This is a genomic window from Pseudoalteromonas sp. MMG007 (assembly GCF_018100985.1).
Taxonomy (GTDB): domain Bacteria; phylum Pseudomonadota; class Gammaproteobacteria; order Enterobacterales; family Alteromonadaceae; genus Pseudoalteromonas.
Map to the genome: position 1 here is coordinate 57,672 of NZ_JAGJEI010000009.1, position 57,671 is coordinate 115,342.

At 39.5% G+C, this 57,671-nt stretch carries 54 protein-coding genes and 2 tRNA genes (2 of these 56 cut by a window edge); 34 read left to right on the plus strand and 22 right to left on the minus strand.

The annotated features are described in order from the left end of the window. The 5 genes from J8L71_RS11905 to alr form a co-directional block, all read left to right on the plus strand. Positions 1-509: the 3' portion of an RNA polymerase sigma factor gene (locus J8L71_RS11905; protein WP_211000716.1), read on the plus strand. It extends 40 nt beyond the left edge of the window; 509 of the gene's 549 nt are visible here — the last part of the coding sequence; its start codon lies beyond the left edge, outside the window; the stop codon is at positions 507-509. Continuing rightward, positions 502-978: a hypothetical protein gene (locus tag J8L71_RS11910; RefSeq protein ID WP_211000717.1), complete on the plus strand. Its 477-nt coding sequence runs from the start codon at positions 502-504 to the stop codon at positions 976-978. The genes J8L71_RS11905 and J8L71_RS11910 overlap by 8 nt, the downstream gene beginning before the upstream one ends. Before the next feature lie 9 nt (positions 979-987). Then, on the plus strand, positions 988-1,926 hold the full coding sequence (locus J8L71_RS11915; RefSeq protein WP_211000718.1) for a DUF4097 family beta strand repeat-containing protein: 939 nt from the start codon (positions 988-990) through the stop codon (positions 1,924-1,926). 112 nt (positions 1,927-2,038) lie between these two features. Then, positions 2,039-3,418, plus strand: coding sequence for a replicative DNA helicase (gene dnaB / locus J8L71_RS11920; protein ID WP_058548071.1), 1,380 nt, complete (start codon positions 2,039-2,041; stop codon positions 3,416-3,418). Then, on the plus strand, positions 3,418-4,497 hold the full coding sequence (gene alr / locus J8L71_RS11925; protein WP_211000719.1) for an alanine racemase: 1,080 nt from the start codon (positions 3,418-3,420) through the stop codon (positions 4,495-4,497). Before dnaB ends, alr begins: the two co-directional genes overlap by 1 nt. A 31-nt stretch (positions 4,498-4,528) precedes the next feature. Here the strand turns inward: alr and J8L71_RS11930 are convergent, their stop codons facing one another. After that, positions 4,529-4,768 (minus strand): DUF2960 domain-containing protein, encoded by a 240-nt coding sequence (locus J8L71_RS11930; protein WP_004588463.1) that lies wholly within the window; start codon positions 4,766-4,768, stop codon positions 4,529-4,531. 99 nt (positions 4,769-4,867) lie between these two features. On the opposite strand from J8L71_RS11930, the gene J8L71_RS11935 reads away from it, so the two are divergent. The 3 genes from J8L71_RS11935 to J8L71_RS11945 are packed head-to-tail and all read left to right on the plus strand — an operon-like array spanning position 4,868 to position 6,591. After that, positions 4,868-5,119, plus strand: coding sequence for a hypothetical protein (locus tag J8L71_RS11935; protein ID WP_004588464.1), 252 nt, complete (start codon positions 4,868-4,870; stop codon positions 5,117-5,119). A 41-nt stretch (positions 5,120-5,160) separates the two neighbouring features. Further along, positions 5,161-5,778: a nicotinamide riboside transporter PnuC gene (gene pnuC, locus J8L71_RS11940; RefSeq protein WP_211000720.1), complete on the plus strand. Its 618-nt coding sequence runs from the start codon at positions 5,161-5,163 to the stop codon at positions 5,776-5,778. Between the two features lie 3 nt (positions 5,779-5,781). Continuing rightward, on the plus strand, positions 5,782-6,591 hold the full coding sequence (locus tag J8L71_RS11945; RefSeq protein ID WP_211000721.1) for a phosphotransferase: 810 nt from the start codon (positions 5,782-5,784) through the stop codon (positions 6,589-6,591). Here J8L71_RS11945 and J8L71_RS11950 read toward each other — a convergent pair. Continuing rightward, positions 6,588-6,770 (minus strand): helix-turn-helix domain-containing protein, encoded by a 183-nt coding sequence (locus tag J8L71_RS11950; RefSeq protein ID WP_211000722.1) that lies wholly within the window; start codon positions 6,768-6,770, stop codon positions 6,588-6,590. The two genes, J8L71_RS11945 and J8L71_RS11950, sit on opposite strands and share 4 nt — an antisense overlap. Before the next feature lie 244 nt (positions 6,771-7,014). Between J8L71_RS11950 and J8L71_RS11955 the strand changes: the two genes are divergently transcribed. Both J8L71_RS11955 and J8L71_RS11960 read left to right on the plus strand, forming a co-directional pair. Then, positions 7,015-7,089 (plus strand) — tRNA-Arg (locus J8L71_RS11955). A 164-nt stretch (positions 7,090-7,253) separates the two neighbouring features. After that, positions 7,254-8,468: an HD-GYP domain-containing protein gene (locus tag J8L71_RS11960; protein WP_211000723.1), complete on the plus strand. Its 1,215-nt coding sequence runs from the start codon at positions 7,254-7,256 to the stop codon at positions 8,466-8,468. On the opposite strand, the gene J8L71_RS18545 is transcribed toward J8L71_RS11960, so the two are convergent. Next, the gene (locus tag J8L71_RS18545) at positions 8,428-8,751 is read right to left on the minus strand and encodes a hypothetical protein (protein ID WP_348771797.1); all 324 of its coding nucleotides are present in this window, start codon (positions 8,749-8,751) and stop codon (positions 8,428-8,430) included. The two genes, J8L71_RS11960 and J8L71_RS18545, sit on opposite strands and share 41 nt — an antisense overlap. Positions 8,752-9,035: 284 nt before the next feature. Here J8L71_RS18545 and J8L71_RS11965 point away from each other — a divergent pair, with 284 nt between their 5' ends. Continuing rightward, entirely contained in the window at positions 9,036-10,274 is a 1,239-nt protein-coding gene (locus J8L71_RS11965; protein WP_211000724.1) for an outer membrane protein transport protein, read from the plus strand. 113 nt (positions 10,275-10,387) lie between these two features. Here the strand turns inward: J8L71_RS11965 and J8L71_RS11970 are convergent, their stop codons facing one another. The 3 genes from J8L71_RS11970 to pepA form a co-directional block, all read right to left on the minus strand. Further along, a complete protein-coding gene (locus J8L71_RS11970) occupies positions 10,388-13,243 on the minus strand; it encodes a valine--tRNA ligase (RefSeq protein ID WP_211000725.1) in 2,856 nt (951 codons plus the stop codon). Positions 13,244-13,296: 53 nt separating this feature from the next. Beyond that, entirely contained in the window at positions 13,297-13,743 is a 447-nt protein-coding gene (locus J8L71_RS11975) for a DNA polymerase III subunit chi (RefSeq protein ID WP_104643670.1), read from the minus strand. A gap of 154 nt (positions 13,744-13,897) precedes the next feature. Continuing rightward, positions 13,898-15,409: a leucyl aminopeptidase gene (gene pepA, locus J8L71_RS11980; RefSeq protein ID WP_211000726.1), complete on the minus strand. Its 1,512-nt coding sequence runs from the start codon at positions 15,407-15,409 to the stop codon at positions 13,898-13,900. Between the two features lie 308 nt (positions 15,410-15,717). Between pepA and lptF the strand changes: the two genes are divergently transcribed. Together lptF and lptG are read left to right on the plus strand one after the other, a co-directional pair. Next, complete coding sequence (gene lptF / locus J8L71_RS11985; protein WP_211000727.1) at positions 15,718-16,830, plus strand: LPS export ABC transporter permease LptF; 1,113 nt, start codon at positions 15,718-15,720, stop codon at positions 16,828-16,830. After that, the gene (gene lptG, locus J8L71_RS11990; RefSeq protein WP_211000728.1) at positions 16,827-17,894 is read left to right on the plus strand and encodes an LPS export ABC transporter permease LptG; all 1,068 of its coding nucleotides are present in this window, start codon (positions 16,827-16,829) and stop codon (positions 17,892-17,894) included. The genes lptF and lptG overlap by 4 nt, the downstream gene beginning before the upstream one ends. Positions 17,895-17,982: 88 nt before the next feature. Here the strand turns inward: lptG and J8L71_RS11995 are convergent, their stop codons facing one another. Next, positions 17,983-18,483 (minus strand): RDD family protein, encoded by a 501-nt coding sequence (locus J8L71_RS11995; RefSeq protein WP_211000729.1) that lies wholly within the window; start codon positions 18,481-18,483, stop codon positions 17,983-17,985. Positions 18,484-18,765: 282 nt separating this feature from the next. On the opposite strand from J8L71_RS11995, the gene J8L71_RS12000 reads away from it, so the two are divergent. Beyond that, positions 18,766-18,850 (plus strand) — tRNA-Leu (locus J8L71_RS12000). 482 nt (positions 18,851-19,332) lie between these two features. On the opposite strand, the gene J8L71_RS12005 is transcribed toward J8L71_RS12000, so the two are convergent. Beyond that, a complete protein-coding gene (locus J8L71_RS12005; protein ID WP_211000730.1) occupies positions 19,333-20,616 on the minus strand; it encodes an ATP-binding protein in 1,284 nt (427 codons plus the stop codon). Continuing rightward, positions 20,613-21,962, minus strand: a complete 1,350-nt coding sequence (locus J8L71_RS12010; protein WP_211000731.1) for a sigma-54 dependent transcriptional regulator — start codon at positions 21,960-21,962, stop codon at positions 20,613-20,615. The genes J8L71_RS12005 and J8L71_RS12010 overlap by 4 nt, the downstream gene beginning before the upstream one ends. Before the next feature lie 355 nt (positions 21,963-22,317). On the opposite strand from J8L71_RS12010, the gene J8L71_RS12015 reads away from it, so the two are divergent. The 7 genes from J8L71_RS12015 (at position 22,318) to J8L71_RS12045 (ending at position 30,730) form a co-directional block, all read left to right on the plus strand. Continuing rightward, complete coding sequence (locus J8L71_RS12015) at positions 22,318-23,568, plus strand: HlyD family efflux transporter periplasmic adaptor subunit (RefSeq protein WP_211000732.1); 1,251 nt, start codon at positions 22,318-22,320, stop codon at positions 23,566-23,568. An 11-nt stretch (positions 23,569-23,579) separates the two neighbouring features. Continuing rightward, the gene (locus J8L71_RS12020; RefSeq protein WP_282098398.1) at positions 23,580-24,314 is read left to right on the plus strand and encodes an ABC transporter ATP-binding protein; all 735 of its coding nucleotides are present in this window, start codon (positions 23,580-23,582) and stop codon (positions 24,312-24,314) included. Positions 24,315-24,395: 81 nt separating this feature from the next. Continuing rightward, positions 24,396-26,828 carry an ABC transporter permease gene (locus tag J8L71_RS12025; RefSeq protein WP_211000733.1) on the plus strand — a complete coding sequence of 811 codons (2,433 nt, stop codon included), beginning with the start codon at positions 24,396-24,398 and terminating at the stop codon, positions 26,826-26,828. A 237-nt stretch (positions 26,829-27,065) separates the two neighbouring features. Then, positions 27,066-28,055 carry a fatty acid desaturase gene (locus tag J8L71_RS12030; protein ID WP_211000734.1) on the plus strand — a complete coding sequence of 330 codons (990 nt, stop codon included), beginning with the start codon at positions 27,066-27,068 and terminating at the stop codon, positions 28,053-28,055. Positions 28,056-28,455: 400 nt separating this feature from the next. After that, complete coding sequence (locus tag J8L71_RS12035) at positions 28,456-29,748, plus strand: M20 family metallopeptidase (RefSeq protein ID WP_211000735.1); 1,293 nt, start codon at positions 28,456-28,458, stop codon at positions 29,746-29,748. A 234-nt stretch (positions 29,749-29,982) separates the two neighbouring features. Further along, positions 29,983-30,396 carry a GFA family protein gene (locus J8L71_RS12040; RefSeq protein WP_211000736.1) on the plus strand — a complete coding sequence of 138 codons (414 nt, stop codon included), beginning with the start codon at positions 29,983-29,985 and terminating at the stop codon, positions 30,394-30,396. 109 nt (positions 30,397-30,505) lie between these two features. Then, a complete protein-coding gene (locus tag J8L71_RS12045; protein ID WP_211000737.1) occupies positions 30,506-30,730 on the plus strand; it encodes a hypothetical protein in 225 nt (74 codons plus the stop codon). A 17-nt stretch (positions 30,731-30,747) separates the two neighbouring features. Here the strand turns inward: J8L71_RS12045 and J8L71_RS12050 are convergent, their stop codons facing one another. Continuing rightward, a complete protein-coding gene (locus tag J8L71_RS12050) occupies positions 30,748-31,950 on the minus strand; it encodes an MFS transporter (RefSeq protein ID WP_211000738.1) in 1,203 nt (400 codons plus the stop codon). 99 nt (positions 31,951-32,049) lie between these two features. Here J8L71_RS12050 and J8L71_RS12055 point away from each other — a divergent pair, with 99 nt between their 5' ends. Beyond that, on the plus strand, positions 32,050-32,832 hold the full coding sequence (locus tag J8L71_RS12055) for a helix-turn-helix transcriptional regulator (RefSeq protein WP_211000739.1): 783 nt from the start codon (positions 32,050-32,052) through the stop codon (positions 32,830-32,832). Between the two features lie 12 nt (positions 32,833-32,844). Here J8L71_RS12055 and J8L71_RS12060 read toward each other — a convergent pair whose 3' ends face one another. The 3 genes from J8L71_RS12060 to J8L71_RS12070 all read right to left on the minus strand — a co-directional run bounded on the left by J8L71_RS12060 (position 32,845) and on the right by J8L71_RS12070 (position 36,352). After that, positions 32,845-34,905 carry a TonB-dependent receptor gene (locus J8L71_RS12060; protein WP_211000740.1) on the minus strand — a complete coding sequence of 687 codons (2,061 nt, stop codon included), beginning with the start codon at positions 34,903-34,905 and terminating at the stop codon, positions 32,845-32,847. A 74-nt stretch (positions 34,906-34,979) separates the two neighbouring features. After that, a complete protein-coding gene (locus tag J8L71_RS12065; RefSeq protein ID WP_211000741.1) occupies positions 34,980-35,636 on the minus strand; it encodes a YoaK family protein in 657 nt (218 codons plus the stop codon). A gap of 29 nt (positions 35,637-35,665) precedes the next feature. Next, a complete protein-coding gene (locus tag J8L71_RS12070) occupies positions 35,666-36,352 on the minus strand; it encodes a transporter substrate-binding domain-containing protein (RefSeq protein WP_211000742.1) in 687 nt (228 codons plus the stop codon). A gap of 124 nt (positions 36,353-36,476) precedes the next feature. On the opposite strand from J8L71_RS12070, the gene J8L71_RS12075 reads away from it, so the two are divergent. From J8L71_RS12075 to J8L71_RS12085, 3 genes are all read left to right on the plus strand, one after another. Further along, on the plus strand, positions 36,477-36,725 hold the full coding sequence (locus tag J8L71_RS12075) for a TIGR03643 family protein (RefSeq protein ID WP_211000743.1): 249 nt from the start codon (positions 36,477-36,479) through the stop codon (positions 36,723-36,725). A gap of 76 nt (positions 36,726-36,801) precedes the next feature. Further along, positions 36,802-37,164, plus strand: a complete 363-nt coding sequence (locus J8L71_RS12080; protein WP_211000744.1) for a hypothetical protein — start codon at positions 36,802-36,804, stop codon at positions 37,162-37,164. Positions 37,165-37,187: 23 nt separating this feature from the next. Continuing rightward, positions 37,188-38,267, plus strand: a complete 1,080-nt coding sequence (locus J8L71_RS12085; RefSeq protein ID WP_211000745.1) for an endonuclease/exonuclease/phosphatase family protein — start codon at positions 37,188-37,190, stop codon at positions 38,265-38,267. Positions 38,268-38,417: 150 nt separating this feature from the next. Here J8L71_RS12085 and J8L71_RS12090 read toward each other — a convergent pair whose 3' ends face one another. After that, positions 38,418-39,500, minus strand: a complete 1,083-nt coding sequence (locus tag J8L71_RS12090) for a protein kinase (protein WP_211000746.1) — start codon at positions 39,498-39,500, stop codon at positions 38,418-38,420. A 155-nt stretch (positions 39,501-39,655) separates the two neighbouring features. Then, positions 39,656-40,069 (minus strand): helix-turn-helix transcriptional regulator, encoded by a 414-nt coding sequence (locus J8L71_RS12095; RefSeq protein WP_211000747.1) that lies wholly within the window; start codon positions 40,067-40,069, stop codon positions 39,656-39,658. A gap of 464 nt (positions 40,070-40,533) precedes the next feature. On the opposite strand from J8L71_RS12095, the gene J8L71_RS12100 reads away from it, so the two are divergent. Then, positions 40,534-40,881, plus strand: a complete 348-nt coding sequence (locus J8L71_RS12100; RefSeq protein ID WP_211000748.1) for a hypothetical protein — start codon at positions 40,534-40,536, stop codon at positions 40,879-40,881. 152 nt (positions 40,882-41,033) lie between these two features. Here J8L71_RS12100 and J8L71_RS12105 read toward each other — a convergent pair whose 3' ends face one another. Together J8L71_RS12105 and J8L71_RS12110 are read right to left on the minus strand one after the other, a co-directional pair. Next, a complete protein-coding gene (locus J8L71_RS12105) occupies positions 41,034-42,410 on the minus strand; it encodes an NAD-dependent succinate-semialdehyde dehydrogenase (protein ID WP_211000749.1) in 1,377 nt (458 codons plus the stop codon). Between the two features lie 218 nt (positions 42,411-42,628). Next, positions 42,629-43,144 carry an NUDIX hydrolase gene (locus tag J8L71_RS12110; protein WP_211000750.1) on the minus strand — a complete coding sequence of 172 codons (516 nt, stop codon included), beginning with the start codon at positions 43,142-43,144 and terminating at the stop codon, positions 42,629-42,631. A gap of 431 nt (positions 43,145-43,575) precedes the next feature. Between J8L71_RS12110 and J8L71_RS12115 the strand changes: the two genes are divergently transcribed. The 6 genes from J8L71_RS12115 to J8L71_RS12140 are packed head-to-tail and all read left to right on the plus strand — an operon-like array spanning position 43,576 to position 49,762. Beyond that, entirely contained in the window at positions 43,576-44,916 is a 1,341-nt protein-coding gene (locus J8L71_RS12115) for a sigma-54 dependent transcriptional regulator (protein WP_211000751.1), read from the plus strand. A gap of 34 nt (positions 44,917-44,950) precedes the next feature. Next, the gene (locus tag J8L71_RS12120) at positions 44,951-45,160 is read left to right on the plus strand and encodes a histidine kinase (protein ID WP_058548035.1); all 210 of its coding nucleotides are present in this window, start codon (positions 44,951-44,953) and stop codon (positions 45,158-45,160) included. A gap of 43 nt (positions 45,161-45,203) precedes the next feature. Further along, on the plus strand, positions 45,204-46,688 hold the full coding sequence (locus tag J8L71_RS12125; RefSeq protein ID WP_211000752.1) for a sensor histidine kinase: 1,485 nt from the start codon (positions 45,204-45,206) through the stop codon (positions 46,686-46,688). After that, positions 46,689-47,150 (plus strand): response regulator, encoded by a 462-nt coding sequence (locus J8L71_RS12130; RefSeq protein ID WP_211000753.1) that lies wholly within the window; start codon positions 46,689-46,691, stop codon positions 47,148-47,150. Between the two features lie 11 nt (positions 47,151-47,161). After that, on the plus strand, positions 47,162-49,132 hold the full coding sequence (locus J8L71_RS12135; protein ID WP_211000754.1) for a response regulator: 1,971 nt from the start codon (positions 47,162-47,164) through the stop codon (positions 49,130-49,132). Positions 49,133-49,147: 15 nt separating this feature from the next. Beyond that, positions 49,148-49,762 carry a fumarylacetoacetate hydrolase family protein gene (locus tag J8L71_RS12140; protein ID WP_211000755.1) on the plus strand — a complete coding sequence of 205 codons (615 nt, stop codon included), beginning with the start codon at positions 49,148-49,150 and terminating at the stop codon, positions 49,760-49,762. Here J8L71_RS12140 and J8L71_RS12145 read toward each other — a convergent pair. From J8L71_RS12145 to J8L71_RS12155, 3 genes are all read right to left on the minus strand, one after another. Continuing rightward, complete coding sequence (locus tag J8L71_RS12145; RefSeq protein ID WP_247655289.1) at positions 49,707-50,612, minus strand: ABC transporter substrate-binding protein; 906 nt, start codon at positions 50,610-50,612, stop codon at positions 49,707-49,709. The two genes, J8L71_RS12140 and J8L71_RS12145, sit on opposite strands and share 56 nt — an antisense overlap. Before the next feature lie 160 nt (positions 50,613-50,772). After that, positions 50,773-51,825 (minus strand): aldo/keto reductase, encoded by a 1,053-nt coding sequence (locus tag J8L71_RS12150; RefSeq protein ID WP_211000756.1) that lies wholly within the window; start codon positions 51,823-51,825, stop codon positions 50,773-50,775. A 211-nt stretch (positions 51,826-52,036) separates the two neighbouring features. Beyond that, positions 52,037-52,471: a thioesterase family protein gene (locus J8L71_RS12155; protein ID WP_211000757.1), complete on the minus strand. Its 435-nt coding sequence runs from the start codon at positions 52,469-52,471 to the stop codon at positions 52,037-52,039. Between the two features lie 396 nt (positions 52,472-52,867). Between J8L71_RS12155 and dinB the strand changes: the two genes are divergently transcribed. Next, positions 52,868-53,920, plus strand: a complete 1,053-nt coding sequence (dinB, locus tag J8L71_RS12160; protein ID WP_211000758.1) for a DNA polymerase IV — start codon at positions 52,868-52,870, stop codon at positions 53,918-53,920. A gap of 122 nt (positions 53,921-54,042) precedes the next feature. Continuing rightward, entirely contained in the window at positions 54,043-55,578 is a 1,536-nt protein-coding gene (locus J8L71_RS12165) for a leucyl aminopeptidase family protein (protein WP_211000759.1), read from the plus strand. A 60-nt stretch (positions 55,579-55,638) separates the two neighbouring features. Here J8L71_RS12165 and J8L71_RS12170 read toward each other — a convergent pair whose 3' ends face one another. Beyond that, on the minus strand, positions 55,639-57,276 hold the full coding sequence (locus J8L71_RS12170; RefSeq protein WP_211000760.1) for a methyl-accepting chemotaxis protein: 1,638 nt from the start codon (positions 57,274-57,276) through the stop codon (positions 55,639-55,641). A gap of 232 nt (positions 57,277-57,508) precedes the next feature. Then, on the minus strand, positions 57,509-57,671 hold the 3' end of the coding sequence (locus tag J8L71_RS12175; RefSeq protein ID WP_211000761.1) for a S9 family peptidase. The gene runs 2,063 nt beyond the window's last position; 163 of the gene's 2,226 nt are visible here — the last part of the coding sequence; its start codon lies beyond the right edge, outside the window — the gene reads right to left on this strand; the stop codon is at positions 57,509-57,511.

Here is a 57,671-nt window from a genome sequence, read left to right on the forward strand (position 1 = left end):
CTGCATTAATTGAGCGAGTTAAATCGGGTGATCAAAGCGCATACAAAGCGTTATATGAGCTGCACATAAAACGTGTTTACGGTTTATGTTTGCGCTTATTGGCCGATGAAGCGCACGCTGAAGATGCTGCCCAAGAGGTGTTTGTGCTGGTGTGGCACAAAATAGCGCAGTTTGACGGGCGTTCTCAGTTTTCTACTTGGTTATACAGTGTGGCAAGTAACGTGGCGATTAGTTATGTACGCAAGCACAAAAGCTGGTTAAACAAAGTAGTAAGTATTGAACAAAGCGGCATGGATGAGCAAAACGCAAAAAGTTGTAAAGGTTTAAACGGGTTAGATAAATTAATTGTTCGCTTACCAGAGCGTGCCCGCATGGTGTTTGTTTTATATGCTATTGAAGGCTACCGCCACGAAGAAATAGCTAAGCAATTAGGCATGGCTGTAGGGTCTAGTAAATCGCAATATCATCGCGCAAGGCAGTTATTACAAGAGTGGTACGAGTATGAGTAAACAAAATTTTGATGACTACTTAAACGAGTCTTTAAATAACTTAAATAAAGACATAGCACCTAATAAACCGCTTTGGGCGGGAGTCGAGCACGCCATAGTGACGGCAAAGCCAAGTGCAAATAATAAATCATTGTGGCCAAAATTAACGGCTATTGCTGCTTGTAGTGTGGCCGCATTGCTTGCTGTAAATATGCTTATAAACAATAACGAGCCTAGCCAAGTAATGGTTATGAGCGATTATTTTAAAGCGCAAAAGCAAAGTTTATTAGTGCAGTATAAAAACCAAGATGCACTTACCAATAACTGGCAGGCACAACTACAAGAACTGGAAGAAGCGGAGCAAGCAATTAAACAAGCGCTTGAAAACGAGCCTCAAAACCAAGCGTTACTGACTATGCTGGCGCAAGTTTATCAGCAGCAACTCGATTTAATAAACAAGGTGCATGCACCGCGTTGGCAGCAAATATAGGGGAATAACATGAAAGCAATTTTACTCGGATTAAGCCTATTACCACTAAGTGTATTAGCGGGTGATAAAATAGATAAGCAAATAGACGTACCAAGCGGTGGCACTATTTTTATTGAAAACCAGCGTGGCGATGTACAGATAACTGGTTGGGATAAAAATGAGTTTAAAGTATCTGGTGAGCTTGATGATAAAGCACAAGGCTTTGAGCTAAAAACAACAGGCGATAAAACCGAGTTTATAGTAAAAATGCCAAGCAATTTGGGCTGGGGAAACAATGGTGGTGGCTCTAACTTAACTGTATTTATGCCAAAAAGCAGTCGTTTAGAATTTGCGGGTGTTAATGTGTCGGTGGTAGCTAAAGCTCTTAAAAATGGTGCTGAAGTCGATGTAGTTAACGGTGAAATTACCGTCGATGATATTACTGGAAATATTAAGCTCTCCACGGTAAATGGTGATGTAAACGCAGAGGATTTAAACGGTAATATTCAATTTGAAACCGTAAACGGTGAAATTAACGATAGTCAATCAAGTGGCGAGCTGCGTTTTAGTGCCGTAAATGGTGATATCAAATCAAGCTCAACAGCAAGTGATATACGATTAGAAAACGTCAACGGCGATATTGATTTTACATTATCGAGCATTAAAAATTTACGTATCAATACCGTAAATGGTGAAGCCGAAGTACACATTAAAGAGCTGCTAAAAGGTGGTGATGTGCGTTTCGAGTCGGTTAGTGGCGATGGTGAGTTTTATTTCCCGCAAAGTGTATCAGCTAAATTTGAAATTAAAGCCCATGCTAATGGTAAAATTATTAATAAAGTAACCCGCGATAAAGTAAGCAAAGCTAAATACGGCCCTTCAAGCGATTTAGAGTTTAGTGCAAATGGTGGCAATGCAAACGTTGAAATGGATACGATAAGCGGGCGTATAGCGCTTCGCACTAAATAGCCTATTTAGCGTGTATGATTACAAAAAGCAGGAAAAGATTTCCTGCTTTGCTATTTGCACAGCCCCGCCAAGTCGATAGAATAGAGCCATTCAATTTTAGTACTGTGAAGTTATGGCCAAACCAGATAAGCAAGTCGATACCCTTAAAGTTCCTCCCCATTCAATAGAAGCTGAACAATCTGTTTTAGGTGGCTTAATGCTTGATAATCAAGCTTTTGACCGCGTAGCAGAGCTTGTTGTATCGCAGGACTTTTATACCCGCACGCACAAGTTAATTTTTGAGGCGATGACGGCGCTTGCTGAAATTGGCGATCCGATAGATTTAATTACAATTTCTGAAAGCCTAGAAAAAAATAATCAACTTGCTGGTATTGGTGGTTTTGCTTACTTAGCTGAAATAGCTAAAAACACCCCAAGTGCTGCCAATATCGATGCTTACGCAAACATAGTACGCGAACGTGCTGTTGTCCGTGAAATGATAGGTGTTGCAAACGAGATAGCCGAAGCAGGCTTTAATACCGAAGGGCGCACCAGCCACGACTTATTAGATTTTGCCGAGAGTAAAGTATTTAAAATTGCCGAGCAGCGCTCAAAAAGCACTGAAGGTCCGCAAAGCATACATAACATACTCGAAAAAACCGTTGATAAAATAGAAGAGCTTTATCAGTCACCACAAGATGGTGTTACCGGTGTGAGTACAGGTTATGCTGACCTTGATAAAATGACCACAGGCTTACAACCTTCAGATTTAATAATTGTTGCGGCACGTCCGTCGATGGGTAAAACCACATTTGCGATGAACCTTGCAGAGCACGCAGCTATGACTCAAGACAAGCCAGTGCTTATTTACTCATTAGAGATGCCCTCAGAGCAAATTATGATGAGGATGCTCGCATCACTTGGTCGTATTAACCAAACTAAAGTACGTACCGGCCAGCTAGATGATGACGACTGGGCACGACTTTCATCAACTATGGGCTTGTTGATGGAAAAAGGCAAAATGTATGTTGATGATGCATCAGGGTTAACACCTACCGATGTACGCTCACGTGCAAGGCGTATAGCGCGAGATCATGGTGGTATTAGTATGATCATGGTCGATTACTTACAATTAATGCGTGTACCTAGCTTATCGGATAACCGAACACTTGAAATTGCAGAAATCTCGCGCTCTCTTAAGTCACTTGCAAAAGAGCTTAAATGTCCGGTTGTTGCGCTTTCGCAGCTAAACCGTACGCTTGAGCAACGTGCTGATAAACGCCCAATTAACTCAGATTTACGTGAATCAGGTTCAATAGAGCAAGATGCCGATTTAATCATGTTTATATACCGTGATGAGGTGTACAACGAAGACAGCACTGAAAAAGGCATCGCCGAAATCATCATAGGTAAACAGCGTAACGGTCCAATTGGTAAAGTACGCTTAACATTCCAAGGTCAATTTTCTCGCTTTGATAATTACGCGGGGCCAGCAGTAGATGACGAATATTAATGCGACTAGCCACAGCTGAAATAAATTTAGCGGCACTTGCGCATAACTTAGCGCAAGTGAAGCGTTTTGCACCTAATAGTAAAATTATGGCGGTATTAAAAGCTAATGCATATGGGCATGGTTTAGTAACTATTGCCCAGCACTTAAATGGCGCTGATGCATTTGCTGTAGCCCGCATTGATGAAGCCTTAGCGCTTCGTGCAGGCGGGTTAACCAAGCCAATAGTGCTGCTGGAGGGCTTTTTTAATAAAGCCGATTTGCCTATTTTGCTCGCGAATAATTTTCAAACCATTATTCATGATGAAAACCAATTGGCGGCACTTGAAAATGCTAAGCTTGATGCACCAATAACATGCTGGCTAAAAGTAAATACCGGTATGCATCGTTTAGGAATAGCGCCTGAGCAGTTTGAAGAATTTTATAGTCGCCTGCAAAAAACAGCGAATGCAAAAAATACGATTAATTTAATGACTCATTTTTCGTGTGCTGATGATGTTGATAATACAAAAACGGTTCAACAAATTACGTTATTTGATAATTTAGTAAATGGTATTAACCAAGCGCATTGCTTATCAAATTCGGCGGGAATTATTGCTTGGCCTAAAGGGCATGGTGATTGGGTGCGCCCTGGACTTATGCTTTATGGTGTATCGCCAATGGCTAATAAAGTTGGGCAGCAGCATCAGCTTAAACCCGTTATGCATTTAACAACTAAAGTCATTGCAGTACGTAATATAGCTGCGCACGAGGCTGTTGGGTATGGTGGTCGCTGGCAAAGTGACAAGCCAACCAAACTTGCTGTTGTAGCAATGGGGTATGGCGATGGTTATCCGCGCCACGCCAAAGAAGGCACGCCAGTAATGATTGCAGGGCAGCGCTACGGTATAGTGGGTAGTGTGTCTATGGATATGATCAGTATCGATATTGGCTTAAATGAGCACAATGTAAAAGTAGGCGATAGCGTTACAATGTGGGGGCCAGAGCTTCCTGTTGAAGAAATAGCACAATGCGCCGATACTATCCCTTACGAGTTATTGTGTAATATCACACCGCGCGTAAGTTATGAGTATCAGCCATAGTTAGTTTTTTAGCGCATACCAGTTAGTATAATTACTCTTTAATAAAGTAAATATCGCTAAAGCCCATACGGGCAAATTCTTGGTCGCGAAAATTACGTACTGCTGATGACCCTTTAGAGGTCATTTCTATTTGGCGCACCATATTTAAGTAGTTTGTTAAATCGATACCTTCGGCAGCCGCAATAGCTTGATACATATCGTGATATTTGTCTTTTGCGAAGTTAATTTCGCGCGGTTGGTTTTTAAATGTATAGGTTATTCTGCGTGCCATAATAAGCTCAGCTAAATTGAGTGTTAGTGTAATTTTACACTGATTTGAACTGGCATTGAACGATTTGTTGAAATCAAATAATTAAAAGTAGAGTTTAAAATGAAATTATCAGTAGAGATCAGTAAATACCCGCTTCATCAAGATTACATCCCGTTTATTAAAGGCTTTATTGATCGCTTAAACGAATACGACAATTTAAAAGTAATCACTAATACGCTGTCTACACAAATTTTTGGCGATTACGATTTAGTTATGCAAGTGCTCAATACCGAAATTAAACGCTCGTACGAAGAGTTTGGTAAGGCTATTTTTGTTTGTAAGTTTTTATCTGGCGATTTATCGCCAGAGTAATTGCTCCTTTTAATTTGTATTAAAAACGGTAACCGCATCATATGGACTTTTTAACACAAACCTTAAGTGGTTTTACTGCAATGTCGCACTGGGAATATATTGCGGTAGTGTTGTCTATTGCTTATTTATTACTAGCAATAAAAGAAAGCTTATGGTGCTGGCCTGCCGCATTTTTAAGTACGCTTATTTACACCATAATGTATTGGAACGGCGCACTACTTATGGAATCCTTGCTTAATTTTTATTACATGTATATGGCTGTATTTGGCTGGACTGTATGGCGTAAAGGCAAAAAAAATAGTTTAAGTATTGCATCGTGGTCGATGGAGCGTCACGCTGTAATTATAGCTGCTACAAGTGCTTCAGCCATTATTATTGGTTACGTAATGCAAAATTATACCCACGCTGATTTTGCCTATTTAGACAGTTTCACAACGTGTTTTGCTGTAGTGACCACTTACTTAGTTGCTAAAAAGGTACTCGAAAACTGGTTGTATTGGATAGTCATAGATGCTGCGTCTATGTATTTATATTACGAAAAAGGTTATTACCCCACGCTAGCGCTCTTTATTTTTTATACCATTATGGCTGCGTGGGGTTTTAAAACCTGGTACGAAGAATACGAGCAGAGCCAAGCTAAGCCATTAGCACAGCTTTAATTAATGATTGAGCATACTAAGTTAGTAAAAGTTTGTAGTGCGTTTATAGAGCCTTTAAGCATTGTTTCAACCGAGCAACTACTTAATGGCTTTAGTAACGATAATTTTTTAATTCGCACTCAGCAAAGTGCCTATTTATTAAAATGTTATAAAACGCAGTGGCCAACAATTGGCTTACAAGCGCAGCAAGCACTCAGTAAGCAATTTATTTGTCCAAAACCAATATGGACAGATAAAAAAAATAACTACGCGGCTTTTAATTATATAGAAGGCGATATTGCTCAAAATAATACCCAGCAAAACCTCATTAGCAAGCTTGCTAAAGTGCATGCTTATCCTGTAAAAACGCCCGCTATGAATATCGCGCAAGAGCTGCTTTACTATCAGCAAAGCGATATATATAAACATCACCTATTACAAATAGAGCAGGCCTTAAAAAGCATTGCTCATATGCCTTACAGTGAAGGCTTTTGTCACAATGATTTAGTAAAAGACAATATTATTGTGAATGCATCGGGTATGTATTTAATTGATTTTGAATACGCTCAAACCAACGATGTTTATTTTGATTTAGCGGCACTGGCAGTAAGTTTTAACTTAAACGCGCAAAGTAGGGAGGTATTATTAAACAGTTATAAAGCCTGCTTAGAAAAAAGAAATGGGTTTTACTTTTCAACCAAAAAGCTAGATTACTACATTTTACTTTTTTTAGTGCTATGCATTGGTTGGTATGAGCAGCGCGACATAAATACAAAATCTGCAGGGTTACGCGCGCAACTAATTAAACTTTTAGAGCGTTTAAGGTGTCATTAAAGACCACCAAAGCGTGCAGCTAGCTCTTTATATTTTGCAACTTCTGCAGAATCAAATTGTGGCTCACCATCTTCATCTTCTGATTTAGCAATTAATAAACTTTCTCGAGCAAGGCGTTTTACACGCTCAACTTTTACACCTAAAAACTCGGCTGTTTGCTCTGTAGACATTAGACTCATAATTATTTCCTTCGTATATATCAATTCGTATCACTACAACCATAGTATAATGTTGCTAAAGCGTTACTTATTTTTATCTAATATGAATAAATAGCGTGTTTTTAGGGAATTGTGAAGTGTTTTATTTAAAACAGCATAATTAATAAGCATATAAGCTGATGTTACTGGTATTTATTTGAAGATCTCTTTATCATTGCGAATGCTAAAGCACTGATATCGCGAGTTGGTGTGGCGGCACAAATGTGCTCTCGTGGTGAAATGGATATCACGTGGCCCTCCGGAGGCTGAGTTGTAGGTTCGATCCCTACCGAGAGCGCCATTTGATCTTTCTTCTCTGTGATATTTTCGTTACTTGCCGATAGCGTTTTGATAAGTAATCCTTTGTAGTTATTTATTACTACATGCGACTAAAAGACTAGACTTTTAAGCTTAATTAATGCTATTTAAGGTGCATATTCTCTAATTGTAAAAAATCCTGCCTTTATGCTAATTACTTTGCCAATAACTGAACTTACCCCTGGTATGTACGTTGATAGCGTAACTAAACAGCACGAAGGTATTAATAGCATTAAAATTAAGACCAGTGGTTTGGTGCGAAACAAATCAATTATTCAGCGCTTAGTCTCTGAAGGTGTACTAGAGCTGCTTATTGATTTTACTAAAGGCGATGCGGCTATTCCTGCCAAATATAAGCCGCAAAACAAACCTAAAACGTTTAATAGTCAACAAAAAGCCGATAAAACACCTACAGCAATAACACTTGAACAAGAATTTGCCAAAGCGAGTGTTAATTACGATCAACAAGGGCGCAAGCTACAATCGCTCTATGGAGATTTAACCTCTGGGCTTAGCTTGAATGTTAAGGTGCTTGATGAGATAGCTAGTGAGATAGTGAGCTCTGTATTTCGTAATGCAAACGCAATGTCTATCCTGACTCGCATCAAAGATAAACACAGTTATAACTGGCGACACATGATCAATTGCGCCATTTTTACCGCCGTTTTTGCTAAGTATCTTGGTTATGAAGAGCCTTTAGTGCAAGAGTTGGCTATGGGCGCGTTACTTCACGATTTAGGCCAAGCTAAGCTTCCTCAAGGTATTTTTTCAAAACCAAGTAAAGTGACTAATAATGAGCTTATTGCTATTAAAAAACATGTAGCACAGGGCCTTGGCTTAGTTAAAGGTGAAAAGGGCATAACGCCGCTTATGCTAGATATGATAGTAAATCACCATGAGCGTTTAGATGGCTCAGGTTACCCACGGGCTATACAAGGTGATAAAATAAGCCGTCCAGCGCGTATTATGGCTATTGTAGATGTATATGATGCAATGACCGCTGATAGGCCGCATCAAGATGGTGATGAGCCAATTAATGCGCTACGTTACTTGTTAGCTAATAAACATATGTTTGATGCAGAGCTGGTGCAGCACTTTATTAAGTGCTTAGGAGTGCACCCCGTAGGGACGATAGTAAAGTTAACTAACGATCGTTTAGCGCTAGTACTTGAAGGTAATAAGCTTAATCCTATAAAGCCTAAAGTTAAGCTATTTTATAATGCTAAGCATAGTCATCATATAACGCCCAAAAACATTGATTTAAGTGATCACACTCATGACATAAAAATACTGGCGAGTGTAAAACCACTCGACTACCAGATTAATTTGTCTCGCTTGTTAAAAGAGCATTTGATAACTTAGCTTTACTGCATTGCCTTTTTTTACTTTGCTTAGCCGAAATAAATGCTCCTAAGAAGCAACTCCCCATTAAAGTTAGCCATATTAAAGTACCTAGCTCTACATGAAGCGCAATGCAACACAGAGCCAAAGAAACCAATGCATTTAACATCGCTCCTAACCAATAATGATTTACTGGGTTATCACATTGTCCGGCTTGTGTGCATGCGCAATAGTTTGCTTTATAGAAACAAAATACACTTGCCCCACAAAATATTAGTCCTGCAATAATAAATGAAATGATCACAGCGTTACTTCCTTAGTGATTTTATAAAGAGTGTAATTTGCTCTATATTCCAAGTCAATCTAAATGATAATTAATTACAATTAGAGCTTTAGCTCTAATAGCACATTTCTCGTCCGATGAGTTTTAAATAGTTGTTAAAATGTCGTTAAAAAACGTGTTTTTTGCTATTTTTTGATGCATTCATAGAGTTTTTTACAAAAAATTAAGGTAGTGTAGCCAAGTTTAAAATCCTAATAACAACACACATAGCTACCCAAACAGTAAGTTTGGTTAAGGACTCAACAATGAAATTTACTAAAACGCTTATCGCAGCCTCGCTTGCATTTGTATCGGCTGACACTTTTGCAGCCGCGTTTCAATTAGCAGAGCAAAATGCATCGGGTTTAGGCCGTGCATATGCTGGTGAAGCATCTATCGCAGACGACGCGTCTGTAGTTTCACGTAACCCAGCATTAATGACTTTATTTAAAGACAAGCAGCTAAGTGTTGCTGCTATTGGCGTAATTCCAGATGTAAGCCTAGAAGGTGAAAGTGCGCCAACAGGTATTGATGAGTCATCATTAGATGACGACAGCATTGCACCAAGTGCAGTGGTACCAGCTGCTTACTTTACTATGCCTTACAACGATAAAGTATCACTTGGTTTTGGTGCGTTTTCTAACTTTGGTTTATCTACAGAGTTCGACGATGATTACGCGGCAGGTCAAATTGCTGGTGAGACAGAAATTTTTACCGTTAACCTAAATGCAAGCGTTGCATACAAAGTATCAGAGCAATTTAGCTTTGGTATTGGTTTAAACTACATTTACGCGGATGCAACGATAATACGAAATGTAGGTGCTAATCCTGGGATCCCATTCTCAACAAATGTGGTTGACTTAGAAGGTGATGATACTGGCTACGGCTTAAACGTTGGCTTGATGTATCAATTAGATGAAAATAGTCGCTTTGGTTTTAATTACCGTACAGAAACTGATATTACATTCGAGGGAACTTATTCAAGTACTGCCCGCGGTATTGCTGAGCGTTCTGGGTCTGTTGATGTTACATTACCAGCTATTGCCGAGTTTTCTGGTTCACACCAGTTAGATGAAAAATTAGGTTTACACTACAGCGTATTGTGGACAGGCTGGAGTAGTTTTGACAAATTAGAAGCAGAAGTAGGTTTGCCGCCAGAGCAAAGTTTTGAAAAAACAGAAGATTTTTCTGACTCTTTTCGTTATTCAATCGGAACAGACTACCAGCTAAATGAAAGTTTACTGCTTCGTGCTGGTGTTGCATTTGATGAATCGCCAGTTTCAAAAAACCATTTATCAATCTCTATTCCAGATACTGACCGTTTTTGGTTCTCTTTTGGTGGTAACTACACAATAGATAAAAATTCTAACGTTGATCTTGGTGTTAGTATTATCCGTGGTAAAACACAAAACTTTAAAGAAACTGATGACTCAGGTAGCGAATGGGGCTTCGAGTCTAAAGGCCACGCAGTATTACTTGGCGCTCAGTACAACTACAAGTTTTAATGTAGACATGCCTTGTGGTTAATCACAGGGCACAAAAAAGCCGCTCACTTTAATTAAAGTGAGCGGCTTTTTTAATGCCTATTAAATAGTGTTAATAGGCATTTTATGAAAGCTTATAAACTTTCTATTTTAGTTTTTTGCTCAAGCAGTTTAGTTTTAGCGTCAGTAAACTCAGCTAATTTAGCGTTTTCTTTAGCAAGTACAGCCTCTGGTGCGTTGTTAACAAACTTTTCATTAGCGAGTTTGTTTTGTACTTGTGCTAAGCCTTTTTCTGCTTTTTCTAGTTGCTTGTTAATACGTGCAAGCTCGGCTTCTACATCAATTAAGCCCGCCATTGGGATCATAATTTCCAGGTTGCCAACATAAGAGGTTGCACACGCAGGTGCTTCGTCTTTGTTTTCAAGCATGGTAAACTCTTCAATTTTTGCAAGTGATGCTAAAAATGATTTGTTTTCTTCAATGCGGCGTACATCGTCGCTTGATGCGTTAGCAAGTAGCACGCTAAGCGGCTTGCTTGGGCTAATGTCCATTTCACCACGGATAACACGAATTGCTAAAATGAATTGCTTAACCCACTCTAAGTCGTCCATCGCTTTAGCATCAACGCTTGCTTCATTATAAACAGGGAAGCCTTGGACCATAATGCTAGTACCTGCTGTTTCAAGGCCTGCAAGTGGTGCAACACGTTGCCAAATAGTTTCGGTGATATATGGCATCATCGGGTGCATTAAACGCAGTAAGCTTTCAAGCACGGTAATAAGTGTATTACGTGTACCGCGCTGTTGTGCTTCACTGCCTTTGAATAATACGGGCTTAGTTAGCTCTAAGTACCAATCACAGAACTGGTTCCATGTGAATTCGTAAAGTGTATTAGCGGCTAAATCAAAGCGGTAGTTATCAAGGTGCTCAGTGTAGGTTTTAACAGTTGATTCAAATTGGCCTAAGATCCAACGATCAGCAAGTGAGTACTCTTTTTCAGCGTCGCTTGCAAAACCACAGTCTTGCTCTTCTGTGTTCATTAATACGTAACGGCTCGCGTTCCATAGTTTATTACAGAAGTTACGGTAACCTTCAAGGCGGTTCATGTCCCAGTTAATATCACGGCCGGTAGAGGCCATTGCTGCAAGGGTAAAGCGAAGCGCATCGGTACCGTGAGCTTCAATACCATTTGCAAATACTTTACGGGTATCTTTTTCTATTTTTGCAGCAAGTTTTGGCTGCATCATGTTACCAGTACGCTTTTGTACTAAGTCTTCAAGCTCGATGCCGTCAATCATGTCTAGTGGGTCAAGTACGTTACCTTTAGATTTCGACATTTTATCGCCGTTGTCGTCACGTATTAAGCCCGTTACATACACGGTTTTAAATGGCACTTGTGGTTTGCCATTTTCATCTTTTATAAAGTGCAGCGTCATCATGATCATGCGTGCAACCCAGAAAAAGATAATATCAAAACCTGTTACCAATACGTCAGACGGGTGGAAGGTTTTTAAATCATTGGTGTTTTCTGGCCAGCCTTGCGTTGAGAACGTCCAAAGTGCAGATGAGAACCAGGTATCAAGTACGTCTTCGTCTTGGCTAAGTGTTACGCTATCTGCAATGTTGTTTTCACGGCGAACTTCTGCTTCGTCGCGGCCAACAAATACGTTGCCTTCGCTGTCGTACCAAGCAGGAATACGGTGACCCCACCAAAGCTGGCGTGAAATACACCAATCTTGTACATCGTTCATCCACGAGAAGTACATGTTTTCGTATTGCTTAGGTACAAATTGAATGTCGCCGTTTTTAACTGCATCTTTTGCAGGTTCAGCAAGTGGTGCAACACGTACATACCATTGGTCGGTAAGTAGTGGCTCAATGACCACACCAGAACGGTCGCCGTAAGGAACAGTTAGGTCGTGATCTTCAATTTTTTCAAGTAGGCCAAGTTCTTCAAATTCAGCCACAATCGCTTTACGGGCTGCAAAACGGTCAAGGCCGTGTAAGCGCTCAGGAATTGGCGCATCAAACTCAAGTTCTTTACCGTCAAAGGTGTATGTTTCACCTTGCGTTAAAATAGCAGCGTCTTTGTCGAAAATATTAATCATTGGCATCTTGTGACGTTTGCCAACTTCGTTATCGTTAAAGTCGTGTGCAGGGGTGATTTTTACGCAACCTGTGCCTTTATCTTTATCGGCATGCTCATCTGCAACAATAGTAATACGACGATTAACGATAGGTAGTAAAATGTCTTTACCGATTAAGTCAGTGTAGCGCTCATCATCAGGGTTTACAGCAACACCAGAGTCACCCAACATGGTTTCTGGGCGAGTTGTAGCAACAATAATATAGTCTTTACCGTCTTGTGTTTTAACGCCATCGGCTAATGGGTAACGTAAGTTCCACATGTGACCTTGTTTGTCTTTGTTTTCAACTTCAAGGTCTGAAATAGCGGTGTGTAATTTTGGATCCCAGTTTACTAGGCGTTTACCACGGTAAATTAAGTTTTCTTTGTGAAGGCGTACGAATACTTCTTTAACCGCTTCAGATAGGCCATCGTCCATAGTAAAACGTTCACGGTCCCAATCAACCGATGCGCCAAGACGGCGTAATTGCTTAGTAATTGTGCCGCCTGATTCGTTTTTCCATTCCCAAATTTTATTAATAAAATCTTCACGGCCTAAATCGTGGCGAGTTTTACCTTCTTCTGCGTGTAGTTTACGCTCAACCAACATTTGCGTTGCAATACCTGCATGGTCAGTACCTACTTGCCATAATGTGTTGTTACCTTGCATACGTTTAAAACGCGTTAGGGTATCCATTATTGTATCTTGGAAGGCGTGGCCCATGTGCAAGCTACCAGTCACATTTGGCGGCGGGATCATAATTGAATACGGTACACCTTGGCCAGATGGCTTAAAGTAGCCTTTTTGTTCCCAGTCTTGATATAACGACTGTTCGATATCTTGCGGATTGTAGGTTTTATCCATTACACAGAACCTTAAATAAGTACTTAAATTAGTTGGTTAGTTTGCCTGAGTGGCTAACTATTTATATCTTGCGTGGTGAGATTGGCACCGAGTTGGCGTAGCTTTTTAAAACGCTCACGGGCTGCTTGTTTAGCAGCGGGCTCTACGGGGACAAAATCAAAAACTTGGTTAAATCGACGAATATAATCCGGTAACTGGGTAGCCAAGTTAATTAAAACTTTACGGTTGCCAACAGGTGGCGTAATGCCAATTTCTACAGGTGCGCCGCCTTTTGGGCCTTCACCTTGTAGGTTATGTGGCACAAAACTATCTGGGTCGAATGCCCAAATTATTTCATCAATGGCACAGGCAGTTTCGTTATCGTTTACACAAATAAATACACGCTGCCCATTTCGATACTGATCGGCCGCAACTTGTGCAGCCAAAGCAAAATGATCATCAGCCTTCGCTTTAGACTCATCTTGTTGCTTTAGAACGAAAAATTTAGCGTTCATGTTCATTGTATCGGGGTTTCCCATGACATTGAATGCATACCAATTTGATACACATAAATTAAGAGGCAGATTTTGCCATATAACCGGGTTTGCTTCAATTAATACACAAATAAATAAGGCGCCAAATGGCGCCTTATAAGTAGCTTTTTAATGAGTATGTTTAATCTTGAGCGGCTTCACTTATACCGGCTCTATTTAATAAATATTGAGTAAGCATAGGAACAGGGCGGCCAGTTGCGCCTTTTTTAGCGCCACTGCGCCACGCAGTACCGGCTACATCTAAATGCGCCCAGTTATACTTTTTAGTAAACTTAGATAAGAAACACGCTGCGGTAATTGTTCCTGCAGAGCGCCCACCTAAGTTTGTAAAATCGGCAAATGGGCTATCTAGTTGATCTTGATAGTCATCCCACAGTGGTAACTGCCATGCACGGTCGCCACTTTGCTCAGACGCTTTTAATAAGTCATGCGCCAGCGGGTTATGATTTGATAGTAACCCTGTAGCATGTGCGCCAAGGGCTACGATACACGCACCTGTTAGCGTAGCTACGTCAATTACTGTATCAGGGTCAAAGCGCTCAACGTATGTAAGTGCATCACATAATACTAAGCGGCCTTCAGCATCGGTATTAAGTACTTCAACAGTTTGCCCCGACATCGTTGTTAATATATCACCCGGGCGATATGCATTAGAGCTAGGCATGTTTTCACAGCCTGCTAAAACCCCAATTACGTTAATCGGTAATTGCATTTGTGCTAATGCGCGCATTGCGCCAATAACACCTGCAGCACCGCCCATGTCGTATTTCATTTCATCCATGGCTTCGCCAGGTTTAATTGAAATACCGCCTGAGTCAAACGTTAAACCTTTACCTACTAACACAATTGGCGCTTGGTCATCGCTTGCGCCTTTGTAGTTAATAATAGACATAACAGATTCGTTATCACTACCACGGCCAACTGCTAAGTATGAGTTCATACCAAGCTCTGCCATTTTTTCTTCACCAACAATATCAACAGTAATATTATCAAAGTTGGTTGCCAGCTCTTGGGCCTGTTCGCCTAAATACGCAGGGTTACAAATATTAGGTGGCATGTTTGCTACGTCTTTACATAGCTTACTGCCTGCTGCAATAGCTAAACCGTGCTCAATAGCGCTTTCGCCAATAGTAAGTTCGCGACGAGTAGGCACATTAAATACCATTTTACGAAGTGGGCGACGCGGGTCTACTTTTTTACTTTTTAGTTGGTTAAACGTATATAAACAATCTTGTGTTGTTTCTACTGCTTGACGTACTTTCCAGTAGGTATCGCGACCTTTAACGTGTTGCTCTGTTAAAAAGCAAACCGCTTCCATCGAGCCTGTTTCGTTTAAGGTGTTAATTGTTTTAGAAATAATTTGCTTATATTGCTTATCGTCAAGCTCACGCTCTTTGCCACAACCAACAAGCAGTACGCGCTCGCTTAATACATTAGGTACATGATGTAATAATAAAACTTGCCCTGGTTTGCCTTCTAGGTCACCACGGCGAAGTAAATTTGAGATGTAACCATCACTGATTTTATCGAGTTGTTCACCAATGGGGGATAACCTACGTGGCTCGTAAACGCCAACTACAATACATGCACTGCGTTGTTTTTCTGGGCTACCACTTTTTACGTTAAATTCCATTGTTACTCCTGATTTTGAGTCATTTAAGTTATAAATTGGGGCTAAAAAATTATTTTCTAGTCTTAATTACGTAACTTGTGTAGAGATAGTTTTAATTTTAACTGACTTTACTAGACTCTTACTGTGTAATTGAACTTTATATGCTTAAGGGCCACTAATGCAACATTATATCCTGCACTTAGGTAGGATAATTAATTTTGATGGCTTATAATAATAGCCTATTTGCCAGTTTTAACTGGGTAAAATAGCTATTTAACTATTCAACACTCACTTTTGTAGTGAAATTCCATGTTTAACAGGGGCGAGCATTGCTTATTTTCCGTTATTTGACCGCTGAGGTTTTAAAATCGCAGGTCGCCGTATTCTTAACTTTGATGACCATTTTTGTGTCGCAAAAGTTTGTTGGCATTTTAGGTGACGCATCTGAGGGAAGCATTCCGGCTAAGCTAGTGCTCTCTATGATTGCACTCAAACTTCCACAATTAGCTTCGCTTATTTTACCGCTAAGTATATTTTTGGGCATTATTTTAGCCTACAGCCGAATTTACGCCGATAGCGAAATGACCGTTCTTAAAGCGTGTGGTGTGAGTGAATGGTACGTTGTACGAGTAACCCTAATTTCAAGTGTTGGTTTAGCCTTACTTGCCGCGGCATTAACAATGTATGTTGCACCGTGGGCGAGCGAGCAAGAGTACCAATTAAAAGAACAAGCTAAAGCCGACGCCGGGTTATCGGCGCTTAGAGCTGGGCGTTTTCAAGAAACCGGTAACGAAAAAGCCGTTGTGTTTATTCATAATATTGAAAAGGGCGGCAAAGAGTTAAATAAAGTATTTGTAGCACAACTGCCTGACAGCGAAAAAGACAACCTAGCGCGCTTAGTATACGCCGAGCAAGGTGTCGTTATAGAGTCAATTAGTGGCGAGCAACAACTTGTGCTTACAGATGGTAAACGCTACGAAACCGATGGTAAAACACCTGCACTTAATTTAACCGAATTTGACGGCTACAGTGTGCAAATTCGTGAACAAGAAATAGAGCACCAACGCCGTAAATTAGAAGCCGTACCCACTAATCAATTACTGGCTTTAAACACCTCTGAGTCTATTGCTCAGTGGCAATGGCGTATTGCTATACCGCTTTCTATTCCATTACTTACTTTACTGGCTGTGCCATTGAGTGTGGTTAATCCTCGCCAAGGTAAATTTGCAAAATTAGTACCTGCAATTAGCTTATATTTAGGGTATTTCATTTTACTTAATGCTGCTAAATTTGCCGTAGAAGATGGTAAAATCCCACCTTCTATAGGTCTTTGGTGGATACATTTAAGTGCACTCTTTATTGGTAGTTTACTAATTATTAAAGGACGCCCGTTAGGTGTTTGGCTTAAAGCTGTTATTACTAAAAGGGAGTTAAGCGCATGATGAAAACTCTTGATTGGTATTTAGGGCGAAGCATATTACAAACTACAGGTTTTGCATTGCTCGTGCTGGTAGGTATTAGTACGTTAATTAAGTTTATCGATCAGCTAAAATCGGTAGGACGCGGTAGTTACGACTTGATGACTGCACTGCTTTACACGTTGTACACTATCCCCGGTGATTTGGTTATATTTTTCCCTATGGCTGCGCTGATAGGCGGCTTGACTGGGTTAGGCGCACTAGCCTCAAATAGTGAGCTGGTAGTTATGCAAGCAGCGGGTATGTCGCGCTTACAAATTATTGGCTCAGTAATGAAAACTGCAGTATTTATGGCTGTATGCATGATGGCTTTAGGCGAGTGGGGCGCGCCAGAGGCGCAGTTGCATGCCAAAGAAATGCGTAACCAGGCAATACACGGGGGCGATGTATTTAATGCTCAAAAAGGTGTATGGGCAAAAGATGGTAACAACTTTATTAATATTGAAGATGTAGACCAAAACGGAAAGTTAAACGGTTTGCATATGTACCACTTTGATAAATCATTAGATTTAACGCAAATAACAAAAGCTCGAGAGGCCGTAAGCCGTAATGAGGGTTGGCTTTTACGTGATGTAAATAAAGTACATATTACGGATGAGAAAATCAGCAGTGAACAAATAGAAGAAGAGTTTTATCCGTCGCAATTAACTGCTGAAAAGTTAGGCGTGGTTTCGGTAAAACCTGAGTCGCTTTCGTTCACAGGCCTCTGGTCATATCTTGGCTACTTAAAGCAGAACGAGCAAGACACAAGTACTTACGAGTTAGCGTTATGGCGAAAAATAATGCAGCCAGTATCTGTGGCAGTTATGCTGCTGGTGGCGCTGTCGTTTATATTTGGCCCGCTGCGCACGGTAACAATGGGCGCACGTATTATTATGGGTGTGGTGACAGGTATTGTATTTCATCTAACGAATGAAATATTTGGCCCTGTGGTTATGGTTTACCAAATACCAGCAATTATTGGCGCAGTGCTACCGAGTGTTATATTTATAAGTTTTGCTACATATCTTATGAATAAGCGGGTGTAGTATTATTGCTAGGCATTAAAAAAGGGTGACCAATTGAAATGGTCACCCTTTTTGTTTTTAAGCCTTTACTACATTGACTAAGTTAGTATTAATCAAGCTCGCGATAAATGCGTTTATTTTCTTCTTTTGTAAGTGCAATCACTTCAGTTTTAGATACATAATCTTGCAGTGCTTTTTTGTTTTTAAAATCAACTAATACCAGAAAATTGCCTAAACCAAGCAATGCACTAACGCTGCGAATAAAAGATTGCGGCCAACTAATTAAATTGCCCTCTAAGGTTTGCACCTTCAAGCGCCATGCGCGCATACCAATGGTTTGACCGCTTTTAGTCCAAAAGTAGCCAAAAAATACTAATGCAACAATAACCAAAAGGGCGCTTCGTATACTTGATAGCAACAGCGAGTCCTGAATAAGTGCCGATACATCCTCAGCGCCATTTAAACTAATAACATCAAGGCTAATAAGCCCTTGTACAGCAAATAAATAAAGTACAACGGTTAACATGGCAAACGCAATTATGGCTAACGTATCATAAACTAAAGACGCAAAACGGCGCCAAAAACCAGCGCGTGGAAACTCACCAGACATAAATATACTCTCACTGTTAATGTGCGCGCTAGTTTAGCAAAAAAGCTTACAAATACTAAGCGCTATAGTTTAGCGATACTATTTAACCTAACAATCACTTTTGAAAATGTTAATAGGTGGCTAAATGTTAAGCGGTTGATCATGCTAATGTCATAAAGTGCTTGCTGCTACCCCTATTGTTTGTATAATGCTTTGCATAGAGACGAAGGCACATAAATAATCCTTAGCTCTAAAGTGGTTTTTCTTTATCTTCTCTTGTTTAGAAGGTTAAAGAAAAATGATGCCAGCGTGATGAAATTGGTAGACATGGGGGATTCAAAATCCCCTTCCGAAAGGAGTGGCGGTTCGAGTCCGCCCGCTGGTACCACTTTTTATAACCCTAACCAGATTGGTTGGGGTTTTTTTATGCCTAAAATTTGAGTGGGGTGGACTCGAGCGCCACTCAAGTGGCGCTAATATCAGTTATAGTCCGCCTGCTGGGTGAGAGTGAACCGAAACGAAGTTTCGCAGTTACTCGAAGTGAGTTCATGGATGAACGATGGATACTGCTTCAGGGATGAATTAAGTATTCGTAATAAAATTTATGAAGGCTTACTCGAGCCCACTGAAGTGGCGCTAATATCAGTTACAGCCCACCTGCTGGGTGAGAGTGAACCGAAACGAAGTTTCGCAGTTACTCGAAGTGAGTTCATGGATGAACGATGGATACTGCTTCAGGGATGAATTAAGTATTCGTAATAAAATTTGTGGGGCGGACTCGAGCACCACTGAAGTGGCGCTAATATTAGCTATAGTTTACCTGCTGGGTGAGAGTGAACCGAAACGAAATATCATAGTTGCTTAAACCTACTATATTGGCAGTAAAATTGTAGCTACAGCGCCTTTGATGTCACCTCTATTTACTAAACTCAAACTGCCATTGTGTTGCTCAATTACGTTACGACAAAAGCTGAGACCAATGCCCTGGCCTTGTTGTTTAGTGGTGTAAAACGGCACAAATATATTATCCGGGTTTGCAAGGCCATGTCCGTTGTCAGAAATAGTAATGCAGTTCACCGTGTTTTGAGTGTCAATTTTCAATGCTATTTTAACTGGGCAGGAACTGGCTTCTATGGCATTTTTTATCAGGTTAATAATTACTTGATGTAAAAATGTACGATCGGCATTAAAAGTTGGGCAGTTAATGCTACGAGTAAACTCAACATCAGGGTAAATAGCGCATACTTGATTAAAAAAAGCCTGACTGTCTATCGTAACAATGTTGAGTGAAAGGGCTTTATTTATATCACCGTAGCGGGTTACAAACTCATTTAGGTGATTACAACGCTCACTTATTACGTTTAACGCTTGTGCCTGACGTGGCTCGGTAAGTTTTACCGCGAGGTTTTCGGCCATACCAATTACCGGAGTAAGCGAATTACGAATTTCGTGGCCGAGTACGCGAATTATTTGCTGCCATGCTTGTAGTTGGTTTTCGCGAAGAGCAGAGGTGATATTAATCATTACAATAAGTTGATGGCAACTGCCTTGCTCTATAAATTCACTGTGGCGTATCTGCCATTGCTGCGCAGTAATCGCATCGCTGAGTTGCCAATGAGCATCATGCTTTATAAGCCCTAATGCCTCTGCGCTTGAGTAGCGCAGAGTTTGCCATGGTGTATTTTTAAATTCGCTATATGCGTTGTTGGCATAGCTCAGCTTATTGCTTTGATCGAGCACCATTATTGGTACATTAAAGTGCTCAATTAGCTGATATACCAAAAATACATGCTGATCATAACGTGATTTCTTTTTAAATAATTCTTCACTTAAAGTAATTAAGCTTTGCTGCAATCGGTTGATGCTTCCGCCTTGGTAGCTCGGTTTAACGAGTTGGCTGTAGTCCTCATTCAAAATAGCATCTAGGTGGGCATGGTTACGATTAAAGCTACTTATAACTTTGTTATAAGTACTCATAAACAACTTAAAATAAATAACTAAAAATAGCACTGCAATTGTGACTGAACTTGCTGTCGACAAGGTAAAGTATTGGCTAATAAAATAGCAACCAATTGCAGATAAACAACCGCTTAGTGCAGCAAAGCTTATTAAACTACGCTCTAATGAAGAGCTAAAAAGCCAGCGTGCTTTCATACCGTAATGCCGTACTTTTCAAGACGACGGTACATAGATGATTTACCCAGACCTAATAACTTCGCAGCGTTAGGAATGTGGCCTTGAGTTTGTTTTAGTGCTAAATCAATGAGCTGTCGTTCAGCACTTTCTAGGGTCATTAATGGTAGCGTATTATTAGCTTGGTTATTATTTAGGTTAAGGTGACTTGCACTTAAGGTATCTGTTGTTGCTAATAAAACTGCGCGTTCAATAACGTGGCTTAACTCGCGTACGTTGCCTGGCCAAGAGTAGTGTAATAATGCAAGTTTGGCACAATCAGTAAGCTTTATTAAATTATGGTTATACTTTTTGGCGTGATGACTTATAAAGTGCTCACATAGCGGGATTATATCCTCTACACGTTCTCGCAATGGCGGAATAACAAATTCAAGCGTATTTAATCGATAATATAAATCTTCTCTAAATGCGCTACTAGCGATGAGTTTACTAAAATCCCCATTGGTAGCACTTATCAGCCTAACATTAGCTTTTTTAGTGTAACTTGCACCCACCATTTCATATTCTTGATTTTCAAGCACTCGCAGTAATTTAGCTTGTTGAGGGAGCGGAATATTTGCAATTTCATCTAGAAATAAACTACCATTCTCAGCTAGTTCAAAGCGACCAATACGTTCACTTTTAGCATCTGTAAACGCCCCTTTTTTATGCCCAAACATTTCACTTTCAAATAACGACTCTACAATTGCGCCCATATTTACTGCAATAAAAGGCTGAGTTTTACGAGCTGATTGTTGATGTATCCATTGGGCTAACTGACTTTTACCTGTGCCATTTTCTCCGGTTAGTAATATATTAGCATCAGTTTTGGCTACTTTTTCTAGTTGCTCAATCAGTTGTTGCATTGTTGTTGAGTTATAAATAAAAGGCTGCGAGGGATGATCGTTTAATTGCTGCTGTAACTTTTTATTTTTCTTAGTGAGATCATTAAGTGTTAGCTGTTGCTGAAGTAACTTTAATAGCCGCTGATTTTGCCAAGGTTTTTCAATAAAGTCGCATGCCCCTTGTTGCATTGCACGTACAGCTAAGTCAACGCTTGACCAGGCAGTCATTGCTATAACAGGAATCGCTAATTGTTTTTTTTGTACATACTGCAAAAAAGCCATTCCTTCATTACCAGACGTTGTATCGCGCGAGAAATTCATATCGAGCAAAATTAGATTCACAGCCTGGTCTGTTTCAAGCAATGCTTGTGCCTCAAAAGGATCGCTGCATTCAAGCACCAGATAACCACTATCTTCTAAAATAAATCGCGCGCTTAGACGAATTTCGGGGCTATCTTCGATGATCAAAATAGTGGCAGGCATAAACTTCCAAGTAAAAGGGATAAGCTAAATTATTGTAGCGTAAAGCGATTTCTATGCCAGTGATTTTATCTGTTGAATTTCAAGATGTTAATAACTAAATAGGGCTAAATACTCATGCATTAGTCCGAAATCGGACTGTGTTGGTTCGATTTCGGCACTGCCAAAGAGGTTAATAAAAGTATAACTTTGAAAATTAGGGCTATGAGTTTCAAATTGGTACTGAGGAGTCCGTTATTGCTGCTATTTGCTAAGTAAAGTAAGTAATATTGTCGTTAATCTCATGTATTTATTTAGTTTTTAATGTTGGCACGTGTTTCGCTATACCTTACATATACAAAGCATTAAGCAGTGAAATATGGATATAGCAAAAACAACAAATACAAAAGCTTTAGCTGTTTGGCAAAAATTAATTTTAGCCGCAGCTGTTATTGTAATAATTGGGGTTATTTATCAACAAAGTAACCAAGCTGGAGTATCCGTTTCGCGTAGTAATATTATTGTTGCAACGCTAAAGCAAGGCGCGCTAGACATTACAGTGACGGGTTATGGAGAATTAAAATCGGCACAGCAGCAGTTACTTACCGCTAAAACAGCAGCGACAGTTAAAGCTATTTTATTAAAGCCTGGCGCTATTGTCAGTAGCGACTCTGTAATTGTGCAACTTGCAAACCCTGAACTCGATCAACAGTTACAAAGTGCTGAGCAAGAGCTTAATAAATTGAATGCGAACTTGCGCCAAACAAAGCTTAATAATACGCGAGAGCTGTTAAATGAGCGCTCCCATGTGGCACAAAGTTATGCTGCGTATGAAAATGCCAAACTAAAATTAAAAGCAGAAGAAGCCCTTGTTAAGCAAGGGATTGTATCAACCTTAAATTACCAGCGTAGTGTGCTTGATGAGCAACAACTTAGCCAGCAATTAGCTATTGCAAAGCAGCGTGCAGAGCAATTAAAAGAAGTGCATAAAGAGGCGCAAAGTATTCAGTTGGAGCAAATAAAACAGCAGCAAGGGATTGTTGTTATGTCACAAACAAAGCTTACTAATTTGTCGATAAAAGCGGGGATAAATGGTGTGTTACAGCGCTTACCTGTGGAGCTTGGGCAAAGTGTGAACGCAGGGCAAGAAATTGCATTAATAGGCTCGGTTGATAACTTAATTGCTTTGATCCAAGTTCCACAAAATCAGGTTGATGATATTCGTTTAGGCCAAGTTGCACGAGTAGATACACGCCGAGGTATAGTTGATGCGCGTGTTACGCGTATAAGCCCTGTAATAGTTAATAATACGGTAGAAGTAGAGCTTGCTTTGCCTAAAATATTACCCGAAAACGTGAGGCCGCAACTAAGTGTTGATGCAAATATTATTGTTGCAAAGCTCACTAATGTTACCTTCATAGAGCGCCCGGCAAACGTTAAACCCTATACCGAAGTTGCGCTATATCAGCTTAACCCAATATCAGGTGATGCTAGTTTAGTTAAAGTGAAATTTGGTCGTTTAGCTGGACGTTATATTGAAGTGTTAGGTGGTGTAGCTGCTGATCAGCAGTTAATAATTTCAGATTTAGCCAACCTTACTCAAACCAACCAAACAATTCACATAAATTAAGGATGAATGCAATGGCAGAGCAAATAAATAAAGCTCTTAAAAGTGTCGTGCTAGAAATGAAAGCACTTAGTAAAGTTTTTGAAACTGATGAGCTGCAAACTTATGCGCTTCGCAGTATTGAATTAAAAGTTTACAGTGGTGAATATTTGTCTATATCTGGGCCATCAGGGTGCGGTAAATCAACATTATTATCAATCCTAGGTTTACTTGATATGCCAACGAGTGGTGAATATTTTATTGATGGTGTGAATGTTTCTAAGCTTAAACTAAATCAAGCTGCTGACATTAGAAACGCTAAAATAGGTTTTATTTTTCAGTCATTTAACCTAATTGATGAACTAAGTGTATTTGATAATGTGGCATTGCCACTTCGCTATCATCACTCTAAACCAAACAAGCATGAGATTGCTGAAAAAGTAAAAGCGTGTCTTGAAAAGGTAGGGCTTGGACATCGAATGAGCCATAAACCAAGCCAACTTTCAGGTGGTCAGCAACAACGTGTTGCCATAGCACGTGCTTTGGTAGCAGAGCCTACAATTTTGCTGGTGGATGAGCCAACAGGTAATCTTGACTCAAAATCGGGTGACCAAGTAATGCAAATATTGACTGATTTAAATAATGCGGGAACAACTATTTGCATGGTAACTCATGATCCTCGCTATGCCGATATGGCAAGTCGTCAGCTAAAACTCCTTGATGGTGAATTACTTGGTGAAATAGCGGTAAAAGAGCCATTAAATGCTTAAGTAGCTCTTTATCAGCGAGAATAAGATGAAAATATTTAAAACAAAAACCGTGATTAATCAGTTACTCAAAGGAGTGAAGTAATGACTTACAATTTTAAAAATGCATTACTCAATATTAAACAACATAAAATTTATAGTGTAAGTGTTGTCGCAACCTTGAGCATTGTTTTGGCTGCGTTAATTACTGTACTTACGCTTGCGTATATTATGCTGATAAAGCCACTGCCTTATCCTGAACAAGCACGGTTAGTTAAAGCTGAGTATGCGCAAATAGACTCAACAGGGTCGCTTAATACACGTGCATTTAATTACCCTGCGCTAATTGATTTGTATAAAAACCATAACGTATTTGAACAAGTCGCTTTGGTGTATTACGCACAACAACGCCTCGATGATGTGGCTGGCTTGCCCATCGTAAATACATCATTTGTAACACCGCAGTGGTTTGATTTATTTGCTATTAAGTTACATTTAGGGCGTGGTTTTAGCCAAACAGAGAAGCTAGATAGTTTTAATCCTGTGGCAGTGATCAGCTATCAAACATGGATAAATGATTTTGCTGCTAAAGAAGATATTATTGGCCAAAAGCTGGGTGTAGGGGGGAAACAATTTAAAATTATTGGTGTAGCTGCTGCCAATTTTAAAGCTCCAGCCCTTATCAAAACAGGCCAAGAAACGGCTATATGGCTGCCTTGGGATTACAATCTAACATCTGAAGAAGCCAAACCTTTTTGGTGGAACCGTTATTCAAACAGCCATTTTGTTGCTAAATTACCAAGTAATATAAATCGAGTTCAAGCAAGTAAAAAGCTATCTCAGTATGTTGATAACGTGTGGCAGCAACATATTATAACAGAGGCATTTTTTGCCGGTTGGCATATTCAGCTTGAGCTTAATCCACTGCAAAATGTAATATTAAAAGAAACGCCGAAAAATATTTATTGGCTTATTTTAGCTGTGCTAGGTTTGGTTATTATTGCGTGTGTAAACATTAGCAATGTATTTATAGTTCGTACAGCTGCGCGTAAGCATACCTTAGCACTAAGTGCTGCCGTAGGCGCAACACGGTTTATTTTGTTTAAACAATTTTGGCTTGAAATTGTATTATTAATAGGAAGTGCAAGCTTTATAGGTCTTACTCTATCAGCTGTTATTTTGGCTGAGTTGAGTCATTTAGCGCAGGCCATATTACCTCGAGCAAGCGAGTTGTCGGTTAATATGGCCTCAGTACTTATTGCGGTATTGAGCTGTTTAATACTGAGCACTCTATTTGCCTATTTGTGTACGCGTATTATTAATTATCGTGAACTAATCGGTGGCTTAAAGTCAGCAGGAAAAGGCAAAACTGTACAGGTAAGTAAGCGTGTTTGGCAAAGTTTGGTGGCATTTCAGGTTGCAATTACATGTACTTTATTATTTATTAACCTTTTAATCTTTAACGTTAATAATGCCAATATAAAAGAAGCTTTCACACTGCCTATTAAGCAACTAACCAGTGTTGAAATTAACTTAGCTAATTATTTATCAGCAAACAGAGAAAAAGCAAACCAAGTACTAAATCAAGCAGCTAATGAAATAGCTTTATTGCCAGAAGTCGCTCAGATTAGCCGCTCATCCTCACCGATCAATGATAATTTAATTACTTGGTCACTCATTGAAGTTACGCACAATAAACAAGTGCTACCGTTTGGTAAAGCCGTTGATGAGCATTATTTTTCAGTACTTAAACAACCTATTCTGCAAGGGCGTAGTTTTACAGCTGAAGATGTTAAAAGTGACGCTAATGTAATAGTTATCAATGATGTACTTGCCAAGCAGTTATCAAGTAATGGTAATGCGTTAGGAATGCGCTTAAGTTTCGATATTACATCTGGTCGTGAAAACGATTTAACAATTATAGGTATTGTTAAGGCGATGCCAATTCCTGGTAAAGCACTAAAAGAGCCTAAAGCCTTTTTGACACGTGAAGGGTATCGCTCATTTATTATAGAGCTTAAAAATAATCAACAATTAAAAAAACAAACGCTTAATACGTTATTGCAAAAAATAGATGCGGGCATTTCGGTGCATAAACTTGAGTCGCTAAATTCTCAGCGTGATACCGCATTATTTCGACAATACGTTGTATCAGCTACGACTATAGCGTTAATTGTTGCGACAATAGTATTAACTAGCATTGGCTTGGTGAGTATTATGCGTTACTCAGTGCAGTTACGACGTGCAGAAATTGGCATTCGTTTGTGTATAGGCGCTAAACCGTTAGATTTATTTTTGTTAGTATTTAAGCAAAGTGGCGCTGGTATTTTAATAGGGGTTTTATTAAGTGTTGGTATTTTATTTTTACTGCAACAGCAATTACAAAATATAGCTAATACAGTTCCTACGTTAACTCAGTTAGTATTATTCCTTACTACCTTAATATTTGTAGTAACTCTTGGGGCAATAGCATGTTACTTACCTCTAAATACACAATTAAAGCGCCCAGCAATTTCAGGCATACAAAGCGAAAGCTAAAACTTTTGTACAGCATGGCTTTTAAATTGGTAGCAAGCCCTAATATTTAGTTTCTAGGTGTGGTTGCTGCTGCAATATAGCTGCACTTAAAAACTAAAACCCAAAGAACTGGGATGCTAATAAATAATTGAGCTATTGGTAATAGATCAATACATCATAGTTTTATTCCCACTTTATTCCGATGTTGCGCTTAATTCAGGTATTATTTGCGCAACTAGGTTTTTTAAGACATTATATATGACCCAATTAACTGCCAAGCAAAATATTCAAGCGATTGTAAAAGCTATCAAGGCAGAGGAAGCATCACTTCGTCAAAAGTATCCATTACTTGCCCATCAAAATACCTTAGGGTTGATCATTTTATTGCTGTCGCTTAGTGCATTAATTGGCGTTGGGGTTTTATATTATTTGGCTATAATACCTGCTTGGGTGTGTATAGTGCTTGCGGCTATAGCTGCGTCTATTTCCCATGAGTTAGAACACGACCTTATACATAAACAATACTTTAGTAACCAGCCGTTTATGCATAATATTATGATGCTAACAGTATGGTTAATGCGGCCAAATACTATTAGCCCATGGTACCGACGTAAAATGCATTTACACCATCACAAAACCTCAGGCACACAACAAGACCTAGAAGAACGCTTGGTGGGGAACGGTATTAAAAATCCATTTTTACGTGCGCTAGTTATTGTAGATGGGTTATTAGGGTTAGTTATTTCTACTAAACGTTTTAGAAAAGAAATTAATGGCTTTAGTTTTTTGCGTGTTTTTAATGCGGGGTTTCCGATAGCGACTGCGTATTTTGCTATTTTATACAGCGTTATTGTGTTTCATATTGTTGATTTATTTATACCTCTTTCGCTAAATTCACCTTCCTGGTTATTAAGTGTAATGAATGTGTTTGAATTTTTAATGGTCGTACTTATTGCGCCTAATATTATTCGCTCAAGCTCGCTTAATTTTGTTACCTCAAGCATGCATTACTATGGCGGCGTTAATAATATGCTAGAGCAAACACATGTACTAACGAGTCGTTTATTTATGCCGTTTCACTTGTTTTGTTTTAATTTTGGTAAAACGCATACCATTCATCACTTTGTGCCAAATCAGCCGTTTTATTTACGTCAAATGTTAAGTGAGAAAATACTTAAAGTAATGGCACAACACAACGTGCGCTTTAATGATTTTGACAGCATAAAAAATGCTAACGCATTTAAATAATTACCCCCAACATAAGGGGAGGTTCTACATTGCTATTTTTATTTTATAGTTTGAATAGCAATTATGTACCAAGCCTATTACTTGTTAACTTCTTCTATTCACCACCGTGCTTATTAAAACTCACTTTACGTGCGTTGGTTGACTATTCAATGTCATTTTTAAATCAATAAAAACAAAAATGGTAGATTTAATTAGCGATAAATATTCAAACTAAAAATAGTAAAACCAGTGAAAAGTGAAGTTGCCCTCCATAGTTGGGCATCTAGCTTAAATGGGATTGATTATTGTAGAGCCTTCAGTAATAGTGGTTATAGAGCGAACTAATTGTGTTTTCAATAATACATAAGAGCTCGTGCTCATCAATATTATAAAACCAATAAATATAATAAGGACAAACAGGATGAAAAAATCACTAATTTCAGTAGCGCTGGGCTTTGCTGCCCTTAGTGCGTTTAATGCCAATGCAAACATTGATCAGCAAGTGAAAAAGGTAGAGCAACAGGTTATTGATTGGCGACGTGATTTTCATCAAAACCCTGAGCTTGGAAATCGCGAAACCCGCACAGCAGGTATTGTGGCTAAGCACTTAAAGTCGCTGGGTATGGAAGTACAAACGGGGATTGCTTATACAGGTGTTGTGGGGTTATTAAAAGGTGCAAAGTCAGGTCCAACAGTAATGCTACGCGCAGATATGGACGCGCTGCCCGTTACTGAAAAAGCCGACGTGCCATTTAAATCAACTAAAACCACTAATTACCGTGGTGTAGATGTAGGCATAATGCATGCTTGTGGGCACGACACGCACGTGGCCATGCTTATGGGCGCTGCACAAGTGCTTGCAAACATGAAAGATGAGCTACACGGTAATATTATGTTTGTATTTCAGCCTGCAGAAGAAGGCGCACCAGTGGGGGAAGAAGGTGGCGCTGAGCTAATGCTTAAAGAAGGCATATTTAAACAATACAAACCAGAGGCTGCTTTTGGATTACACATAACATCTAGTTTGCACAGCGGTAAAATTGGTTATAGAAGTGGCCCTGCAATGGCCAGTGCGGATCGATTTGAAATAACTGTGCATGGCAAGCAGGCACACGGCTCTGCACCGTGGACTGGCGTTGACCCAATTGCAGCAGCTGCACAAATAGTAACAGGCGTTAATCATATTGTGAGCCGCCAAATCAATATTACCAAAGAGCCTGCTATTGTTTCGTTTGGTAAGATAGCGGGTGGGGTACGTAATAATATTATTCCTGAAGAAGTTGAAATGGTAGGCACGATTCGTAATTTTGATATGGATAATCGTGCACAAATATTTGAAAAAATAAAAACCACAGCCACACACATTGCCAAATCGTCAGGTGCTACAGCAGAGGTACATATTCACGAGGGTTACCCTGTAACGATTAATAACCCACAGCTTACTGCGCAAATGTTACCTAGCCTTAAAAAAGCAGCAGGTAACAGTAACGTAGTTGAAATGGGAAAAATAACTGGCGCAGAAGACTTTTCGTTTTACGCTTTAGAAGTGCCGAGTGTATTCGTATTTTTAGGCGGCACACCAAGTGAGCAAGACTTAAATACAGTGGCTAGCAATCATTCACCTTATTTTTATGCCGACGAATCATCGTTTAAAGTAGGCACTAAAGCACTCAGCTTATTAGCCGTTGATTATTTAAACGCACATAAAAGATAGCTTAAACGCACCACGTTACGCCATTAGCTTAACGTGGTATTGCTGTTTTATTTAAAACATCGGATCATGTTTGTAGCACTTGTTCAACATTGAAAATCACTCTCAAAAATTAAAAAACTAACCAAATATACAAATGAACCGGTGAGCAGTTTTTTTATATTATTAAAAATAATGAATCGATATTGCCGGTCTTATATCTCGATTCAATCTTCATAAGCATTAAGGATTTAAATAATGGAAATTACGGGAAGCTGTTACTGTGGTGAAATTAAATACCAAGCAAAATCTCAAAATAACAACGCACTTGTTTGCCATTGTAGTGATTGCCAACGTATGTCGAGCGGGCCATTTAGAGCCGTTATAATTGCAGAGCCAAATTCTGTAGTATTCACCCAAGGTGAGCCTAAAGAGTTTGTGAAAACAGCGCAAAGTGGTAATAAGCGTGCGCAAGGTTTTTGTGGAACGTGCGGTACAACACTTTATGCTACAAATGAAGCAAAAGAAGACCGTGTATACGGATTACGTATTGGTGCGGTAGATCAAAGAGATGCTTTTAAACCTTCAGCACAAATTTGGGCTAAATCAACATTAAGCTGGTTGAGCGACTTACACGAAGTACCTGCGTTTGATACAACCCCACAAAACTAGTGGGCTGGAGATACAAGTAATTCTTATAAAAGTCACTTTATAATAAGTGGTTTGAAATTTATTTAACCAAATGACTGTCTACTTATAAGTCAGTCATTTGGAGAGTAATATGTGTAGTTCACCTAAAAGTAGCCGAGCAGTTAAAAAGTCAGCCATTAACTTTGATGATGAACTGACTCAAGAGCAGCGTTTACGTTTTGCTGCAAAAGCTAATTTGGCAGAGCAGCGCCGAGCGCAACGCGAAGCGACTAATAAGCGCTATAAGAAAAAACATACTCCTGCAAAAAAGCCAGCAACGGGCTTGTTTTCATGGTTACAGCAGCTAGTAAGTTAGTTATAGCCGTTAATAAGTTAACTGTTATTAAGCGTAGTATTTTTACCGCTAAACCATCCACATATAGCACACAACACGCCCGCAATAGCGCACAGCCATAGTGGCGCACTCCAGCTCCCTGTTGCTGTATGCAATGCTCCCGCAACCATAGGGCCAACAGCTGCTAGCAAATAACCAATACTTTGTGACATACCCGAAAGCGATGCCGCTTGCGTGGAGTTATCAGTACGTAGGCTAATAAACGACAATCCTAAAATAAAACATGCCCCCGAGCTAAAACCAAGTAGTAGTGTCCATATCAATGCAAAACTTGGCATATACAACAAACCAAGCGCACATGTTGCACTAAGTGATGCAAGTATTAAGCTAAGCGCGCTTTGATCTTTGAGCTTGGCAAGTAGCGGTATAAGCACAAGCCCAGGTATGGCGGTTGCAATTTGAAAAGCCCCATGATAAGCGCCGGCTTGTGTAGCGCTTTGGCCTGCTTCGGTTAAAATGCCCGGCAACCACGTAATGATGATGTAGTTTAAAAAAGAATTTAAACCTAACAATAGTGTAATTTGCCATGCAAGTGCATAACGCCAAATGCTTTTAGTCAGTGTTGAGGTATGCGCTGTTTGCGTAGGTTTAGTGTGTTTATTTAATTGCGCCATCCATACAATTAAAGTGGTGATTGTAATAAGTGCACTTGCACCTAAAGCAAACTGCCAGCCCAACCCTTTATATTGGCTAAGCGGGTAAACTAACGCTGAAAACCCACCCGATGTAACGCCCATAGTCAATACATAAGCAGAGGTCATAACGGCGACTTTTGCGGCAAAGTCGCGTTTTATTAAACTCGGTAATAAAACGTTAGCTATAGCAATACCCGCACCAATAATGGCGGTGCCAACAAACAGCATTATTGACGAATTAATCACACGCCCAGCAATACCCATTAATATTAAAAATACAGCAAAAAACAAAGTGCGCTCAAGCCCTTGGCGTTTAGCTAGGCTTGCTGCCATGGGCGATATAATCGCAAATGCAATAAGCGGTAACGTGGTGATAAACCCCGCCTGCGAAGCGGTTAAGCTAAAGTGCGCAATTATTTGATCAAGCACCGGCGCAACACCTGTAAAAGGTGCACGTAAATTGGCAGCAATAAGTAAAATACCTATTACCAGTAATACGCCTGAAAAGCGCGACGTGCCGGTATTGCTTTGAGGTGTGTGTGTCATTATTAAAATAAGTTAGCTAATTATGGGCGCTAGTATAATTAAATCAGCACTATTATAATTTAGCTATACTGACATTAAATAACTAAAAACTGACAAAATATGTTTGAGCCTGAAGGGTGGGGATACCTACAAAACTACGAGCACATGGTACAGCCCATAATTGCCAAAGTTGATACCGCACAAGGCAGTAAAGAATACCCTTTACATACTCACCCAAAGGGGCAATTAATATTAGCGCTTGATGGCTATGTAACCTGTGAAGCGGCAAATAAAATGTGGATGGTGCCAACCCACAGCGCTATTTGGGTGCCAGCTAATACGAGCCACAGTAATCGCGCATCAGATAACGCCAATTTATGCTTTGTATTTATTAATGCCAACCAAAAAGGCATGCCCACGCACACCTGTACTTTGGCTATAACTCCCCTTGTTAAAAGTTTAATGCTTAAGCTTGCAAGCGAAAACCAAGCTTATAGCGAAGGTGATAAAACCGCGCGTTTAGCCCAAGTATTGTTTGATTTATTAATAGAAATGCCAACCCAGCCGCTTGATTTTGCGCTTTCTAAGCATGTGGTAATACAAACCATGAGCCGGGAGTTAATAGAGCAACCTAATAACCGCAAAACCCTTGCGCAATGGGCAGTACAATTTGCATTAACTGAACGTACGTTGGCGCGACTTATAAAAAAGCAAACCGGCATGACCTTTGGTAAGTGGCGAACGCAGCTACATATAATTACAGCATTGCAGGCACTATCAGATGGGCAAAGCGTACAGCAAGTGTCGGAGTTATTAGGGTATGAATCGGTGAGTGCGTTTATAACTATGTTTAAAAAGGTAATGGGAAAATCGCCCACTAAATACATGGGCGATTTAAATTAAGCTAAATGTGTTTTACCAAGTATACGTGGCTGAAAGCATAGCGTTACGTGGCTTGCCAGGAAAGTACCTGTCGCCAGTAAAACTAGTGTAATCAGCACGCTCTGCGTAAGCTTCGTCGGTAAGGTTAATTATACGTGCAAGCACTTCTAGCTTATTGGTAACTTGCCACTTTGCACGTAAGCTTAAAATGTCATGTCCGTCGTAGCTATGAAGGTTTTCTGGGTCGGTATAGTAACTACTTACGCTATGCCATTGCAGTGCAAGCGCTAGGTTATTAAAGGCTTGCCAATTTAAATCAAGATTAGCAATGTTGCGCGGCGCAGTATCTACCTCATTGCCGTTAATATTTAAGCCACTCACTAACTGGTTATTAGTATAGGTATGCTTTGCATGTGTACCTGCAAATTGTAAGTTAAGTGTTTTATTTAATGCATAATCTAATTCAAGCTCAATACCTCTGTGGCGAGAGCTGCCATTATTAACGTTAAAAAAGTCGCTATCGCGATAAATAGTGTTGTGCTTGCTCATGGCATACACAGCCAATGCATAACTCACATCGCTGTAATATCCCTTTAAACCAAGCTCGGCATTATTAGCTATTTCTGGGTTTAAATTAGTGGTGGTTTGTTCGCGTTGTAATTGATATAGCTCAGCCGCTTGGGGCGCTCTATAGCCACGCGAAAAGTTAGCATATACGGTATTGTTGTTATTGACCTTATAGCTTACCCCTAGCTTAGGCGATGTATTGCTAAAGCTATTTTTACCACTTGCTGGGCGGCTATAACGGCAACCGCCAAAGCCACATTCACTGCCGTCGTCTTTTGTGCGGCCACTAAGCATATTATTAGTGTAATCGTACTGCATATGCTCATATCTTAGGCTTGCGCTAATAAACCACTTATTTAATTGCCAATCAATAGATGCAAATGGCGCATACAGTGTTGCGTTTACGTCGTAATCGTAGTGTTTGCCTTGTGGAACTGTAGCAACTAAAAATGCAGAGCCCTGAGTTGGCTCGTTTTGGCTTTGTGTAAAATCGCTGCGGGTATATTCGCCATCAAGCCCTAGGTTTACTTTTATATTACTTTGTAAATTGTGCTGATAAAGAGATTGTACACCAAAGCCTGTTTGGCTATTGGTTTCAAGTGGGGTGCCGGGTAAAAAGTGCTTAAAAAAGTCCATGCTTTGGTCGCGCACATAAGGCGTAATAGAAAGCACATTGCCGTTTTTTAATTGCCATTGGGCATTGCTCCATGCTCTAAATGAGCTGGCTTTTCTAAATGCATCGGGGTCAAAGTTTTGCTGCGCTATATCTTCGTTTTTATAGCTTTCAAAACCTGTAATAAAGCCCGCTGTTTGCTGATCTAAATTTGTGTATGTAAGGCCGGAGGTAAGTAACAGGTTGTCGTTTTCAAAGCGGTGGCGAATATTTACTTTTTGCTGTTTAACGCTTTCGTCATCGCGATAACCCGTGTCGTCAGTCACACTTGCGTTAATGCCAATCCCACTGTTGCCATAGTCTTTCCCTGCGCGTAATTTATAACGAGCATAACCGTATGAGCCGTAATCAACGCCAACAAGTCCGCCGCCTTGGGTGGTGTCTGGTGTTATTACATTAATAACACCATGCACGGCGTTAGAGCCATAAAGGGCAGAGCCTGGGCCTTTTAATACTTCAATACGCTTTGCCATTTCGCTATGCGCTTCAAATAGCTCGTTTATATTACAAAAGCCCGCAGCGCGAAGTGGTATGCCATCTTCAAGGGTGAGTATACCGCCACAGGCTGCCGCGCCCGAGAGTACAGGCGAGCGAAGTGCAGGTAAATACTCTTGCCCGTTACCCCGTTGTACATTTGCGCCAGCAATACGCTGTAATGATTCTTCAACATGCGTTGGCGCAATACTGTTTAATTGCGCCTCAGATAAGGTGCTAATAGTAAGAGGAAGAGGAGTGGCAAGTGCTTCTGTACGCGATGCGGTGGTTGTTATGGTTTCTATAGCATCATTGTTTTGAGTATCAGCAATTGCAATATGGCTTAGTGGCAATAGCAGCGGTAAAAAATAAGGTTTCATACATTCCTTTAAGGTAAGTAACGCTTTATTAACGCCATGGTAAGGTGTTTTAAACAATTTTTAAACCGATTGCGTTAAAGTGTGCGAACTCTATAAACCCTATACGTTACTGATAAAACAAAGCACGCCAGTGCAGGCACTACCAAAGCGCGTAGTGAGTAATACTCAAATAAAATAAACCCAGTAATACCGCCAAGTAAAAAACCAATAATAATAAGTAAAAACATTACACCTTTTCGGGTATCAAAGGTTTCGCCTTTAAGTGCTTTACCTATCATTAGGCCAAGGTCGGTAAAAATTCCGGTTAAGTGAGTAGTACGCACTACGGCGCCGCTATAATTAGTGGCTAACGCATTTTGTAAACCACACGCGGCGCTGGCAAGTGTAATGCCATAAACATAAGACTGGTCGAGCAAATAAGCACTTAAGAGCAGTAAAAGGCCTTCAATAAATAATAAGGTGTCGTAATGGCGTCCAAGCTTTAACGAACCACCAGTGAGTAAAAAGCCAGAAAGCGCCGAGCCCAGCATAAAGCTTACAGTTATACTTATAAGTAATAACGCAGCAGAGGTACTGCTCATTAGTTTTATACCAAGTAAAGTAACACTGCCTGAAAGGTGAGAAATGGCCTGATGCTCAAATCCTAACAATCCTACCGCATTTACAACGCCAGCAATAAAAGCGAGCGCAAACGCGCCATATTCAACCCATTTTGGTAGTTTTGTAAACATTAAATATCTCGTAAATATAATCGTGGTTATTATTTTTGATTTTTAAAACGTGTTATTTGTTCATCAACCAACTTGGTATCTATTACGCCGTGTTTAAAGGCTATATAAACGGGAAGTGTAAACTCATTTAATTGCCTAGCTGTTATGTTTTTATGGCTTTTTGAATACCATAACCCAGCTTGATAATTAGTTATGGCGTAATCAACACGGTTTTTTTCAAGTAGTTCAAAAGTGGCTTTAGTTGAGAACGAGCGCATTAAATTACTATCATCAATGTTGTAATGTGCAGCAAGCACGTTTGGCAAAGCAACCCCTCTTAACATAGCTATACGGGCATCTGATAAATCCGTTGTGTTTAACTGCTCCTTGGTTTTACCAAATAAACCAAATTGAGTGATATGCACTGGCTCACTGGTAAAGTCTAAATATTGAGAGCGCTCTTTGTTATTTGCCAACGAAAAGTAGCAATCGTAATACCCGAGTGTCATTTCTTTTTTAATGCGTGCCCACGGTAAATGCACCACATCAATGTTTAAATTTAATTTACGCTCAATAAACCTTAAGTATTCTATATCAAGGCCAGAAAAGGTATTGGTTTGCTCATCGTATATTGTAAAAGGAGGGTAGTGCGTGGTTGCACAGCGAAGCGTTTTATTAGGCGCTGCCAATAATAGCTGAGAAAAAGTTAAAGCTAAAAACATCAATACAGCGCGCATAAACACAAATCCAAAATTTTTTATAAGTATAGAACCTGAACGCTTATTATACAGATTAATTGCCTTTTATTGTGTTGATCCTTGTATTTTTATATCGCGTATAAAATGAATTTGTGAGAGCCACATGTTTAACGCAGAGCAGCAATCGCGCATTATTGAAATGGCGTGGGAAGATAGAACACCATACGAGGCAATAGAGCAGTTGTATGGGCTTAAATACCCGCAGCTGGTGGTATTTATGCGCGAAAACATTTCAAAGGGAAGTTTTAAAGTATGGCGTAAACGCCATGCAGGGCGCACAACAAAGCATTTAAAACTTCGCGATCCGTCAATAATGCGCAGCCATTGTAAAACGCAATATAAGCATCGCTAGTTTTAAAATCGTTGTTTCATACAATGTTCAGCCGTGTTTGTTAATCTTTAGTTATTAACTACACGAGAGAATATGTATGAAAGCACCTATTTATACCGCTTTAATCGCATTTGCTTTATTTTCAATGAATGCGGATGCAAAGCCACATAAAGAAAAGCATGGTTATAAACACGGCCATAATAAGCATTATTCAAATAAGCACTATGACGATAATCACCTTTCTAAAAAAGAGGAGAAAAAGTTAATACGTGCAGGCTGGACTCCACCGGGCTTAAGTAAACGTTATTATCGTGGCGATTATTTAGATCGTGATATATACAAGCGAGGAAGAGTGATTGAACGCTCTAAAGATAATGGTACAGTGCGTATAGAAGTTGACCATACTATAATTCACATGGTGCGAGATACTCGAGAAATACTCTCTATTTTAAGCCGTTAAGTTAACTTTAAAAGGATATTATTATGTTTGTAGCGCTGACTTTAATTATTGGCTTTTTTTTACTCGTGACTTTGTTACCTATGTCATACAGTCAGCATTATTTAGTTCGTAGCTGTGACTTTGTTCGTTTACAAGTTTTTTATATCGCTAGCTTTGTTGCTTTAGTATCGTTCTTTTTATTATGGCAAAGTAGCTACACTGGATATTTGCTGACGGCTTTAACGTCAATCGTCATTATGGCTCTGCAAGGAAAATGGATTTTTCCTTACACTTGGCTTGCCAAAAAAGAAGTTAAAACGGCGTCAGTAAGCGAAGATCACAGTGTAAGAATAATGTCTGCTAATGTGCTTATGTCAAACCACAATAGCGAGCAACTTATTTCACTGGTTAATAAGCACCAGCCTGATTTATTAATAACACTTGAAAGCGATAGCTGGTGGGAAAACAAGTTATCGGTACTTAAAAAGCACTACCCATACTTTATAGAGTGCCCAAAAGACAACCGCTACGGTATGCACTTATACAGTAAATTTAAAATTCTTGATGCTCAAATATGTGAGTTAATTGAAGATGATATACCTTCAATTCATATATTGTTTGAAAACGATGAAGGCCTGCAAATGCAAGGGCACTTTATTCATCCCGCTCCACCAAGCCCAACTGAAGAAGACTCATCGCGCCCACGCGACTCAGAGCTAATAATGGTGGCAAAAGCACTTAAAAATCCAACTAGGCCAACAATTGTAGCCGGTGATTTAAACGACGTGGCATGGTCGCGTAGCACCCGTTTATTTATGCAAATAAGTGGTTTTTTAGACCCGCGCAAAGGCCGCGGTTTTTATAATACTTTTCATGCGAGTTACTTTTTTATGCGCTGGCCGCTCGATCATTTATTTCACAGCCAAGGGTTTAAAGTAAAACGTATTAAGCGCCTTGCAAAATATGGCTCAGACCACTTTGCACTGCTTACCGAACTGGTGTTTGAAAATGCTAAGCAGCATTCACTAGAAGATAAATCAGACGAGCTTAAGCAAGAAGAAATACAAGAGCTTGCTATGAGCAAAGCCGATAAGCGAAAAGTGCCAAGGTTTGAGGAGAGCTAGTTGTTAGCTCGTGTAGGTCGGATAAGCGAAGTGCCATCCGACACAGTAAAATACCTTGCCAATTATAATCAATATTTGTGTTGTCGAGTGGCAGGAGAGCGCCAATTTTAAACAGTGATAACGCTCTGTTAAGTGCCACTTTTTAGGTGACTACTGCTTACTAAACAGTGCTTCAAACTTAGTCCAAGCATTATATAAATGAAGATGATATGTACTTAGTGGCTCTGACTTGAGTTCATTGCCAAGATGCATTTCAATAGCTCGCAGTCGATCGTAATCACGATTACTCAGTACTTCGATTTGTTGAAGCAAAAATGCCTTTATCTCATCGAGTGACGGTCTTTCTTCTGGACTTATAGACAGCATTGTCTGAATAAAATCTTTATATTTACTATCAAGGTTCTGCTCTTGATCTATAATACAACAGCCATTTTTGATCCATTTCTTCCATTCGTCGCTTCTCACCCACTTTTTAGTATTACCCTCTTTAGGCGCAGGCCAAAAGTCAGCTAACTTAATACCTACAGGGTGAAAGCCATTAGTTAAAAACTCATATAAGATTACACCTAGAGCAAAAATATCTGTTTTCTCAGATAATTCCTCATGACTCCATTGCTCTGGCGCTACATAAGGCCTTGTGCCATCATAATTACCATAGTTCCTAAACGCATTGGCTAAACCAAAGTCAGCAACCATAGCAAACTTGTAGACATCTAGATTTTCAGGTTCACGCAGGTTTAATTTGAGATCTCGAATAAAGATATTTCCAGGTTTCAGGTCTTGATGACACACCAAACCATTTGCATAACAATGATTGAGGCCTAAACAGACGTAGTAGATTAGGGATAATTTCTCTACTTCTGAAGAGGTTCCAGTTTTCATAAGTTTATTTAAATCACTGCCCCAATAACGAAACAGCGCAATAGGTACTCCCATCACTTCATCGAAGTGATAAGCCCAGTTCACAAATGAATTATGATAATAGTCCAGTTGGTTTTTCAATTCTTGAACAAAGCGACTTGCTGTTTCTTCTTTAGAGACACCTTTTTTAAGCTTAGGGACTTTCACACATATGTATCTTGAAGCAACAACAGCTTCACCTTGATCAAAAATATAAATATCACCTGCCATTCCAGATGTTTTAGCGATACATTCCGTATTGCCCTTTAAACGGGTAGACAACATGAACTCTTTGTATTTTTCTTCTAGTGAATAAAAATCAATATTTTCCATCTACTTCTCTACAGATTTGTACGTATACTCGTAACCGTGGCACTTAACATTTCAATAACGGGCGCATACACGTGGGGCAAAGTGGCGAAGCCGCCCTACGTGTATGCGTCCCAGCGAACGAAGTGAGTGAGTTAATTGAGTTGTTATATCGCTACTCACCAATATTTCTTCGTATCAATATAATGCTTCATGTTAGAAAATATGTAAGCTAGAAGAAAAAATGCCGGCGTTGCAATAACGTCGGGTTTTATGAGCCAAGTTAATAGGCCCAAGAGCACCGTCATCATTTCTAACATAATAATTTGCTTTCTTGCTTTTACTCCCCAAAACGAAAACCTGACCCATAACGGCTCTTTGTTCCATTCTTTAGATGTTTTGTCTATCACGATAATTTCCTCTTGAAGTTTAGAAATGTCAATTTCAAACACAGAGGCAAGGGCTTTAAGAGATTCTATACTGGCCTTGTTTCCACTTTCTATTCGTTGAATAGTTCTCGTACTCAAGCCACTTAAGGTGGCAAGTTGTTCTTGTGACCAGTTTCGTTTTTCTCTAAGACGTTTGACTATCATTTGGGCTCCTTACCAATGCGAGAGGAAACTATCCATGTTTTAATCGATTGTCGGTTACGAAATTCACACGACAGGGGGGCGACAGGCGATGTTTACAGCGATATAACAATTTAATAGTGCGCTCATCGCGCATATTTCTGCCGACGCCACGCTCATTTTTCTGCATTATATAGTTTTAGCAAATAACCTAAGGTATTACTATCACTAAGTTTTCTAGAGTTTTTAGATAAAGTTAAATTAACCAATATGCGTTCAGCGCTTATTCTCATGAATATATGCGCAAAGAGCAGCCTTACCAATCAATTCACGATGATATTTGGCCAAACTCAATGCCTGCTCAACGCCCATTGTTGCCTGTCAGGTTGAGTCTAGTGAAATAGATTGCATTGCATAGTTAAAGTTTTTATATTGTTCGGCAATATTTTACTTGGTGCTAATAAAGCACTGCGTGCAAAGGAAAGCATGTGAATTATAAAAAAATGTACTACCCAGTTAAGGCGCTTGCTGCCTTATCTTTAGTTGCAGTTGCAATTAAGTACTGGATGCCAACGGAGATTGGCTTTGCGTTTATGCTATTGCCTTATTTAGTTTTGTATTTTTTAGCGAGTGCTAACAACTACCAAAATAAACGACTCTTTCTTATCAGAATTATAGCTGCATTATTTACTATTATTTTAGCGCCAGTTCTCATTTTTGGCATTGAACCTGACCCTCAGGCCGGGATAGGTATCATGTTTTTGCTGGTGATGCAGCTAGCTGCAATTAGTGCCTCAGAATTTATTATATTATTTTTTAATGTTGATAATGATTAAGAAGAAAAATGTACATTTTCAGCTATTAGTATTTAGTTTCGTGGGGTTTAGTCAGTAAAGGATGAGCTCTGCTGTAATCTAATTTTAAAGAAAAAAACCTAAAAGCGGTTACCCACTTTTAGGTTTTTTATGTATTGGTATTTAAAGCTAAATTAGCTATTAATCATAATACATTTGATATTCACAAATTCGCGCATACCAAAGCCGCCGTGCTCTCGGCCGTAGCCACTTTCTTTAACACCACCAAACGGTAAGTTAGGTTGAGCAAGGCCATAACCGTTAATGTTGATCATACCGGTGTCAAAGTACTTTTTAGCCAGTTCAATGGCTTTTTTCTCATCTTTAGAGAAAATACCGCCGCCTAAACCGTAGCGAGAGTCGTTAGCGATGCGCATGGCATCGTCGTTATCTTTGGCTTTAATTAGCGAAGCTACTGGGCCAAATAACTCGTCATCGTATGCTGGCATGCCAGGTGCTAGGTTATCAAGCAGAGTAGGTGGGTAGTAATAACCCGTTTGCGAAGGTACTTCGCCACCTGTAATTACATTTGCACCGGCCTTAACCGATTGCATTACTTGGTCATGAATTTTGTCGCGTAAATCTTCGCGAGCCATTGGCCCTAGGTCTGTGTCATCAGCCATTGGGTCACCCATTTTCATGGCTTCAAATTGCGCTTTAATTTGTTCTTTAAAGTCATCGTATAGTGAATCAACTACTACAAATCGTTTGGCTGATACACACGTCTCACCGTTGTTGATCATACGACCTGTAACACAGGTTTTAACGGCAAGCTCTAAGTCGGCATCATCGAGTACTAAGTAAGCATCGTTACTGCCAAGCTCTAGTACTGTTTTCTTCACATTTTTACCGGCTTCTTCGGCTACTTTTTTACCCGTGCCATCACTACCTGTAAAGGTTACGCCACTAATCGCTTTGTGCGAAATAAGTGAGCTTGCTGTTTTGCCATCAATAAGTAAATTGCTAAAGCAATACTCTGGGAAACCCGCTTGTTTAAATAGCGTATCGATTTTTTCAGCCATGCCAAAAACGTTACCCGCATGCTTAAGTACGGTCGTGTTACCGGCCATAATATTAGCTGCGCTGTAACGGATAACTTGATAAAGCGGGAAATTCCAAGGCTGGATGCCTAATAAAACGCCCGTTGGTTGATAGCTAATAATTGCACGGCCGCCGTCCATATCACGCTCTTCATCAGCGAGTACTTTTGGGCCATTTTCAGCGGTATAACGGCAAATACCAGCACATAGCTCGACTTCTTGAAAACCTTGCTCGTAAACTTTACCCATTTCTTCGGTCATTAGTTTAGCGATTGCTTCTTTTTGCTCTTCAAAAAGTGATGCTAGTTTATTTAAATACTTAGCACGTTCAGTAAATGAGGTTAGTCGCCATTTTAAATATGTTTCGTGAGATTTTTCAATTACCTGTTCTGCCTCTTCTTGAGAAAGCAGTGTGTAGGTTTCAATGGTTTGTTCAGTTGCGGGATTAATCGTTTTAACTGTGTTACTCATTTCTATCTCCTTACAAATTAGTTGTCTGTAAGGGTGCAAAGGCAAAGCCACTTTTAATGTTTTTAAAATTAAGTGTTTAAGTTGCTGATTATATTGAGATTGTTTTTGTATTTTTAGAGGGTTTTAATATTGTCGGTATAAAAATTAAAAAGTTAATGCAGTAAAATATTCTGGGGGCTGCAAAATTTACAACACCCACAAGCTGTCATTATTTTGAGCTACTGAAGCTCGCAAGCAATTCGCTTAAGTAAAAAAGTTTCTCGTAAAATAGAGAGCCCTTGCTTGTCGCTATTGGCAATTGTGCGTTCGTTGTGAGCGATGGCTTCGTTAATATCAACCCACTTAGTGCTCATGCCATTTTGTTGCTCGTAATGCTCTAATTTAGCTTTACCAAGCTCATCTGCAATATTACATACATAGCAGTACGACTTTATGTGAATAATATCAAAGTCATCCTTATACCAAGGGCGATATTCTTCGTATAATCCAAAAGGTTTAATTACTTGTATATCTTGAGCACCGGTTTCTTCATTGAGCTCTCTTATTAAGCCTTGCTCAATACTTTCGCCTTCATCAACGCCACCACCGGGGAGGCTATAATCTTCATAGCGTGCGGTATACATAAGTAATATTTTATTATTTTTAATAACAATGGCACGTGCCGTTAAACGGGTAAACGAGTTACCTTGGTTAATATTAATACCAGTATGAACCAATGTTTTTAATAGCCGCATTTTCTCTCCTTTTGTGTAGAGCTTATGATAACAGTTGCTATCACGCTATATAACCTAGACTATTGATAATAAGTTTATTTTTATTGGCTGTTTTTTAAGGCTAACCATGGTAAGAACTTTATTAAGACGTGGGCAATTAATGTTTACATTGACGTTGTTTTTATTAAAAATTTAATACTGATATAAATGAAATTGAATATCATTACGATGCAATCAATTGTTAAACTGTTTAATGTAAGTATGGCTATTTAATTAATGTTTCGAATTTTTTAGTGATTTAGTGATCGTTATTTTTCAGCTAACGTAAATATTAGGTTGTTAAAATAAATCGTTGAATTACTAAGTTTAAAATTTGATGAAAGCAAGTTCGAGCTACCCTTTAAATTAATGGTTAGGGTGCGTAGAATAATAAAAAAGCATAGGGATTTATCATGTTAAACATTCTTTTAGTTGATGACGATATAGAGTTTAGTGACGTCGTTTGCCACATAGTCGAATTCCTCGGCCACAATATTAATACTGCAACAAGTTTAAAAGAAGCACATCAATGGTTTGAAAATAATACCTTTGATCATGTGCTGCTTGATTTTATGCTGCCTGATGGCAGCGGTTTGCATTTACTCGATCATTTAAAAATGATTGGACAAGATCCAAAAATTACACTTATATCTGGTCACCCGTCAGTTAAGGGGATTTTAGCTGACATGTGTGAGCCAAATGTTGGCCATTTATTAAAGCCCTTACAACGTGAAGATTTAGAACTTGTACTGAATGGCCCTAAAAAAGCCCCTAAAAAAGCAAAGCAAAGCGGAATTACACGTCATTTTGGTGGCTTAATTGGCGAGTCTGAGCCAATGCAACAGCTTTACAATATGATTGAACGCGTAGCTAAAACTAATGCTAACGTTATGCTTATGGGCGAAAGTGGCGCTGGTAAAGAAGTGGTTGCTCAGGCGATTCATAACGCGAGCCAATGTGAAGGCCCGTTAGTTGCTAGTAACTGTGGCGCGCTTTCTAAAGAGCTAATTGGTAGTGAACTATTTGGCCACGAGAAAGGTGCATTTACAGGTGCTATTGCACGCAAAGAAGGCGTATTTGAGCAATCGAATAATGGTACTTTGTTTTTAGATGAAGTAACCGAAATGCCTATAGATATGCAACCTAATTTATTACGCGTACTTGAAACTAAAAAAGTAACGCGTGTGGGTGGCAATCGTGAAATACCGACTAATTGTCGTGTTATATCGGCAACAAACCGCACGCTAACTGATTTGGCGCAAAATAATGTAATACGTGAAGATATTTATTTTAGGCTTGCTGTATTTCCTATTGATATTCCGCCACTTCGCGATCGTAAAGAAGATGTTCCTCTTTTAGCTAGAGCATTTTTAGAGCAGTTAAATGACGAAAATGGCACTGCATTTAGTTGGACAGCTGCGCAGTTAAAAGAGCTACAAAGTTATGAGTGGCCAGGTAACGTGCGAGAGCTGCGCCATGCCATACACCGCGCATTTATAATGAGCGATCCACAAACAAGCGATATTACTTTACCGGCTAACTTAGAGTCACCTTTTTCACGCGTTAATGCCCAAACCGAAGAAAAGCAAGTGTCTGCAGGGCAAACAATAGAAGAAGTTGAAAAAGATCTGATTCATGCAACGCTCGATAAAGTGCAGGGCAACAAAACGCTTGCCGCGCAAATGTTAGGTATTAGTACTAAAACACTATATAACCGTTTAAATGCTTATGGCGGTATCGGAGAATACAAATAATCGTAAATTTTAGTTAGTAGGTTTAAGGATAAGAATGACATCAGAAAAACAAACAGAGCCGTTAAATAAATTAGTGCACGATGCAAGAGCACCGCTTAATCGTATATCAATGAACGCCGAACTTATTAAGCTTGTGCTTGAAAATGATATGCCAAAGCAAAAAGCACTCGAGGCGCTAGACAAAATTATTGCTAACTGCCAAGACTGCAGTAACAGCTTACAAAAAATTTCTGACTCTCAATAATGATAATAATAGCCAGTTTTACTATGTGGGAAACTAACGTTAAATGATTAAGCAAAAACAGCAGGGTAAAGCTAATGTGACTTGGGCAGCATTTATTGTTGTAGTGCTAAGTATTATTGTTGGTAATGCATTTTTAGCACTTAATACAATACAAAGCTTAACCCAAACGCAAAAAAGCTTAGATAACACTAATATGCTCACTACGGCGATTGAGAAGCTGCACTTGTCTATTGTGCAGGCTGAATCGGGCCAGCGTGGTTATTTATTAACAGAGGAAGACGATTACCTTACTCCCTATTACGACACGCTTGCTCAATTAGAGTCCCAAACAGAGCTTGTTAAATCACTTCATTCTGAAATTGATGGACAGGCTCCGCGCATAGCTGAGTTATTAGTATTAGTACGTAGCAAAATGAAAGAGCTTAAAACAACCGTTAATTTGGCATTAGATGACAAAGAGCGACGCGCCATTTACCTGTTAAATACGCACAAGGGGCGAGAGCTTTATAAAGATATTCGTGCCAAAGTTAATGACGTTTTAGACAGAGAGCTATTGTTCAAAGTTAGCCACTTTTCTAAACTTGCGAAGATTAAAAACGAAGCAAAAATTACGTTTGCTATTACAGCTGTTACCAGTGGATTATTAATTATTGGTATGTTTGTAATGACAAGACTTAACTTAAGAAACGCAGCTCAATATCGTGCGGATCTTGAAAAACAAAACGAAACATTAGCCAGTAAAGTTTCGGAGCGCACTCAAGAGTTAACTTTGTACTCTGATGAGCTGAGTCGTTCAAACCGCGAACTTGAGGAGTTTGCGTTTGTAGCAAGTCACGACTTGCAAGAACCGCTTCGTAAAATTCAGGCATTTAGTGACCGTCTAGAAACTATGTTTAAAGATGAGCTAGGTGAAAAAGGCATAGATTACATTGGCCGCATGAAAAATGCAGCGCAGCGTATGTCTAACCTCATTAACGATTTGCTTGAGTTTTCACGCGTTACGACACGTGGTAAAGACTTTGATGATACCGACCTTAATGGCGTGGTTGCTGATATTTTAAGTGACTTAGAAATAGCAATTAAAGAGAGTAATGCACAAGTAAATGTTGACGAATTACCGGTAATTCAAGCAGATAAAAGCCAGATGCAACAGCTGTTTTTAAACTTACTTTCTAATGCAGTTAAATTTAGAAAAGCAGGCACTACTCCTCGTATTGATATTACCTATGAGGATGTGAATGAGTTTAGTGAAGAATTAAATGTTGATACTCAATGGCAAGTAGTAACGATTAAAGATAATGGCATAGGCTTTTCGCAAGAATATGCAGATAAAATATTTGTACCTTTTCAGCGTCTCCATGGGCGCTCAGAGTACAAAGGCACAGGGATTGGGCTTTCGGTATGTAGGCGTATAGTTGAGCGTCATGGTGGTATTATAAACGCTCAAAGCATAGAAGGTGAAGGTGCAACCTTTACTATAAAATTACCAGTGGAAGCATCGCTTTTCACTTTGCAAGGAGAGGCGTAAATGCCGTATTCAAAAGTAAAACCAATCACCATATTAATGGCAGACGATGATGAAGATGATCGCTTGCTAACACAAGACGCACTTGCAGAGAGCCGCGTTTTAAACGAACTTCATTTTGTAGAAGATGGCGTTGAGTTATTAGAGTATTTAGAGCGTCGCGGTAAGTTTGAAGATAAAACAACATCACCGCGCCCTGGGCTTATTTTACTTGATTTAAATATGCCAAGAATGGACGGCAGAGAAGCCCTTGAAGCTATAAAAGGAAATCCTAATCTTAAGGGTATTCCCGTTGTAATTTTAACCACGTCTAAGCAAGAAGAAGACATGGTAAAAGGTTATAACTTAGGTGCTGCGTCTTACATTACTAAACCAGTAACATTTGATGGCCTAGTTGAGCTAATGAAAACGTTAGGAAAGTATTGGGTAGAGTTTGTAGAGCTACCATCAACATTTAACGATTAAAGGGAGATTCTATGTTAGATAAAGTGACTAAGCTGCTGCTAGTAGAAGACGATGAAGATGATTACATACTCACCTGCGACTATTTACAACAACTAGATTCACATAAGTTTAATGTAGAATGGATAAGCTCTCCTGAGCAAGCAATTGAAAAGCTGAGTAAAAATGAGCACGATATTTGTTTGCTTGACTATCGCTTAGGCGCATCTGATGGCTTAAGCGTTTTAAAAAAAGCGATAGCTAACGGTTTTAGCGGCCCAATCATAATGTTAACTGGGCAATCTAATGACGAGCTAGACTCTGCCGCACTCGATGCAGGTGCAGTAGATTATTTAATAAAAACTGAAATGAGCTCGAGTCGATTTGCGCGTGCTATTCGTTACGCGTTAGCGCGTAAAGATGTAGAAGGCGAGCGAGTAGAACGTTTAAAAGCAGAAGCTGAAAACCGTTCAAAAGATAGGTTTTTAGCTCATTTAAGCCATGAATTACGTACCCCTCTTTCTTCGATTTTAGGTTACACCGAATTATTACTACAAAGTGACTTTAGCCACCAAGCCGAAAACGAATTAGGTGTTATTTATCGAAACGGTAAACATTTACTAAGTTTGTTGAACGACGTACTCGATTTATCAAAAATAGCTGCAGATAAGCTAGAGCTTACGCTTAGCGAAGTGAATTTAGATAGTATGCTTGCTGATGTGTATACATTAATGCGGGTGTCAGTGCTTGATAAAGGCCTTGCTTTACGCTTTGAATCTGAAAAACCTCTCCCTTTAGTTGCCAAGCTAGATGCAACACGCGTGCGCCAAATACTTATTAACTTAATTAATAACGCCGTTAAATTTACCGATAAAGGTGAAATTGTCGTAAAAGTATGGACACAATGGGTTGATGATACTGAAATGCTATTTTTTAGTATTAAAGATTCTGGGATGGGCATAGCGCCTGAAAAACAACAACTTATTTTTAAACCTTTTGAACAAATAGCCGATGTTGAATCTCGCTCTGTTGGGGGCGCAGGTTTAGGTTTGGCTATTTGTGCTGAGCTATTAAATAGAATGCACGGGTGTATAGATTTACATTCAGAAATAGGCAAAGGTTCTACTTTTACTATTTCGGTTTATCCGGGTGATATTAGTAAAGTAGAGCGTCAAACGCTTAATTTTAGTAGCGCACCGCAGTTACAAAGTAAATCTGCACCCTGTAAAGTACATGGGCGTGTGTTAGTTGTTGATGACTTACGCGACTTACGTATGCTGGTAGGGCATATGATAAGTACATGTGGCGCTCGGGTCGATTATGCAGAACACGGCCAGCAAGCGCTTGAAAAAGTACGTATAGCTGATGCCTATAAAGCGCCATACGATATTATTTTTATTGATATTCATATGCCAGTAATGGGTGGTAAAGAAGCGACCATCGAACTTAGAAAAATGGGTTATAAAGGGCCTATTATCGCGCTGACAGCGGCTACCATGAAAGGAATACATGAAGAGCTTGCTGCACTTGGTTTTAACGACGTAATACCAAAACCCGTAGACAGCAGCGTTTTATATCAATGCTTACAAGATTATTTAATTGCTCCTGAGTACGCGCCACAGGCTAAAAATATTGCCTCAGATAAAGTGCAAACAGAGAAAAAACAACGCTTTTTACTGGTTGAAGATGACCATGATGCTGCACAAATCACACAACTTCTACTCGAAAGTTTGGGTGTTGAAACGGTTATAGCCTCAAGCTGCGCGCAATGTTTACAAATTCTCAATCATGACCGACAGTTCAACAAAGTACTGCTAGATATGCACTTACCCGATGGTCGAGGTGTTGATTTAGGAGAGCAAATTAATGAACGTTACCCCCAGTTAAGATTGGTTATTGTAAGTGGTGCTGAGCCTGATCCTAAAGAGATCAAAGATTTAAATATAGACCGTGTTTTACTAAAACCTATTAACTTGAGCTTGTTAGAAACACTAATTAGCTCATAACTGAGATGTAATTATATGCAATCAATAAAGTTAGGAACTGAGAAATTAACACCTACTAAAGTGGTATGTGTTGGGCGTAACTATACCGCTCATATTGCAGAGCTAAATAACGAAACACCCGAACAAATGGTGTTGTTTAACAAGCCAAATAGTGCAATTACGAGCACCCTTTTATCTGAACATAACAACGATGTACTTCATTATGAAACCGAACTTTGTTTTGTAATTAAAAATAAGCAGATTGCAGGTGTAGGGCTAGGCCTAGATTTAACTAAGCGTACAGTACAAAGTAAGTTAAAAAATAAAGGGCTGCCATGGGAGCGGGCAAAAGCATTTGACAGCTCTGTTATTTTAACTGACTTTGTTGAGCTTAGTGATGCAGCGCAGCATTTTACTTTTGAGCTTAAAATTAACGATAAGGTAATTCAGCAAGGTGATACTCACTTTATGTTGTACAAGCCTGAGCAGATACTTACAGAGATAAGCGAATTTATGAGCTTAGAAGATGGCGATATTATTATGACAGGTACGCCATCGGGTGTGGGTGAGGTTAAGTGTGGGAATACATTTACGGTTAGTCTTTACTCAAATGAGAAGTGCTTGCTAACTCAGCAGTGGGTTGCACAGTAATAGGCAACACTTGTTGCTTAAAGTGGGAGTTGAACTCAGGAAAGCTCTGTTTAAGCCAAAACTGTTGGCTTTGCTGGTACTTTTCACTATTGAGCACTTTGCTTTTTAGTGCTTTATTTATTTTGTTAATTGCTTGCGCTGCAAAATTGTTAGGTGCATTAGCTGCGCAGCCCACCGCACCTAACACATACTCTCGGCTATCCTCTTCAATTGCTAAACTCACCACGTTTTTAAATTTACTGTGATTAACAAAATAGTCGCTCATAAATGGGTAGTCGATAGAGTAATCTAAAAAACCACGACTCAAACGCGATATAACTGCTTGGCTTTCGTTCTCGCTACTCCAACTTAAAGATGCTTTGTTTTGGGCTGTGGTATTTTCGATTATCTTATTTATTTTATCAGTGTACTTTCTAGCTGCTGCTTGGCCATAAACATATGAATTATCAGCAAGAAGGTTAATGAGTTTAATAGGTGAACCATGTTTCTTATTAAGCTCTGGAGCTAACTTTTTAGTGGTAATAATATTAAATGGCGGATAAACCGTGGTAGGTGCAGAATAGTTAAATAAGTGATTATTTACTTTTTTGTGGATAACACATGGAAAGCAAATATTTTGCCCTTCATTTAAATATTTATTTATGCGCTCTTGGGGGACAATTAAGCGAGTGTGTTTTACATCACTAATTTCATCCATTAATTGTTCTGTTAAATTATCGCAAATACCGCCTTGAGGTGTATGTTCGCTTTTAGCTATGTGAAAAGGCGGCGTATAGCTTTGCAGCCAAATAATTTCTTTTATTGGCATGTTTTCACCTGCCCAAGTAGGCGCAGTCAAACAGCTAAACATACTAATAAATAAAAAAGGGTTTTTCAGCATAACTCATTAAGTATTAATTCGTTAAAGATGAATTAATTATAGCTTGAGAGTGTTTTTCGGCAAATTTTCTGATAAAAAAAGCAGTATATAAATACTGCTTTAATATGCTTTTATTTTATAACAACGTGGCCTAGTAAGGCATTGGGTAGTCTTTAAATACAGTCGCTATATCATCGAGTAATTCGCGACTAAGCGTAATGTTAAATGCATCGATATTTTCTTTAAGCTGAGCCTTACTTGTAGCGCCAATGATAGATGAAGTAACGCCGTCTACTTGGTTACACCATGCAAGGGCAAGCTGAGCGGGCGTTATGTTGTTAGCATGAGCTAAATCAACATATTGTTGCGTCGCTTTTTGAGCATTCGGAGTGTCTCTAAAAATGCCGTTACGCTGCATAAAAGTCCAACGAGATCCTTCAGGGCGAGCACCATTTAAGTACTTACCTGTTAATAAGCCTGCTGCTAGTGGAGACCATGGTAAATAAGCAATATCTTCATGTATGCATTGCTCAATTAGATATGGCCAATCCTTTGCGTGCGCTAAGCTAAACTCGTTTTGTATAGACACCATACGCGGTAAATTATGCTCTTTAGCTAAACTTACAAATTGACTAATGCCCCATGGCGTATCGTCTGATAACCCACAGTGCTTAATTTTACCTGCTTTAACACAATCGTTCAGGCCTTCTAAAATATCCAACATACTGGCTTGCTGCTGCTCGGTATCTACATCACTGAAAGTTAGTTTGCCAGGCCATTGTCTGCCAAAGTGCGGGGTAGAGCGGTTAGGCCAATGCAACTGGTATAAATCTATGTAATCGGTTTGCAAGCGCTTAAGTGAGTTATCAACAGCCTCTGTTACTGCACTGCGTGTTATATCGCTACCTTCACGGACCCATGATAAACCATTACCTGCTATTTTTGTCGCAAGTACAATATCGCCACGTTTTTGGGTATTACGGCTAAGCCAGTCACCAATAATTTCTTCGGTTTTTCCGTAAGTTTCAGGTGAAGGTGGTACTGCATACATCTCGGCGGTATCAATAAAGTTAACGCCTTGCTCTAGTGCGTAAGCTATTTGCTCATCGGCATCGCTTTGGGTATTTTGCTTACCCCATGTCATGCTGCCTAAGCATACCCTTGAAACATCTACACCGCTGCTGCCTAACGGACTGTATTGCATTTAAAATCCTTAAATTAATTAACCTGAGCTTTGGATAATAAATCTATCTCTAGCTGCTATTTTCAGTGTTAACTGCGTTGAATTTACTTGCAATAGGCTAGCTATTGACGCGTAAATTCGCCTTGTTTTCACAGAAAATCTCTGGCTAGAGAAATAATTCAAATATCACTATGATTTAAAACGTTAGTAAATCTCTTAACCAAAGTTCAGGTTAAGTAAGATCTTGAGAGTGGCTAATTAAGGCCGATAATAATGGCTCAGAAATAGCAGCTTTTTGCCCTGTTTTGAAGTCAAACATCACAACCAAAGAAGAGCCTGTGGTTGTAACTGCTTGCTGAGCATGGCTAAATACTGAGTAATTCATTAAAAAACGATCAGTTTTTATATCTGAAATAGTAATACCAACGGTTAAAGTATCAGGGAAAGTAACAGGGCGTTTATAGCGAATGTTATTTTCGCTTATCACCGGACCAACACCGCCTGGTTTTATTGTATCAAATAGGTTTATTTTATTTAAAAAGTCGATACGAGCGATTTCAAAATAACGTAAGTACACTACGTTATTCACGTGTTGCAGTGCATCCATGTCAGCCCAAGCTACTGTAATATCAGTATGGATAGGGTGTTTATCTTTGAACCTTTGCATGTACTTATACTCTTAGTTTTAAATGAAATAGATTATCAACATGGTGTAACTAGCTCAAGATAATTAATTTTATGTTTTTGTGAGAGCATTGTACCTAATTGAATTTGGGTTTTCAGTTTAGTTACACAGGCACAGTACACATGAGATCACATATGTAGAATTGAATTAATTGGGCTTTAGCTAGTTTGGTTTTTGTAGCGTCTTTTGCTCGTTACGCAATGGGCAATGCATCAGGTGGCATAATATTATTAGCAGCAGGTTTTTTATTGGAGTTTGTTTTTGCTTCACTGTTTTAAAAAACCTAAACGCTTTTAGCAACCGTTGTAGTTAATGAGACTTGCTAATTAAAAATGATTCTATAATAATGGCTGTATAAATAAACAGTTGTTTGTGGTAATGAAAAAGTTTATTCATATCGATATGGACTGCTTTTACGCAGCGGTCGAAATGCGAGATAACCCAAAGCTTGCTAGCGTTCCTTTAGCCATTGGCGGTAATAGCCGCCGTGGCGTGCTCTCTACTGCAAATTATATAGCCAGAGAGTACGGCGTACGCTCTGCTATGTCTAATTACCACGCTAAACAGTTATGCCCAGACCTTGTAATAGTCCCTGGGCGCATGGCGGTTTACAAAGACATTTCTAGTCAAATACGTGCTGTATTTAAACGCTACACCGATTTAATAGAACCTCTTTCGCTTGATGAAGCCTACCTAGATGTAACAAACAGCACAACATGTAAAGGCAGTGCTACGTTAATCGCTCAGCAAATTAGAGCCGATATTTATAACGATACAGGGCTTACAGCCTCTGCAGGTGTGGCACCCATTAAATTTATTGCCAAAATAGCCAGTGATGAAAATAAACCCAACGGCCAATTTGTGGTTTTACCTGATGAGGTAGATGCATTTTTAAATAACTTACCGCTTGGTAAAATTCCAGGGGTTGGGAAAGTGACTTTAGAAAAGCTTAATTTAAAAGGGCTATATACAGGTAAAGACGTACGCGAAAAAGGCGTAAATTGGATGCAGCAACATGTGGGAAATTTTGGTGTATCACTTTATCAAAAATGCGCGGGTGAATATATTGGGGCTGTATCTACAGAGCGAGTACGTAAATCATTAAGTGTGGAGCACACTTATGAATACAATAAAAATAGTTTACAGGAATGTTTGGAACAGCTGCCTAAATTATTAGAGGAGTTGACTACTCGCCTTAATAAGCAGCAGCTACAAAACAAAATTAATAAGCTTAGTGTAAAAGTGAAGTTTGCAAATTTTGTAGTCACCAGTGCTGATCAGGCACACCATCAGTTAAATACCGATATTTTTACTGAGTTATTAAGTAAAGCGTATCAGCGAGGTATGCAACAACCGGTACGCCTTTTAGGGATTGGGGTTGGCGTAAAAAATGAGCCTAACTTAAATCTACAATTGAGCATTTTAGATTAGAGTGCACTTTTTGCTGTAACACCAAGTTGCCAGGGTAAAATTTGCTTATCGCAGTTGGCTGGTTTTGTGTTTTTATATCGACGATAATACCCTCCTTATGTTTAATTACAGGAGCTTTACTTATGGCATATCCTCAAGCAATCGCTGCACCTACTCTTAGTGCAAGCCTTGATTCTTCTTCTCACGATGCACTTATTATTATTAGTGATGACTTTTCTCAGTTAGCCAATAATTCACTAAGCGATGCTATAAACGCACAAGCTAAAGTAGACTCTCGTATTGGAAAGCAAGTTACTTTTTTAGTTATTGAAAATACACGCGTTATTCTTGCGCCTACAGGTCCGCTTAACAGAGACTACGATGATGTTCGTCGTTATTTTGATGCTGCAAAACTAGCCATAAATGAAGCTAAAGCTTCAGGAAGTATAAATCCAGCGATTTACCTACCAAATTTACATGCTGATGCACGCTACCAACATGCTTTAGAGGTCGCTTACTTAGGCGCATGCCAAGCTCTGTGGCAACCACTTGAAGCCCGTGAATATCATGGCGAAGGTATTGAGCCAATTACTCAAATTGGTTTAATTGACGCAAGTGAGCAAACCGTAAAAGCTGTAAATGCAATTGCAGCTGGACAATATGCCGCACGTGATTTATGTGGTACTGAACCAGAGCGTATGGCGCCTCCTCGCTTTGCTGATTATTGCGTGGAGCTTTTTAAAGGCTCAAATGTAGATGTTGATGTAATTGACGACATAGACACAATAGATAAAAACTACCCAATGTTAAGTACGGTTGCACGTGCATCATACGCAGTAGAGCGCCATCACCCTCGCGTTGTTAAGCTTGAATACGTGCCTGAGGGAGAGGTTACGCGTACGCTTATGTTTGTGGGTAAAGGTTTAGTATACGACACCGGCGGTGCGGATTTAAAAGTAGGCGGTTACATGGCAGGTATGAGCCGTGATAAAGGCGGTGCAGCATCAGTTGCAGGCTTCATGAAAGCGGTTGCTGATTATCAGCCTAAAGGCGTTAAAGTTATTTCGTACTTAGCCGTTGTTCGCAACTCTATTGGCTCAGATTGTTTTGTACCAGATGAAATAATTACTAGTCGTGAAGGCGTACGTGTTCGCATTGGTAACACCGATGCAGAAGGGCGCTTAGCAATGGGTGACCTACTTAGCGAAATGAAAGATTTAGCTAAAACAGAAGTTAACCCAACGTTATTTACGGTGGCAACATTAACGGGGCATGCGGCGCGTGCAATGGGCCCTTACGGAGCCTATGTAGAAAACGGACCTGCACGCAGCGCTAATACATCTCGTCAAATTGCTGATCTGGGTGATTTATGGGCTGATGGCGCAGAGGTTTCTCGTTCTCGTCGTGAAGACTACGACTTTATAAAACCGCGCACTTTAGCTGATGATGTTTTATCAAGTAATAATGCTGCCTCTGCAGTTACTGCGCGTGGTCATCAATTCCCAATGGCATTTTTAGCTGTTGTTGGTGGGCTTGATAAACACGGTAACGACTCTACTCAGCCAATACCTTATGTACATATGGATATTGCTGGTAGCGGTGTTGAAGGGGGCGATTGGCAGCACGGTAAGCCAACCGCCGCATCAGTAACAAGCTTATTTGCACGCTACTGTATGTAAACTAAAAACTTACGTGCAATAAAAAAGCCCTGATAATTCAGGGCTTTTGCTTTTTAAAGGTTATTTTAATTTAAAGCGATTAACCACATTAGACAGCCCTTGGCTACTTTGCTTAAGGTTATCACTGGCATCAGTAAGCTGTTTCGTATTATTTAATGATTGCTCAGTCGATTGAGATAGCTCATTAATCCGTAAATTTACCTCGTCAGCAGCTTGCGTTTGCTGCTCTGTGGCTCGCGCTATTTGGCTGTTCATTTCGGTAATGACTGATACAAGCCTTTCAATTTCATTAAGCGAAATATTAGCAGACGACGCCTGTTCGACAGTAGACTCTGACAGCGCTTGGCTTGATTTAACGGCTTCAACGGCTGCTTTAGCACCTTCTTGTAATTTGGTGATCATGGCCTGTATTTCATCAGTGCTTTGCCCTGTACGACTTGCTAACGTGCGTACTTCATCAGCTACAACCGCAAAGCCTCTTCCGTGCTCTCCAGCTCGTGCAGCTTCAATTGCAGCATTAAGTGCTAATAAGTTCGTTTGCTCAGATATACTTCTTATCACATCAAGTACTGAGCCTATGTTATTACTTTCATTCGCTAAATCTTCAGTAACTTGGCTTACCGTTTCTATATTGTTTGAAAGTGTTTCTATGGCAGTAATAGTGTTTTCAACGACGCTTTTACCTGTTGATGCGTTGCCAGCAGCGTCGTTAGCGGCTTGCTCTGCGGCTTCAGCGTTACGGCTTACATCGTGGATTTGGTGAGTCATTTGCTCCATCGCAGCAGCAACTTGGGTTGAGCTGTCGTTTTGTAGTTCGATAAATGAATGGCTTGTTTTGCTAGAGTCATCAACGGTATAGGCATGCTTATTTACATCGTCGGCACTTTGGGAAACGTGAACTAATGACTCACGTATTTTTAAAACAAATAAGTTAAATGAGCGCGAAAGCTCTGATATTTCATCATTTCCTGATTCGTTTAAAGTACGGGTTAAGTCGCCTTCACCTTGCGAAATATCTTTCATCATATCGGCAGCTAGGCGAGTAGGGACTAAAATACTTTTACCAATAAAGTAGCTAAGTAATATCACCGCAATAATCATTATTAATGCACTAAAAAGTATAAGATTGCGTTGCTCGCTAAATGCAGCATCAATTGAATCTAGGTATACGCCTGAGCCAACAATCCAATCCCACTGATTGAACCCTTTTACAAACGCTATCTTATCTACAGGTTGCTCTTTACCGGGCTTTGGCCATTTGTAAGGAATAAAACCTTCGCGGTTTTGTTTTACAATATTAACCATTTCTACAAATAGCGCTTTGCCGTCGGGGTCTTTGTTGTTGGTTAAGTCTTTACCTTCAAGCGCCGGTTTTATAGGGTGCATTACCATGGTAGGTTGGTAGTTGTTTATCCAAAAATAATTAGTTTTGTCGTAGCGCAAAGCCCTTACAGCCTCAAGTGCTTGCGTTTGAGCTTGCTCTTGCGTGAGGGTGTTACTCTGTTCAAGTGCATAGTAATGTTCAATAACACTGTACGCAGTTTCTACAACATTTTGTGTTTTTAGGTATTGCTCGTTTTTGAGCGAACTATATTGGTGCGTTAGGCTAGATACACTCAGTATTATTAGTCCTAACACAACGGTGGTTATTAATAGTGAAAAACGCTGAAAAATACTAAGACGTCTTAGGTTTAGCATATATTTATCCTTTTTAGTTAACGCTCAGTGTGGTTAAATTTAAGGATAGTAAAAAAGTGAGTTTAAGCTAGGCCAGTTTATCATTTGGTTTTGATTTTAAAGCAGTAAGTTTGAGTTTTGGGGAAGATTTAAGCTGTTTTAAAGCACAAACAAGCGCACATGGCTTTTAGCTTAGAATGTTCAAATAAAAAAGGCTGATATTTTAATCAGCCTTAAATATGAAAAGTTTTAATTATTTAACATCAAAATGACGATTAAAGAAGTTAGTAATAGTTTGATGTAAGTGTGTTTGCACTTGTTTACCGCGTAGGCTGTGTTTAGAGCCTGGGTAAGTCATCATTTCAAACTGTTTTTCGTTATCTTGAAGTTGTTTAAACAATTTTGTGGAATGCGTA

Bases quoted from the DNA above. Each gene is read 5' to 3' on its own strand.
- J8L71_RS11910 (WP_211000717.1), top strand. From the start codon at position 502: ATGAGTAAACAAAATTTTGATGACTACTTAAACGAGTCTTTAAATAAC.
- J8L71_RS11915 (WP_211000718.1), top strand. From the start codon at position 988: ATGAAAGCAATTTTACTCGGATTAAGCCTATTACCACTAAGTGTATTA.
- dnaB (WP_058548071.1), top strand. From the start codon at position 2,039: ATGGCCAAACCAGATAAGCAAGTCGATACCCTTAAAGTTCCTCCCCAT.
- alr (WP_211000719.1), top strand. From the start codon at position 3,418: ATGCGACTAGCCACAGCTGAAATAAATTTAGCGGCACTTGCGCATAAC.
- J8L71_RS11930 (WP_004588463.1), bottom strand. From the start codon at position 4,768: ATGGCACGCAGAATAACCTATACATTTAAAAACCAACCGCGCGAAATT.
- J8L71_RS11935 (WP_004588464.1), top strand. From the start codon at position 4,868: ATGAAATTATCAGTAGAGATCAGTAAATACCCGCTTCATCAAGATTAC.
- pnuC (WP_211000720.1), top strand. From the start codon at position 5,161: ATGGACTTTTTAACACAAACCTTAAGTGGTTTTACTGCAATGTCGCAC.
- J8L71_RS11945 (WP_211000721.1), top strand. From the start codon at position 5,782: ATGATTGAGCATACTAAGTTAGTAAAAGTTTGTAGTGCGTTTATAGAG.
- J8L71_RS11950 (WP_211000722.1), bottom strand. From the start codon at position 6,770: ATGAGTCTAATGTCTACAGAGCAAACAGCCGAGTTTTTAGGTGTAAAA.
- J8L71_RS11960 (WP_211000723.1), top strand. From the start codon at position 7,254: ATGCTAATTACTTTGCCAATAACTGAACTTACCCCTGGTATGTACGTT.
- J8L71_RS11965 (WP_211000724.1), top strand. From the start codon at position 9,036: ATGAAATTTACTAAAACGCTTATCGCAGCCTCGCTTGCATTTGTATCG.
- J8L71_RS11970 (WP_211000725.1), bottom strand. From the start codon at position 13,243: ATGGATAAAACCTACAATCCGCAAGATATCGAACAGTCGTTATATCAA.
- J8L71_RS11975 (WP_104643670.1), bottom strand. From the start codon at position 13,743: ATGAACATGAACGCTAAATTTTTCGTTCTAAAGCAACAAGATGAGTCT.
- pepA (WP_211000726.1), bottom strand. From the start codon at position 15,409: ATGGAATTTAACGTAAAAAGTGGTAGCCCAGAAAAACAACGCAGTGCA.
- lptG (WP_211000728.1), top strand. From the start codon at position 16,827: ATGATGAAAACTCTTGATTGGTATTTAGGGCGAAGCATATTACAAACT.
- J8L71_RS11995 (WP_211000729.1), bottom strand. From the start codon at position 18,483: ATGTCTGGTGAGTTTCCACGCGCTGGTTTTTGGCGCCGTTTTGCGTCT.
- J8L71_RS12005 (WP_211000730.1), bottom strand. From the start codon at position 20,616: ATGAAAGCACGCTGGCTTTTTAGCTCTTCATTAGAGCGTAGTTTAATA.
- J8L71_RS12010 (WP_211000731.1), bottom strand. From the start codon at position 21,962: ATGCCTGCCACTATTTTGATCATCGAAGATAGCCCCGAAATTCGTCTA.
- J8L71_RS12015 (WP_211000732.1), top strand. From the start codon at position 22,318: ATGGATATAGCAAAAACAACAAATACAAAAGCTTTAGCTGTTTGGCAA.
- J8L71_RS12020 (WP_282098398.1), top strand. From the start codon at position 23,580: ATGGCAGAGCAAATAAATAAAGCTCTTAAAAGTGTCGTGCTAGAAATG.
- J8L71_RS12025 (WP_211000733.1), top strand. From the start codon at position 24,396: ATGACTTACAATTTTAAAAATGCATTACTCAATATTAAACAACATAAA.
- J8L71_RS12030 (WP_211000734.1), top strand. From the start codon at position 27,066: ATGACCCAATTAACTGCCAAGCAAAATATTCAAGCGATTGTAAAAGCT.
- J8L71_RS12035 (WP_211000735.1), top strand. From the start codon at position 28,456: ATGAAAAAATCACTAATTTCAGTAGCGCTGGGCTTTGCTGCCCTTAGT.
- J8L71_RS12040 (WP_211000736.1), top strand. From the start codon at position 29,983: ATGGAAATTACGGGAAGCTGTTACTGTGGTGAAATTAAATACCAAGCA.
- J8L71_RS12045 (WP_211000737.1), top strand. From the start codon at position 30,506: ATGTGTAGTTCACCTAAAAGTAGCCGAGCAGTTAAAAAGTCAGCCATT.
- J8L71_RS12050 (WP_211000738.1), bottom strand. From the start codon at position 31,950: ATGACACACACACCTCAAAGCAATACCGGCACGTCGCGCTTTTCAGGC.
- J8L71_RS12055 (WP_211000739.1), top strand. From the start codon at position 32,050: ATGTTTGAGCCTGAAGGGTGGGGATACCTACAAAACTACGAGCACATG.
- J8L71_RS12060 (WP_211000740.1), bottom strand. From the start codon at position 34,905: ATGAAACCTTATTTTTTACCGCTGCTATTGCCACTAAGCCATATTGCA.
- J8L71_RS12065 (WP_211000741.1), bottom strand. From the start codon at position 35,636: ATGTTTACAAAACTACCAAAATGGGTTGAATATGGCGCGTTTGCGCTC.
- J8L71_RS12070 (WP_211000742.1), bottom strand. From the start codon at position 36,352: ATGCGCGCTGTATTGATGTTTTTAGCTTTAACTTTTTCTCAGCTATTA.
- J8L71_RS12075 (WP_211000743.1), top strand. From the start codon at position 36,477: ATGTTTAACGCAGAGCAGCAATCGCGCATTATTGAAATGGCGTGGGAA.
- J8L71_RS12080 (WP_211000744.1), top strand. From the start codon at position 36,802: ATGAAAGCACCTATTTATACCGCTTTAATCGCATTTGCTTTATTTTCA.
- J8L71_RS12085 (WP_211000745.1), top strand. From the start codon at position 37,188: ATGTTTGTAGCGCTGACTTTAATTATTGGCTTTTTTTTACTCGTGACT.
- J8L71_RS12090 (WP_211000746.1), bottom strand. From the start codon at position 39,500: ATGGAAAATATTGATTTTTATTCACTAGAAGAAAAATACAAAGAGTTC.
- J8L71_RS12095 (WP_211000747.1), bottom strand. From the start codon at position 40,069: ATGATAGTCAAACGTCTTAGAGAAAAACGAAACTGGTCACAAGAACAA.
- J8L71_RS12105 (WP_211000749.1), bottom strand. From the start codon at position 42,410: ATGAGTAACACAGTTAAAACGATTAATCCCGCAACTGAACAAACCATT.
- J8L71_RS12110 (WP_211000750.1), bottom strand. From the start codon at position 43,144: ATGCGGCTATTAAAAACATTGGTTCATACTGGTATTAATATTAACCAA.
- J8L71_RS12115 (WP_211000751.1), top strand. From the start codon at position 43,576: ATGTTAAACATTCTTTTAGTTGATGACGATATAGAGTTTAGTGACGTC.
- J8L71_RS12120 (WP_058548035.1), top strand. From the start codon at position 44,951: ATGACATCAGAAAAACAAACAGAGCCGTTAAATAAATTAGTGCACGAT.
- J8L71_RS12125 (WP_211000752.1), top strand. From the start codon at position 45,204: ATGATTAAGCAAAAACAGCAGGGTAAAGCTAATGTGACTTGGGCAGCA.
- J8L71_RS12130 (WP_211000753.1), top strand. From the start codon at position 46,689: ATGCCGTATTCAAAAGTAAAACCAATCACCATATTAATGGCAGACGAT.
- J8L71_RS12135 (WP_211000754.1), top strand. From the start codon at position 47,162: ATGTTAGATAAAGTGACTAAGCTGCTGCTAGTAGAAGACGATGAAGAT.
- J8L71_RS12140 (WP_211000755.1), top strand. From the start codon at position 49,148: ATGCAATCAATAAAGTTAGGAACTGAGAAATTAACACCTACTAAAGTG.
- J8L71_RS12145 (WP_247655289.1), bottom strand. From the start codon at position 50,612: ATGTTTAGCTGTTTGACTGCGCCTACTTGGGCAGGTGAAAACATGCCA.
- J8L71_RS12150 (WP_211000756.1), bottom strand. From the start codon at position 51,825: ATGCAATACAGTCCGTTAGGCAGCAGCGGTGTAGATGTTTCAAGGGTA.
- J8L71_RS12155 (WP_211000757.1), bottom strand. From the start codon at position 52,471: ATGCAAAGGTTCAAAGATAAACACCCTATCCATACTGATATTACAGTA.
- dinB (WP_211000758.1), top strand. From the start codon at position 52,868: ATGAAAAAGTTTATTCATATCGATATGGACTGCTTTTACGCAGCGGTC.
- J8L71_RS12165 (WP_211000759.1), top strand. From the start codon at position 54,043: ATGGCATATCCTCAAGCAATCGCTGCACCTACTCTTAGTGCAAGCCTT.
- J8L71_RS12170 (WP_211000760.1), bottom strand. From the start codon at position 57,276: ATGCTAAACCTAAGACGTCTTAGTATTTTTCAGCGTTTTTCACTATTA.